Source organism: Promicromonospora sp. Populi (genome assembly GCF_041081105.1).
Taxonomy (GTDB): Bacteria; Actinomycetota; Actinomycetes; order Actinomycetales; family Cellulomonadaceae; genus Promicromonospora.
Map to the genome: position 1 here is coordinate 4,221,465 of NZ_CP163528.1, position 56,704 is coordinate 4,278,168.

Below are 56,704 nucleotides of genomic sequence, written 5' to 3' on the forward strand. Positions count from 1 at the left end.
TTCCTGTACGGCGAGCGGATCGGGATGGTCGGCTGGCTCAACGAGACGCTGGGCTCGCAGGTGCTCGCCCCGCTCTCCAAGGAGTGGATCCTCGTCGCGATCGGCAACATCGTGACCTGGGAGTTCGCGGGCTACAACATGCTCATCCTGTACTCGGCGCTGCGCACCGTGCCCGGCGAGCTGTACGAGGCGGCGGCCATCGACGGTGCGGGGCAGTGGCGGGTCATCGGCTCGGTGAAGCTGCCGGCCCTCCGCGGGGCCCTCGTGATCGCCACGATCTTCTCGATCATCGGCAGCTTCCAGCTCTTCAACGAGCCCAACATCCTGCAGGACATCGCGCCGACGCTCATCTCGTCGTCGTACACCCCCAACATCTATGCCTACAACCTCAGCTTCCGGGGGCAGCAGGTCAACTACGCGGCGACCGTCGCGATCATCATGGGCGTGCTGACCGCGGTGATCGCCTACGTCGTCCAGCTCCGCGGCACCAGGAGGGACGACTGATGGCGCAATCCTTCGCGCAGCCGCGCAGGTCCGTGATCCTCACCGTGCTCATGGCGGGCCTGGTGGCCTACTCGTTGTTCCCGCTGCTGTGGCTGCTGATCAGCGCGACCAAGACGCAGGACATGCTCGGCGACTCCTTCGGGCTGCTGCCCGCCGGGCCGTTCGCGCTGTTCGACAACATCGCCGAGGTGTTCACCCACCAGGACGGCATCTTCGCGCGCTGGTTCGGCAACACGATCATCTATGTCGTGGCGGGCGCGGGTGGCGCCACCCTGCTGGCCACCCTCGGCGGCTACGGCCTGGCGAAGTACCGGTTCCGTGGGCGCGCAGCGATCTTCGCCACGGTGCTGGGCGCGGTCGCCGTGCCGGGCACCGCGCTCGCCGTGCCGACATTCCTGATGTTCAGCGAGATCGGGCTGACCAACACCATGTGGTCGGTGATCCTGCCCACCCTGGTCTCCCCGTTCGGGATGTACCTGATGTGGGTCTTCGCCTCGGAGGCGATTCCCACCGAGCTGCTGGAGGCCGCCCGGGTCGACGGCGCGGGGGAGTGGCGCACGTTCTTCACCATCTCCCTGCGCCTGCTCGCACCGGGCGTCGTGACGGTCGGGCTGTTCGCGATCGTCGCCACGTGGAACAACTACTTCCTGCCGCTGATCATGCTGTCCGACAGGGAGCTGTACCCGCTGGCGATCGGGCTGGCGAGCTGGAACGCCGACGCGGTCGGCATCGGCGCGGCGCCCGTGTTCCACCTGGTCATCACGGGTGCGGTGATCACGATCCTGCCGATCGTGGCCGTGTTCCTGCTGTTGCAGCGCTACTGGCAGTCCGGCCTGAGCGCTGGAGGCGTCAAGGGATGAACTACCTCGAGGAGGGGTTATGAACATCACGAGAAGCACAACCCGCGTCGCGGCTGCCGTGGCCACCGCGCTGCTGGCCACGACGCTGGCGGCCTGCTCCGGCGGCGATGGTGACGGCGGCGGGTCCGCCGAGGGTGCGACCGCCGAGGAGATCGAGGCCGCCCTCCAGGAGGGCGGCACCATCGACTACTGGACGTGGACGCCGCAGGCGGAGGAGCAGATCGAAGCCTTCGAGGCGGCCTACCCGAACATGACCGTGAACCTCACGGACACCCAGGGCGGTGAGCAGCACAACACGGCACTGACAAACGCGATAGCTGCCGGGGAGGGAGTCCCCGACGTCGCGCAGCTCGAGTACCAGTCGGTGCCGCAGTTCCAGCTTCCCGGGCTGCTCACGGACCTGACCGCGTACGGCTTTGACGAGCACGAGGCGCTGTACACGCCGTCGACCTGGGGCTCCGTGGCCCAGGACGACGGGGTCTGGGGGCTGCCGCAGGACTCGGGCCCGATGGCGCTGTTCTACAACCAGGAGGTCTTCGAGGCGAACGACCTCGTGGTCCCGGAGACGTGGGACGAGTTCGTCGAGCAGGCGCAGAAGCTGAAGCAGTCCGATCCGGACAAGTTCCTGTTCAACGACGACGGCAACTCGGCCGGCAACGTCACCTCGCTGATCTGGCAGGCCGGCGGCCACCCGTTCCAGGTGGACGGCGACACCGTCACGCTGGACCTGGCCGACGAGGGAACGCAGAAGTGGGCGGGGGTGTACCAGCAGCTGATCGACGACGACCTGATCTCGCACATCACCGGCTGGAGCGACGAGTGGTTCCAGGCGCTGGACGACGGCACCATCGCCGCGATGGTGGTGGGCGCCTGGATGCCGGGTGTGTTCGCTGACGGCGCCCCGCAGGCTTCAGGAAAGTGGCGCGTCGCCCCCATGCCGACCTACGACGGCACACCGGCCAACGCGGAGAACGGCGGCTCGTCCGACGTGATCCCGGTCGGCGCCGACGACCCGGTCCTCGCTGCCGGGTTCCTGCAGTGGCTCAACGCCGACCCGGAGAGCATCAAGGTGTTCATGGACGCCGGTGGCTTCCCGGCCACGGTCGCGGAGCTGGGCGCGGAAGAGTTTCTGGGCTACGAGTCGCCGTACTTCGGCGGGCAGAAGATTAACGAGGTGCTCGCCGGCGGTGCTGAGGACGTGGTCGAGGGCTGGCAGTACCTGCCGTGGCAGTCGTACGCGAACAGCATCTTCCCGGACACCGTCGGCCAGGTGTACTTCGACCGGTCGTCAATGCTGGACGGGCTCGCTGCCTGGCAGGAGGAGAACGTCCGGTACGGCCAGGAGCAGGGATTCACGGTGAACGGCTGACACCACTGATCGGTGCAGGGTCCCCAAAGAACAGGTCCGCGAAGTAGAGCGCCTGTCCGAGTCCTCCTTGTGTTACCTGGGGAGACTCGGACAGGCGCTCTGCTTCGCGGACCCGCTGCCCGGTTTCATCGGGCCTGATGTGAGCGCTAACATTGTCCGTGGAGAGTAGCGGTCGGCCCACCGGGACGGTCGAGTGACGGTGTTACGAGCGACGCCACGCGACGGCGCGGGCAGGACGGAGCGTTCCCAAGATGGTGGAGCGGCAGGACGAAGGCGGGGGCGGGTCCGCCGGGTTCCGGGAGGCAATCGAGCAGGGGCGGACCGCCCTCGGCATCGAGCTCGGCTCCACCAGGATCAAGGCGTGCCTCGTCGGCCCGGACAACACGCCGCTGGCGAGCGGCAGCCACGACTGGGAGAACCAGCTCGTCGACGGCACGTGGACCTACTCGCTGGACGCCGTCTGGTCCGGCCTGCAGGCCTCGGTCGCCGCCCTCCTGGCCGACGTCGAGGGGCAGTACGGCGTGCGCCCCACCACCTTCGGCGCGCTCGGCGTCTCGGCGATGATGCACGGCTACCTGGCGTTCGACGACGCGGGCGAGCTGCTCGTGCCGTTCCGGACCTGGCGGAACACCAGCACAGAGCGGGCCGCGACCGAGCTGACCGGCCTGTTCGAGCACAACGTGCCGCTGCGCTGGTCGGTCGCTCATCTCTACCAGGCGATCCTCGACCAGGAGCCGCACGTGCCGCGGGTGCGGCACATGACCACGCTGGCCGGGTACGTGCACTGGCAGTTGACCGGGCGGCAGGTGCTCGGCGTGGGCGATGCCTCCGGCATGTTCCCGATCGACGTAGCGACGAAGGGTTACGACCAGCGGATGCTGGCCCAGTTCGACGAGCTGGTTCGCGGCCGCGCCACCGGTGCCCGCCCCGTCACCAGCCACGGCATCGCCGATCTGCTGCCGCGCGTCCTGCCCGCCGGAGCGGACGCCGGCATGCTGACCACAGAGGGCGCGGTCCTGCTCGACCCGACCGGCACGCTCCGGCCCGGCATCCCGCTGTGCCCGCCCGAGGGTGACGCCGGGACCGGCATGGTCGCGACCAGCTCCGTGGCGCCGCGGACCGGCAACGTCAGCGCCGGCACCAGCATCTTCGCGATGGTCGTCCTGGAGCGGCCGCTGGAGCGGGTGCACCAGGAGCTGGATCTCGTCACCACCCCGGCCGGCGACCTCGTGGCGATGGTGCACTGCAACAACGGGGCCAGCGAGCTTGGTGCGTGGGCCGAGGTGTTCGGCCAGCTCACGGCCGCCCTGGGCCAGCCGGCCGAGCCGGGCGCAGTCTTCGGGGCGCTCCTGCGGTCGGCCCTGGACGGCGACGCCGACGGCGGCGGCCTGCTCGCCTACAACTACCTGGCGGGGGAGCCCATCACCGGCCTGGAGGCGGGCCGCCCGCTGTTCACCCGTACGCCGGACAGCCGGTTCACCCTGGCGAACTTCGCGCGCACCCAGGTCTACAGCGTGTTCGGCACCCTGAGCCTGGGCATGCGCGTGCTGGCCGAGGAGCGGGTCGAGCTGGACGCGCTGTTCGCGCACGGCGGCCTGTTCAAGACCGAGGGTGTGGCCCAGCGGCTGCTGGCCGCCGCCCTCGGCGCGCCGGTCGCGGTGGGCCGGACGGCAGGCGAGGGCGGCGCCTGGGGCATCGCCCTGCTCGCCGCCTACCGGGCGTCCGCGGACGGCGCGGCCGCCCCCGGGCAGAGCCTGGGTGACTACCTGGACGCCGAGGTGTTCTCCGGCGCCGCGCTCGACGTCGTCCAGCCCGACGCCGACGACGTCGCGGGGTTCGCCGCCTTCCTGGAGCGCTACAGCGCGGGTTTGCCGATCGAGCGTGCCGCCGTCGACACGCTCCGCACCAGGGACACCACGCGGGAGGCAGAAGCATGACGGGCAAGGCCCTGACCGACTACTCGCGAGCGGTCCAGGACAAGGTGGCGCGCGTCCGCGCCGTCGTCTCGGACCTGCATGCCGAGCTGCCGCGCTGGGACCTGGTGGTCTGGACCGCGGGCAACGTGTCGCAGCGGGTGCCGAACCTCGGTGTGCCGGACGGCAGCGCCGATCTGTTCGTCATCAAGCCCTCGGGCGTCTCCTACGACGACCTCACCCCCGCGGACATGGTGGTCTGCGACCTCGACGGCCACCTCGTGGACGGGGTCCGCGCGCCGTCGTCGGACACCGCTGCGCATGCCTATGTGTACCGGCACCTGCCCGAGGTGGGCGGGGTGGTGCACACGCACTCGACGTACGCGACGGCCTGGGCCGCGCGGGGCGAGGAGGTGCCGTGCGTGCTCACGATGATGGCCGACGAGTTCGGCGGCCCGATCCCCGTGGGCCCGTTCGCGATCATCGGCGACGACTCGATCGGCCGGGGCATCGTCGAGACCCTCCGGGGCCACCGCAGCCCCGCCGTGCTGATGCGCAACCACGGCCCGTTCACCATCGGCCGCGACGCGAAGGCGGCGGTAAAGACCGCGGTGATGGTCGAGGAGGTCGCCCGCACGGTGCACATCGCCCGCCAGCTGGGCGACCCGCTCCCCATCGAGCAGGCACACATCGACGCCCTGTACACCCGCTACCAGACCGCCTACGGCCAGCCCTGACCCACCTGGTTGTGGGCGCGATCGTTGCGCCTAAAGCGGGCGCGAAGCCGCAACGATCGCGCCCACAACGAAAGGAAAACAGAGATGTCGAAGCCCTACGCGGACCGTGAGGTCTGGTTCCTCACCGGGAGCCAGGACCTCTACGGCGAGGAGACCCTCGCCCAGGTCGCGGAGCAGTCCCAGGAGGTCGCCCGGGCCCTGGCCGCGTCGTCGTACGTGCCGGTCGAGGTCGTGTGGAAGCCCGTCCTGAAGGACTCGGCCTCGATCCGCCGCGCCATGCTGGAGGCGAACAGCGACGACAAGGTGCTGGGCGTCGTCACCTGGATGCACACCTTCAGCCCCGCGAAGATGTGGATCGCCGGCCTGGACGCGCTGCGCAAGCCGCTGCTGCACCTGCACACGCAGGCGAACGTCGAGCTCCCCTGGGACGAGATCGACATGGACTTCATGAACCTCAACCAGGCCGCGCACGGCGACCGCGAGTACGCGTACCTCGCCACGCGGCTCGGGGTCGCGCGGACCACTGTGGTGGGCCACGTCTCCAACCCGGCAGTCACACACCGGGTCGGTACCTGGGTGCGCGGCGCGGCCGGCTGGGCCGCGACGCACGAGCTCAGGCTGGTGCGGTTCGGCGACAACATGCGCAACGTGGCGGTCACCGAGGGCGACAAGACCGAGGCCGAGCTGCGGTTCGGCGTCTCGGTGAACACACACGGCGTGAACGACCTGGTCGCGGCGGTGGACGCCGTCGAGGAGCCTGCGATCGACACGCTGGTGGCGGAGTACGAGGAGCGGTACGACGTCGCCCCCGAGCTGCGGGCCGGCGCCGAGCGGCACGACTCCCTGCGCTACGCCGCGCGCCAGGAGCTCGCGCTGCTCGGGTTCCTGGAGGCGGCCGGCGCCAAGGCGTTCACCACCAGCTTCGAGGACCTGGGCGCCCTGCGCCAGCTCCCCGGTCTGGCGGTCCAGCGCCTCATGGAGCAGGGCTACGGTTTCGGCGCCGAGGGCGACTGGAAGACGGCGGTGCTTGTGCGGGCGGCCAAGGTGATGGGGCTCGGCCTCCCCGGTGGCGCGAGCCTGATGGAGGACTACACCTACGACCTCACACCGGGCTCCGAGCTCGTCCTCGGCGCGCACATGCTGGAGGTCTGCCCGTCGCTGACCAGCACAAAGCCGCGCATCGAGGTCCACCCGCTCGCCATCGGCGGCAAGGAGGACCCGGTCCGGATGGTCTTCTCCGCCGACGCCGCCCAGGGCGCCGTCGTCGTCTCGCTCGCCGACATGCGCGACCGGTTCCGCCTGACGGCGAACGTGGTCGACGTCGTCACCCCGCCGCACGCCCTGCCGAACCTGCCCGTGGCGCACGCCATGTGGGCGCCGCGGCCGTCCTTCGAGATCTCCGCCGAGTCGTGGCTGACGGCGGGCGGCGCCCACCACACCGTCATGTCGACGGCCGCGGGCATCGAGGCGTTCGAGGTGTTCGCGAACATCGCGCGCACCGAGCTGCTGATCATCGACGAGGACACGACGCGCCGCGGCTTTGCCGACCAGGTCCGCCACAACCAGGCCTACTACCGCCTGGCCCAGCCCCTCTAGCTGCCGGACGAGGCCGCACCCGCGGCGGCCACGGTCACCGCGACCATCGCCGCGTTGACCTCGTCGATCGCGCGCTTCACCGCGGCGCCGGCCCACTCCGACGCGGCGATCTCCTTGGCCCGGCGCTTCAGCGCGCGCCGGTCCTGCTCGGGGAAGACCTTGCGGAGCAGGTCGGTCGCGAGCAGCAGCGAGACCAGGGCCGACGTCGGACCGTCGGCGTCCGCGCTCCCGGTCAGTGCGGCCAGCACCCGCTCGCGGACCGCGGCCTCTGGCGCCGGGTCGTGCGCCGGCCAGGTCGTGATCGGGAACAGCCCGAGCACCTTGACCTGCTCCTCGCGCAGCACGCCCCGGGCGGCCAGCCCCTGCTGCAGGGTCTGGCGCAGCCTCCGGCCGAAGCCGCCCTGCCCGATCTTCTGGATCGCCGCCTTGGGCCTGCGGTTGTCCAGCAGGTCGAGGATCTCGCGCTGCACAGGGTCCGACGGCGTGGCGCGGCCGGCCGCGCGGAACCGGCCGCGCTGGCCGCCGTCCGCGCCGTCGGACACGGTGAGCGCACCGCGCAGCGTGAGCTCAGCCATGGACGCTCCGGCGAGGGCGAGCTGGAGGTGCTGCCCGCTGACCATCGGTCGACCCGAGGTGTCGTCGAGGGCGAGGAGCAGGTACTCCTCGGCGAGGCTGAGGTCCACGGATCGTCTCCCGTTCGGCGGTGGTCGGTCTGTCAGGCCCCAGCAGATCATGGCCGGCCCGGGGGCGTGATCCGTCGCAAGGATGACCGCGAGCCCCGGGTCGGCGAGGCAGATTCGTTGCTCGATTGTGATGCCGTCCACTTTCGGCGCATTCATGTTAGCGCTAACATTTCTCGGGCAGGCAGGCATCTAGCACCCGCACGACGCCGTGCGGGGATCTCAAGGAGGAGACATGGCACGCACAACCCTGACCCGTACCGTCCTGGCCGCGGTGTCGGCAGCCTCGCTGTTCGCGCTCGGCGCGTGCAGCTCGGACGCAGGCACGCAGACCCCGGGCGGAAGCGAGTCCGGCGGCGGCGCCGACGACGGCGTCATCACTCTCGGTTTCTCGCAGGTGGGCGCCGAGTCCGGGTGGCGCGCCGCCAACACGAAGTCCATCCAGGACACGCTCACCGAGGAGAACGGCTTCGAGCTCAAGTTCTCCGACGCGCAGCAGAAGCAGGAGAACCAGATCCAGGCCATCCGCTCCTACATCACGCAGGGCGTGGACGTCATCGCGTTCTCCCCGGTGGTCGAGACCGGCTGGGACGCCGTGCTCCAGGAGGCCAAGGCGGCAGGCATTCCCGTGATCCTCACGGACCGCGCCGTCGACTCCAGTGACGAGACGCTGTACGAGTCGTTCATCGGCTCCGACTTCGTGCTCGAGGGCGAGACGGCCGGACAGTGGGCGGTCGAGCAGTACGACGGCGAGGGCTACCAGGCCGTCGAGCTCCAGGGCACCACGGGCGCCGCCCCGGCGATCGACCGCAAGGAGGGCTTCGAGTCCGCCATCGAGGGCTCCGACATCGAGATCATCGACAGCCAGACGGGCAACTTCACGCGGGCCGAGGGCAAGACCGTTATGGAGGGCTTCCTGAACGCCCACGACGACATCGACCTCGTGTTCGCGCACAACGACGACATGGGGCTCGGCGCGATCGAGGCCATCGAGGCCGCCGGCATGACGCCCGGCGAGGACATCAAGATCATCACGATCGACGCCGTCAAGGACGGCATGCAGGCGCTGGCCGACGGCAAGATCAACTACATCGTCGAGTGCAACCCGCTGCTCGGCCCGGACCTGGCGGAGATCGCCCAGAAGGTCCTCGCCGGCGAGGAGGTCGAGAAGCGCATCGTGGTCGAGGACCAGGCGTTCGACCAGGCCGCGGCGATCGAAGCGCTGCCGACGCGCGAGTACTGACGCCCCGTCCCTCTTGGTTGTGGGCGTGACCGTTGCGCCCATACCGGGCACGTAGTCGCAACGATCACGCCCACGGCCAAGGGCCGAGCAAGAAGGTCGAGGATGACCCAGCAGACAACAGCAGCCGTCGTCGAGATGACCGGCATCAGCGTCGAATTTCCCCCGGTGAAGGCCCTCGACGGGGTCGACTTCAGCCTGCGCCCCGGCGAGATCCACGCGCTCATGGGTGAGAACGGCGCGGGCAAGTCCACCCTGATCAAGGCCCTCACGGGGATCCATACGCCGACGGCGGGGACGATCCGCGTCGACGGCGTCGAAAGGAGGTTCACCGGCCCCGCCGACGCCCGGGCCCACGGCGTCAGCACCGTGTACCAGGAGGTTAATCTCTGCGAGAACCTCACGGTCGCGGAGAACATCATGCTCGGCGCCGAGCCGCGGCTGCTGGGCGCCCTGCACTGGCCAGCGATGCGCCGGCAGGCGGCGAAGCACCTGGAGCGGATGGGCCTGACCATCGACCCGGCGTCGTCGCTGGGCTCGCACTCGCTGGCGGTGCAGCAGCTCGTCGCGATCTGCCGGGCCACGGTGAGCGACTGCAAGGTGCTGGTCCTCGACGAGCCCACCTCCAGCCTTGATACCGACGAGGTGGAGCGCCTGTTCACCGTCATGCGCTCGCTGCGCGCCGACGGCGTGGCGATCCTGTTCGTGAGCCACTTCCTGGACCAGGTCTACGAGGTCTCCGACCGCATGACCGTGCTGCGCAACGGCGCTCTCGTGGGCGAGTTCGTCACCGCGGACCTGCCGGCCGCGGAGCTGGTGCAGCACATGATCGGCCGTTCCATGGACGTGCTGGAGGAGGTCGAGGAAGTCGTCGAGCGGGCCGAGCGGCCGGCCGGTGCCGCCCCGCTGCTGCAGGTGGTCGGGCTGGGTCGCAAGGGGTCCGTGCAGCCTTTCGACCTCGACCTCTACGAGGGAGAAGTTGTGGGCCTCGCCGGGCTGCTCGGCTCGGGCCGTACGGAGCTGGCGCGCCTCCTCACGGGCGCCGACCGGGCCGACGCCGGCCAGACCCGCGTGGCCGGGAAGGTCACCAGGCTGCGGACTCCCCGCACGGCCATGGGCCACGGCATCGCGTACACGTCCGAGGATCGCAAGGGCGAGGGCGTCGTGGACGGCCTGACCGTGCGGGAGAACATAGTGCTCGCCCTCCAGGCGGAGCGCGGCTGGATGCGGCCGTTGCCCCGCAAGCAGGTCGACGAGCTGGTCGCGTCGTACATCCAGCGGCTCGGCATCCGACCCGCCAACCCAGAGGCGCTGCTGCGCAACCTGTCCGGCGGCAACCAGCAGAAGGTGCTGCTCGCGCGGTGGCTCGCCACGTCGCCCCGGCTGCTCGTCCTGGACGAGCCGACGCGCGGCATCGACGTCGGCGCCAAGGCGGAGATCCAGAAGCTCGTGGCCGACCTGGCCGCGGACGGCATGTCCGTCGTCTTCATCTCCGCGGAGCTCGAGGAGGTGCTGCGTCTCTCGCAGCGCATCGCCGTGCTGCGGGACCGCCGCAAGGTTGCGGAGATCGACGGAGCAGGAGCCACGATGAACCAGGTGGTCGAACTCATCGCAGGGGGTGGGGCAGCGTGAGCAACCTGCTTCGCCACCACCTCTTCTGGCCGGTGACCGCCCTGGTCGCCCTGCTGGTCGCCAACACGGTCGCCCGGCCCAGCTTCCTCGCGATCACGGTCCGGGACGGCCACCTGTTCGGCGCCCCGGTCGACATCCTGCGGACCACCGCGCCCCTGCTGCTGGTCGCCCTCGGCATGACGCTGGTCATCGCGACGCGCGGCATCGACCTCTCGGTCGGCGCAGTGGTCGCGGTCTCGGGAGCGGTGGCGCTGTCGCACATCGCGTCGTCGCCGAATCCCGAGTCACCCGTCACCGTACTCACCGCCATCGGACTCGCCCTGGCACTGTGCCTGGTGCTGGGCGTGTGGAACGGGTTCCTGGTCTCGGTGCTCGGCATCCAGCCGATCATCGCCACGCTCATCCTGATGACGGCGGGCCGCGGCGTCGCCATGCTCATCACCGGCGGCATGATCACCACTATCAACAGCGCGCCGTTCAAGACGCTCGGCTCGGGATTCTGGCTGGGCCTGCCCGTGGCCGCCGTCATCGCGTTCGGCGTGTTCGCCGTGGTCGCGTTCGTGGTGCGGCGTACAGCGCTCGGCATGCTCCTGGAGGCGACGGGCATCAACCCGTCCGCCAGCCGGCTGTCCGGCGTGCGGTCCAAGACGCTGACCTGGACCGTGTACACGGCGTCGGGCCTGTTCGCGGGTCTGGCGGGGCTGCTGATCAGCGCCGACACCATGGCCGCCGATGCCAACAACGCAGGCGTGTTCATCGAGCTCGACGCGATCCTCGCGGTGGTGATCGGTGGGACGGCGCTCTCTGGCGGCAAGTTCAACCTGTCGGGCACCCTGGTGGGCGCCCTCGTCATCGCGACCCTGGAGCGGACCGTCACCGTGCTCGGGGTCTCCCCGCTGGTCACGCCACTGTTCATGGCCCTCGTCGTCATCGCGGTGACGCTGCTGCAGTCGCCGCGGATGCGGGAACGGCTCATGGCCGCCACCCGGCGCCCGGTCGCAACGACGCCGCCCGAGCCGCAGCCCGCTGCGCGCCCCGACTCGACGGAGGTGAAGGCCCGATGACGACATCGGCCCCCGCTCGCGCGCCGCGCCGTGCGCTGAAGATCCCCACCCGGCTGGACCGGCGCTACCTGCCGGTGGTCGGCACGTTCGTGGTGCTCGCGCTCATGCTGATCGTGGGTGGCAGCCGGTACGAGAACTTCCTCACGCCGGCCGTGATCTCCAACCTGTTCATCAACAACGCGCACCTCATAGTGCTCGCGGTGGGCATGACGTTCGTGATCCTCACCGGCGGCATCGACCTCTCGGTCGGGTCCGTCCTGGCGCTGTCCACGGTGGTCACCGCCGCACTGTTCCAGGCCGGCTGGCCGGGGGCAGCGGTCATCCCGCTCGCCGTCGGCGCCGGGACCGTGATCGGCCTGGCCCACGGCGTGATGGTGCACTACTTCCAGGTGCAGCCGTTCGTGGCGACCCTCGCGGGCATGTTCTTCGCACGCGGGCTGTGCTTCCTCATCGCGCCGGAGTCCATAGCCATCGACGACCCGGCGTTCGTGGCGCTCGCCGGCTGGGTCCAGATCTTCGGCGAGTGGCGCATGACCTCCAGCGTGCTCATCGGGCTGATCGTGGTGGGCCTCGGGTTCCTGGTGCTGCACTTCACGCGGTTCGGCCGCACGGTGTACGCGATCGGCGGCAGCGAGCAGTCCGCCCTGCTCATGGGCCTGCCCGTGGCCCGCACCAAGGTGCTCGCCTACGTGGTGAGCGGCACCTGCGCGGGGCTCGGCGGCCTGCTGTTCGCGATGTACTCCCGGTCCGGCTACTCGCTGACCGGCGTCGCCATGGAGCTCGACGCCATCGCGGCGGTCGTCATCGGCGGCACGCTGCTCACGGGCGGCACCGGGTTAGTGCTCGGCTCCGTGCTTGGCGTGCTGGTGCTCGGCTTGATCCAGACCATCATCACGTTCGAGGGCACCCTCAGCTCCTGGTGGACCAAGATCGTGATCGGCGTGCTGCTGCTCATCTTCGTGGCCCTCCAGCGGGTGCTGTCCCTCCGCAGGACGTAACCGGTACCCCGCCCCGGACTCGGCGTACCAGGTACGCCGAGTCCGGGGCGCAGTACTGCCGGCCTTACCAGCGACCCACTCCACAGCGACGTGACGAAGGGATCGACAGACATGTCTTTGCAACGATACAAAAGAGGTGCGCTCGCGATGGGCGCGGTGCTCGCGGTGGGCCTGGCCGGGCTGGTCGTGGCGCCCGACGCCGACCCGGTCGCCTCCGCGGCCGAGCCGCCCGAAGCCGGCGACGCCGCCTACTTCTTCCCCTACTTCACGGGGGAGTCGACGGCGGACGGCGAGACCATCTCGTTCGCCGTCTCGAACGGCCCGGACCCCCTGGAGTGGACCACGCTGAACGGCGGCGACCCGGTCCTCACGTCCACCCTCGGTACCGAGGGTCTGCGCGACCCGTTCCTGATCCGCGGCGGGGACGGCACGTACTACCTGCTCGCGACGGACCTGCAGATCTACGGCGGCGGCAACTTCGGCGACGCGCAGGAGACGGGCAGCCGCTCGATCATGGTCTGGGAGTCCACCGACCTGGTGAGCTGGGGTGAGCAGCGCGAGATCGAGCTCGCCCCCGAGAACGCGGGCAACCTGTGGGCGCCCGAGGCGTACTGGGACGAGGCAGCCGGGGAGTTCGTCGTCTATTGGGCCTCCGCCCTGTACCCGGCCGACGTCCCGCCCGCCGAGCGCGACATCCGGGACTCCTACCAGCGCATGCTGTACGCGACCACCACCGACTTCGAGACGTTCTCGGAGCCGCAGCCGTGGATCGACGAGCCGCAGGGCGACGGTCTCGGCATGATCGACTCGACGGTCCAGGAGGAGGACGGCGTCTACTACCGCCTCACCAAGGACGAGTCGTACATGGGGATGCGGCAGGAGTCGTCCACCGACCTGCGCCGCACGCAGGGCGTGTCCGACGGCGACGGCTGGGACCTCATCTCCGAGCGCGTCGGGTTCGGTCAGCCGAACCCGTGGGGCGGCACCTTCACCGGGGGTGAGGGGCCCACGCTGTTCCCGTCGCTCACCGACGACCGCTGGTTCCTGCTCCAGGACCAGCCGAGCTATCACGGTGGCCAGGGCTACATGCTCTTCGAGTCCGACGACCTGAGCAGCGGCGAGTGGGCGGCCAACCTCGACGCGATCCTGCCGGCCAGCCCCCGGCACGGGACGGTCCTGCCGATCACCGCCGAGGAGCGGGCGGCACTGCTGGTGGCGTACCCGCCGGCCGAGGCCCCGGTCCAGGAGCACACGCTCGACGTCGACGCCGTGGCCGCGGGTACCGAGATGAGCGACGACCTGTACGGCGTCTTCTACGAGGACATCAACTACGCGGCCGACGGCGGCCTGTACGCCGAGCTGGTGCGCAACCGGTCCTTCGAGTTCGCGGCCACGGACAACCGGAACTTCACCGGCATGACGGGGTGGGACGTGGTGGAGCGCCGTGGGGCCACCGGCACCGCCCAGGTGCAGTCCGAGCGGGGAGAGTGGCTCGACGACGCGAACCGGGCCTACCTGACCGTCGAGGCCGACGGTCCCGGCGTCGGCGTGCGCAACGCGAGCTACAACGCGGGCTTCGCTGTCGAGAAGGGCGAGAAGTACGACTTCTCGGTGTTCGCGCGTGCCGAGCGCAAGCAGCGCCTCACCGTGCGCCTCGAGTCCCCGGACGGCGCGACGACGTACGCGTCGACCAGTGTCAACGTCAACGGCACCGACCGCTGGAAGAAGCACACGGCCAAGCTCACCGCGAACGCGACCGTCGACGGCGCCCGGCTCGTGGTGACGGGCGGCGCGGCCGGCACGCTGCGGCTCGACATGGTCTCCCTGTTCCCGCGCGACACGTGGGAGGGTCCGGTCAACGGCCGCTCGGTGCTGCGCAAGGACCTCGCGCAGAAGGTGGCCGACCTGGAGCCGTCGTTCCTGCGCTTCCCCGGCGGCTGCGTCACCAACGTCGGCACCTTCGACACGTACCTGGAGTCGGACGGCGCGGACCGCCGTCGGACGTACCAGTGGAAGGAGACCATCGGGCCGGTCGAGAAGCGCCCGACCAACTGGAACTTCTGGGGCTACAACCAGACCTACGGCCTGGGCTACCTCGAGTACTTCCAGTTCGCCGAGGACCTGGGGGCGACGCCGCTGCCCGTGCTGTCCGTGGGCGCCAACGGCTGCGGCAGCAACATCCCCGAGATGACGGACGACGTCCGCATCGACCGCTGGGTGCAGGACACCGTCGACCTCATCGAGTTCGCCAACGGGTCGGTGGACACGGAGTGGGGCGCCAAGCGCGCAGCGCTGGGGCACCCCGACCCGTTCAGCCTGAAGTACATCGGGCTGGGCAACGAGGAGAACACCGACACCTTCCAGGCGAACTTCCCGCGGTTCCGGGACGCTGTCGAGGCGGCCCACCCCGAGGTCACCGTGATCTCGAACTCTGGCCCGGACGACACCGGCGCCCGGTTCGACGAGCTGTGGGACTTCAACCGCGAGCAGGGCGTCGCGATGGTCGACGAGCACTACTACAACGACCCGTCGTGGTTCCTCAGCAACACCGAGCGCTACGACTCCTACGACCGCGAGGGCCCGCACGTGTTCCTCGGCGAGTACGCCTCGCGGGGCAACACCTGGGCCAACTCGCTGTCCGAGGCCGCGTACATGACCGGGATCGAGCGCAACGCCGACCTGGTGGAGCTTGCCTCGTACGCGCCGATGTTCGCCAACGAGGACCACGTCCAGTGGTCCCCGGACCTGATGTGGTTCGACAACGACGAGTCGTGGGGCTCGACGTCGTACTACACGCAGCAGATGTTCATGACGAACACCGGCGACCAGGTGGTCCCGTCCACGCACGACGGCCCGGAGGAGACCCCTGCGGACATCTCGGGCGGCGTCTTCCTGTCGACCTGGAACACCCAGGCCGCTTACGACGACGTGGTGGTCACCGACAACGAGTCCGGCGAGGTGCTCTTCTCCGACGCGTTCGAGGACGGGTCGCAGTGGGCCCCGCAGTCCGGCACGTGGGCCGTGTCCGACGGCGAGTACGTGCAGTCGGCCGGGAACGTCACCGATGCCCGCTCGATCATCACCGACTCGTACACGAAGGACTGGGACAACTACACCCTGGAGCTCGACGCGCGGAAGCTGGGCGGCAGCGAGGCGTTCCTCGTCGGCTTCGCCGCGGGCGGCCGGGACGGCTTCTACTGGTGGAACCTCGGCGGGTGGAACAACACCCGGCAGGCGCTGCAGCGGGCCGACGGCGGCGGCGCGGGCGAGGTCGCGGCAGTGGAGGGGCACTCGCTGGAGACGGGCCGGGACTACCACGTGAAGGTGGTGGTCTCCGGACGCACCATCAAGCTCTACCTCGACGGCGAGCTGCAGATGACCTACACCGAGCCGACCACCGAGTCGCTGTACCAGGTGGTCACCCGGGACGAGGAGACGGGTGAGCTGGTGCTCAAGGTCGTCAACCCGTACGAGTCCGTTGCCCGCACGGCGGTCTCGGTCGACGGGTACACGGTGGCCCCGGGGGCCGACGTCATCGAGATGAGCGGGGCGCCGTCGGCCACGAACACCAAGACCCAGCCCGAGCGGGTGGTGCCGGTCGAGGGTGCGACGACGCTCGACGTGGCACCGTCGGACGGCGGCTCGGGGTTCACGTACGACTTCCCGGCCCACTCGATCACGTTCCTCCGCCTGTCGGAGAACAGTTAGCCGTTTGCCCCCACGGGACCACCGTCAACCCGTACGGTGGTCCCGTGAGCAAGTTGCCCGATGACGTCCGGGAACACCGCATACCCGATCCTGCTGAGCTTCGACAACTGGTGGCCGACCTGCGTCGGCTGGTGCTGACCTACAAGTTCGGCATCGACGAGGTCATGACCAAGGTCTCGATCCTGCGCGACGAGTTCCGGCACATGCAGAACTACAACCCCGTGGAGCACGTGGGGTCACGGCTCAAGTCGTTCGAGTCGATAGTCGCCAAGTGCCGGCGCAAGGGCATCCCGCTGACGCCGGAGAGCGTCCGGGCGCAGATGTTCGACATCGCCGGGGTGCGGATCACCTGCAGCTTCGTCAACGACATCTACCTCGTGCGCGACATGATCCTGAAGCAGTCGGACATGACGCTGCTGGAGGAGCGGGACTACATCAAGCACCCGAAGGCGACCGGGTACAAGTCGCTGCACCTCATCGTGCAGATCCCCGTGTTCCTGTCCGACCGGGTCGAGAACGTGGTCGTCGAGATCCAGCTGCGCACCATCGCCATGGACTTCTGGGCCAGCCTGGAGCACAAGATCTACTACAAGTACGACGGCGACGTGCCCCGGCACCTCACCGACTCGCTCAAGCTCGCCGCGGACGTCGCCTGGTCGCTCGACACCTCGATGGAACGCATCCACGACGAGGTCAAGGCGATCTCGGGCGACGAGGAGCCGGTGGCGAGCCGGCACAACCTGCACACCCCGGAGGAGATGCTGCGCGACTTCTGGCGCGCGGCCGAGGCGGACGGCGGCTTCGGCTTCGAGGGTGAGAGCTGACCTGCGCCATCGGCGTGAGGATGGCGTGCGCGTTCCCGATGTGCCTGCCGGACCCCTTGGCTTCACGATGTGGAGGCGGGTCTCGGGATTCCTTGACCAGGTTCTCAGCAGGTTGACGGTCTCGATGCCGTAACCATCCGAGAAGCACTCCTTACTTTTCCTCGACCACCACTACGGTGGTAGCGTCGCCGATCGATCGTGGCGGAGTTCACCCCGGCGCGGTTTTGACCAACGCCTGTGTGAGCGTTCACAATCTGTTGTGTTCACATTTTGAAGTCGGCCGGGTCGCAGAGACGTTGCCCGGGCAAACTCGAAGAGGAGATGTCATGGCAAGGAAGCTGTGGGCCAAGCGCGGTCTGGCCGCGCTGGCAACGGGCGCTGTGGCCGTGTCGCTCGCCGCATGTGGCGGAAGCGGCGCCGGTGGCGGTACCGATGACGGAGCCGGGGACGGCGAGGCCGGCGGTCTCGTCGGTGTCGCGATGCCGACCGAGACCTACGAGCGCTGGGTCGCCGACGGCGACGCCGTGGAGAGCGGCCTCGAGGCGGCTGGCTACGAGGTCGACCTGCAGTTCGCGGGTGACGACATCCCGACCCAGCAGCAGCAGATCGACGCGATGATCAACAGCGGTGCCGAGGCGCTCATCATCGCCTCGATCGACGGCACCGCGCTGGGCAGCCAGCTCGAGGCCGCCGCTGCCTCGAACATCCCGGTGATCTCGTACGACCGCCTGATCCGCGACTCGGAGAACGTCGACTTCTACGTTACGTTCGACAACTACGAGGTCGGCGTGCAGCAGGGCACCTCGCTGCTGACCGGTCTGGGCGTGCTGGACGAGAGCGGCGAGCCGATCGCCGACGCGGGCCCGTTCAACATCGAGCTCTTCGCCGGTTCGCCGGACGACAACAACGCCGGGTTCTTCTTCGAGGGCGCGATGTCGGTGCTCCAGCCCTTCATCGACGACGGCACCGTGGTCGTGCCCTCGGGCCAGACCGAGTTCGGCACCGTCGCCATCCAGCGCTGGGAGCAGGAGGGCGCGCAGACCCGCATGGAGGACCTCCTGACCTCCACGTACAGCGATGGCGACGCCGTCGTCAACGGTGTGCTCGCGCCCGCCGACGTGCTGTCGCGCGGCGTCATCACCGCCCTGCAGAACTCGGGCTACGGCGAGGGCGACCTCACCATCCCGATCGTCACCGGTCAGGACGCCGAGGCGGCGTCAGCCAGGCTGATCCGCGAAGGTGTGCAGTACTCGACGATCTTCAAGGACACGCGTCTGCTGGCCGACCAGGCCGTCACCGCGGCGACGGCGTTCCTCGAGGGCAACGAGCCCGAGGCGAACGACACGGAGACGTACGACAACGGCGTCCAGGTCGTGCCGTCGTTCCTGCTCCCCACGGTGATCGTCACCGCTGACAACCTCGATGCAGAGCTGATCGACTCGGGTTACCTCACCGAGGAAGAGGTCGCCTCCGGTCAGGTCGACGAGTAGGCCTGACCTCCTCGCGACACCGGCTCGACACTGTCGCACCCTCGTGTCAGACCGTCAGGTCACCTTCCGTGGCCTGACGGTCTGGCACGGCACTGCAGGGAGCGTGCTCGGCGTCGGCGTCGGGCATCCGTAACACCACCACTGGCGACAAGTACGCGACAAGGACTGGCATGGCCGATTCGGCGCCGACCGACATCCTCGAGATGCGCGGCATCACCAAGACATTCCCTGGGGTCAAGGCACTCCAGGACGTCAGCCTCACCGTCCGCCGGGGCGAGATCCACGGGATCTGCGGCGAGAACGGGGCTGGCAAGTCCACCCTGATGAAGGTGCTCTCAGGTGTGTACCCGTACGGCACCTATGAGGGCGACATCGTGCTCGACGGCGAGGCCGCCGAGTTCGGCAACATCAACGACTCCGAGGCGCGGGGCGTGGTGATCATCCACCAGGAGCTCGCGCTCGTCCCCTACCTGTCGATCGCCGAGAACATCTTTCTCGGGAACGAGCGCCGCCGTGGAGTCGGCGCCATCGACTGGAACCGGACCAACGCCGAGGCAGCAGTGCTGCTGGAGCGGGTGGGGCTCAGCGAGTCGCCGACCACGCCCATCTCCGCGCTCGGCGTCGGTAAGCAGCAGCTTGTCGAGATCGCCAAGGCGATCTCGAAGGACGTGCGGCTGCTCATCCTCGACGAGCCGACGGCGGCACTTAACGACAACGACTCCGAGCACCTGCTCGACCTGCTCCGTCAGTTCAAGGAACAGGGCATCACGTCGATCATGATCTCTCACAAGCTCGCCGAGATCGCCGAGATCGCCGACCGCACGACGATCATCCGCGACGGCCGGTCGATCGAGACCTTCGACATCGCCGGCGCCGGCGCGTCGTCCGAGGCGATCCAGAACCGCATCATCCGCGGCATGGTGGGTCGAGACCTCGACAACCGCTACCCCGACCGCGAGTCGCACCCCGGTGAAGAGGTGCTGCGGATCGAGGACTGGACCGTGTACCACCCGACCCAGCCCGGGCGCATAGTCGTCGACGGTGCGAACCTGACCGTGCGGGCCGGCGAGGTGGTCGGCATCGCCGGCCTCATGGGCGCCGGGCGTACCGAGCTCGCGATGTCGCTCTTCGGCCGCTCCTACGGCCGGGACATCTCCGGGAAGGCTTATCTGCACGGCAAGGAGATCGCCGTCCAGAACGTGCCGGACGCGATCCAGGCCGGCATCGCGTACGTGTCGGAGGACCGCAAGCAGTACGGGCTCAACCTCATCGAGGACGTGAAGCGCAACATCTCGGCGGCCGGCCTCGGCAAGCTGTCGAAGTACGGCTTCGTGGACGAGAACGAGGAGCTCAAGGTCGCCGAGGAGTACCGCGAGTCCATGAACATCCGCACGCCCAACGTGCTGGTGGAGGTCGGCAAGCTCTCGGGCGGTAACCAGCAGAAGGTGGTGCTGTCCAAGTGGCTGTACACCGCACCTGAGGTGCTGATCCTCGACGAACCCACGCGGGGCATCGACGTCGGCGCCAAGTACGAGATCTACACCATCATCAACGAGCTGGTCGCGGCGGGGAAGGCCGTGCTGGTCATCTCCTCGGAGCTCCCCGAGCTCCTCGGGATCTGCGACCGCATCTACACCCTGGCCTTCGGCCGCATCACTGGCGAGGCCGACGTGGCCTCAGCCACCCAGGAAGGACTCATGGCTCTCATGACGCAGGAGACCAAGCAGGAGACGAAGGCATGACCGGCATCGCGAATCTCAGAGAGCTGTTCACGCGCAATATCCGCACCAGCGGCATCTACATCGCGTTCGTGCTGATCATCGCGCTGTTCACCGTGCTGACGGATGGCAGGCTGCTCAGTGACCGGAACCTGACGACTCTCGTTCTTCAGTTCTCATACATCCTCATCCTCGCCATCGGCATGGTCATCATCATCATCGGCGGGCACATCGACCTGTCGGTAGGGTCGGTGGTAGCACTGACTGGTGCGGTAGCCGCCGTCGTCGTGATCCGGAACGGCCTGCCCTGGTGGGTCGGAGTGCTCGCCGCGCTGGGTACCGGTCTGCTGGTCGGTGCCTGGCAAGGGTTCTGGGTGGCGTACGTCGGGATCCCGGCATTCATCGTGACGCTGGCTGGCATGCTGCTGTTCCGCGGCCTCACCCTCGATGTGCTCAACAACGTCTCGCTCTCGCCGTTCCCGGCGGAGTACAACTCGATCGCCACCGGCTTTGTCCCCGCGCTGCTCGGCGGCTACGGGTACGACACGTTCACACTCGTTATCTTCGCGATCGGTGTACTGGGCTTCGCGTACAACTCGTGGCGCAACCGCCGCGCGCGTATCGAGTACAAGCAGACCGTCGAAGCGCCGGTGCTGTTCGTGCTGAAGCTCGTGGTCGTCGCGGCCGTCGTTATGTGGTTCGCGTACAACCTCGCCACATACCGCGGCTTGCCCGCGGTGCTGATTGTCCTGGCCGTGCTGGTTTTGGCGTATACGCTGGTCACCAAGCACAGCGTGTTCGGTCGCCACGTCTACGCCATCGGCGGCAACCTCGCCGCGGCACAGTTGTCTGGTGTGCGTGTTAAGCGCGTGAACTTCTGGATGTTCGTGAACATGGGCTTCCTGGCTGCAGTGGCCGGAATCGTGTTCTCGGCCCGGTCGGATACGGCTCAGCCAGCGGCGGGCAACATGTTTGAGCTCGACGCGATCGCGGCGTGCTTCATCGGTGGTGCCGCGGTGACCGGCGGTATCGGCACCGTGACCGGCGCGATGGTCGGTGGCCTGATCATGGCCGTCATGTCCAATGGAATGTCGCTAATGGGCATCGACCAGTCGACGCAGCAGATTGTCAAGGGCATCGTGCTGCTGCTGGCCGTGGCGTTCGACGTCTGGAACAAGAAGCGGGCCGCCGCCGCCCGCTGAGTGTTCAGAGATGAGTTCGCCGACGGGCAACACGCACGGTGCCCGTCGGCGAACCTGTCACGAGATGGTGACCGACTTCTTCGGCAGCGCGTCCGGGGCGAAGGAATGAGAGCGGTCGCCGGAGTGGATTATCAACTTAGTGAGTTCATTGGTCATCGTGATCGTCGGGTAGATCGGCTGATTAAGTACTGGCGTCTCCGTGAATTTCCCAATCGACCATGTAGCCATGGTGCCTGTCGACGTGATCGTGAACTGATCGGTCGTAACTGTGTTCGTTGTGTAGTTGCGGTACGCCCATAGCTTGTTCACGTTTGGGAGTGTCGGGGTGTAGCTGATCCCCCACGGGAAGCTGACGCTCAGGCAGTCACCGCACGCCTCCCCATATTGGGTGTTGTCCGTCCATGCCGTCGTCAGCTCGACACGTGCCGACGGTAGCGGCTGGAGTACTCTGCCGGTTCCGCAGTGGTCGTAGAACTGGACGACTGTCGTCGGAGAGAGCAGTCCAGGCCTTGCGATCCAGCGCATAATTTGCGTGTTGTCGGTAGTCATATAGGCTATCGGTCTGATAGGTGATGTTGCCGAATTCTTTGACGACGACGCATCGGTTCAGCGCTTCGTAATTGGTCGTCTTGGAATAGTAGTGAGTTTTGCTGATCCACTCTGACGGCGCCCGAGCGGGTGCGGGCTTGTCTGCCGCCGTGGCTGTGGATGTCGTAGCGGACGTCGAGTTGTCCGTCCATGCCGTCGTTGTGGCCTGAGCTGATGTGATGGTGGCGCCGAGTAGTGCGGTCACGACCATGACCACGAGACTGACGGTTCTCAGTCGTCGCATGCTTGCCCTCCTGCTCCTCTGGTGAGGACGGATGTGCCCTCACATCGGGATCATATGGTTAAAGCGGGCATACGGGCCAATATACTTGAAGACCACGATACTTCACGGTTGGTGCAAAATGCCGATATTGGCGGTCGGTCCATGTGGACCGGTGCCCGGGCGACTGCAGTAGGGGCTACGGGTTGTCGGGCAGGGAGAATGGTTGGCATGCCTGACAAGATCGTGCCCGTCAACGCTTCAAGCCGCCGCGGCCGGCGTCCCGCCGGTCAGGACGCCCGCGCCGACATCCTCGCCGCCGCGCTCGAGGAGTTCGTCGACCGCGGGTACGAGGCGTCCTCCCTGCGGTCGGTCGCCCGCCGGGCCGGGGTGGACCCGGGCACGGTGCGGCACTGGTTCCCGGACAAGCCGCGGCTGCTGACCGCGGCGCTCGGCGTCTCGGGGATCGAGCCGGACAAGGTGGTGGAGCGGGTCACGGCCGGTCCGGTCGAGACCCTCGGGGAGCGCCTCCTGGAGGCGGTGGTCGGCATGTGGGACTTCGACGGCGGTGACACCGTCCGCGTGGTCATCCCGGCGATCATGTCCGATGCCGGGCTGCGCAGCCTGCTGCCCCAGTTCATCGGTGCGGCCATCATGGCGCCGGTCATGCGCGCCATCGACGCGCCCGACGCCCCGCTGCGCACCGCGCTGGTGGCCTCGCAGCTTTCGGGGGTGCTGCTGACCCGGTACCTGATCCCGCTGGACCCGTTGGCCTCGCTCGCGCCGGACCAGGTGGCGCGGCTCGTGGGGCCGACCATCCAGCACTACCTCACCGGCCCGCTCCCGGCCCCGTAGAAGAGGTCAGTGCAGGCGCAGGGCCCGTGCGACGTCGCCCCAGTGCACGTACGAGAAGCCCGTCGCGTCGCGCTCCGGGTCCGTGTCCGGGCCGGTCTCGGGCTCGTCGTGCGTCACCAGCAGGCCGGACCGGTACTCGCCCACTGGCGCGTTGGAGACCGCCAGCCCGTCCGAGCCGTTGACGTCGTCCACGCCGTCGCCCGCGACCCGGAACGTGCCGAGCGAGCGGTTCTTGCCGGTCAGGGCGTAGACGCCGTAGGTGTCGTCGCCCTGGCTGGACACGATCACGTAGCCCGTGCCGCCGCGGCCGTACCAGATGTCCACACCCTCGGCGTCGGCGGTCAGGTTCTTGCCCCCGTACGACGGCGCTTCCGGGTCCACGGGGGCGCATTCCTCGGTCTCGGGGTCGTAGGCGTCGTGCACGCCGAAGTCCGTGACCTTGTCGACCAGGCGCGGCTTGCCCGAGCCCAGCGGCAGCGGCACCCGCCACAGGCCGACGTCCTCCTGCGTGGCGTACAGCGTGCCGGTGTGGCGGTCCACGGCGACGCCCTCCAGCTGCGGCCCCACCCCGGGCTCCTCGCACGGCACCCAGGTGGTGCCGTCGGGCAGGCGGAACTCGCCGGGCATCGTCAGGTGCTCGACGTCGGTGTAGCCCACGCCACCCGGGCCGGTGGTGATGCGGGCCGTGGCGATAGTGGTGCTCCCCTCCTGGGTCACCACCGCATACGTCTCGCCGCGGCGGGGCTGGTAGACGGCCAGGCCGTACGCGGTCTGGTCCTCGGCGACCGTCTCCCGGTCCGGGCTGAACAGGAACTCCAGCTCGGGCGCGGTGACCTCGGCCAGCGGCGTTGCGGCGTCGGCCCCTGCGGGGTCGATCGCGAAGAAGCGGATCTGGTCGTTGTACCGGTCCGAGACGACGGCGACGTCCGTCGGCGTGCCGTCCACGTCCAGGCCGTAGGCGATGTCCACGTTGTTGTACCGGCCGGAGACGCCGTCCGCGCGCGGGGCCGGCGTGGCCGGGACCGACTGCAGCTCGGTCGCGGCCACGTCATAGACCCGCAGGCCCCCCTCCTTGGCCGTCGCGACGACGATCGAGCGCTCCGAGTCATCGGGGTGCACCCAGATGGCGGGGTCGTCGCCGGACGCGTTGCCGCCGGCCTCGTCGTCGTACAGCGGGGCCGTCTCCACCGAGGTGGTGACGGTCGCGGGGCCGGACCCCGGTCGCCCGGACCCGCCGCTAGCGGCCGCGGCAGGTGCGAGCAGGGGCAGGACCAGCAGGGCGGCCGACAGGCCGACGAAGCGACGTCGCATGCGCAGAGGCTCCCGCACCCAAGTGACGCGAACCTGAACCCCAAACGAACACAAACCCGACCATTTGCTGTGGGCGTGATCGTTGCGACTACCCGCCCGCTTTAGGCGCAACGATCACGCCCACAAGCAACGGGTCAGTCCAGGAGGGGGTCCAGGCCCCAGAGGGGAAAGGTCGCGCGACGGGTCGCCTGGACTGCGCGGTCCACGGCGTCGGCAGGGTCGTAGCCGTCGCGCCAGCGGCGGAACGGCACCTCCGCGGAGCCGAGCGTGCGCGCGGCCTCCAGGCCCAGGCCCTCGACGACGGCGCGCCACGCGGCGGGCAGCTCGGCCCCGCGCGCCAGCGGCGTGTGTGCGGCTTCGGCGACGAGCGCCGTCCAGACGAGCGGCACGACGTCGGTCACCGCGTAACCGCCGCCGCCCAGGGCGAGCCAGCGGCCGTCGGCGTGCTCGTGCGCGAGCGCGTGCGCCCACTGCTGGGCGGTCCACTGCGCGTCCACCGAGACGTTCAGGTTCGAGAGCGGGTCCCGCCCGTGCGCGTCGCAGCCGTGCTGGGAGACGATCGCCTGCGGGCGGTGCTCCCGGATCAGCGCTGGCACGACGGCGTCGATCGCCCGCAGCCAGTCCGGGCCCGAGGTGCGGGCCGGGACGGGGATATTGACGGCGGTGCCCTCTGCGGGGCCCGGGCTGCCGACGTCGGCCGAGGCGCCCGTGCCGGGGAACAGGGTGCGGCCGTCCTCGTGGATCGAGACGGTCAGCACGCGCGGGTCGTCCCAGAAGATCGCCTCCACGCCGTCGCCGTGATGGGCGTCGAAGTCGAGGTAAGCGACACGCTCCGCGCCCAGGTCCAGCAGGCGCCGGATGGCCGCGGCGGCGTCGTTGTAGACGCAGAAGCCCGAAGCAGCGCCCGGCATCGCGTGGTGCATGCCCCCGGCGACGTTCACGCCGTGCGCGATCTCGCCGGTCCAGAGCGCGTCGGCCAGCTCCACGGACCCGCCGAGCTGGCGGGCCGCGGCCTCGTGCATCCCGACGAACAGGGGGTCGTCGTCGGTGCCGAGGCCCCGCAGGAGATTGGGCTCCAGCGTGGTCCCGGCGTGCCGGACGGCGGCCACGTAGTCGGCGTCGTGCACCGTCTCGATGACGGAGTCTGTCGCGGGCTCGGCCTCCACCACCTCGAGCGTGGGCTGGTCCAGCAGGCCGAACGCCTCGACGAGCCGCATCGTCAGGTCGAGGCGGGCCGGGGCCATGGGGTGCCCGGGGCCGAAGTCGTACTCGAGGAGTCGCGGACTCCAGACCAGCCGGGCGAGATGCACGCGCCCACGGTAACGGACGCGAACTGTGCCGGGCGCTGTGGCTCAGGCGCCGTCGGCGAGGTAATCTTGGTGTTGCCACCCCCTGCGGGGGGAGAGGAAGTGAAGCCGGGAACTCCCGCCGGACGACGGGATCCCGGCTTTCGCGTGTTCAGAGCTGGATCTCGATCTCGTCGATTCCCGGACCCAGGGAGTCGCGTATATCGAGGTTGGAGCCCCGCCGCGCCTGTCCGACCGCGCCGGCGACTGCATCCGCCACCCAGAGCATCGGCTCGTCCGTGGGAAGCGCGAAGTCGATGTGGAGCGCAGCGGGCATCGCTTGCTTGGCGTGCAGCGCTGCGAACATCCTCCTGTCGCGAGTGTTCAGGGACTGGGTTCGGGACTCGAGCCAGACCCTGGAGACGTCCAGCATGCCCAGCTCGAACACGAGGCGTTCCAGGCAGAGGCGGCGGGCACGTTCTTGTTTCTTCGCGTCGATGGGCGCGCCAACAACGACGACGTGCACCAGATCGTGCTCCGCGATGGCAGACGCGATCTTGGCACGCCGTGGCGCCGACTCGTCTCGCCAGTGGAGCCGGCGCGTTCCCTTGAGGAGCAGGCCGCGCAGGTTGTCTCGCATCGGGTCGCATGCTGTTGGACTGGCTACCGCCGCCGCGAGCAGATAGAGCCCGTCACGGTCCCGGCTCGGCATCTGCATCGACTCGTCCACCCATGCGTGCAGAACTAAGTCACCTGTCAGCGCGTACTCCTTTTCCACCGACGGATCATTGCGCAGAAAGCATGATCATGCTCGCTCAAACAGCGTTGCTTATACGCAACAGCCATCAGAGGATCGTCGCCGTCGGCCACCCCGGGTTTCTGCTCAGCGCGGGGCGCGCGACGTGGCACAGTAGGGCGTCGATCGTCGAGATGTGGGGGAGGAACGGGTCAGATGGCGCCGAGCCTGCGGCACCGGTTGTACGGGGTGCGAGAGCTGGTGGACGAGCTGGCCTTCCGTGCCCCGGCACGCCTGGCCGTCACGGTCTTCGCGGGCGTAGTCGCTGTGTTCGCCCTGCTCCTGCTGGTGCCGTTCGCGACCGCCGACGGCCAGGGCGCGAGCTTTGTCGATGCTGTGTTCACCGCGGTCTCCGCCGTGTGTGTCACGGGGCTCGTCGTGCAGGACACGGCGACCTACTGGTCGCTGTACGGGCAGATAGTCATTCTCGCCGGCATCAAGGTGGGCGGCTTCGGCATCATGACCGTCGCCTCGCTGCTCGGCATGATGGTGTCGCGCAAGATCGGGCTGACGCAGAAGCTGCTCACCGCGTCGGAGACCAAGACGAGCCGCCTGGGCGACATCGGTTCGCTGATCCGGGTCATCATCGTCACCGCCACCACGCTCGAGCTGTCGATCGCCCTGCTGCTCTTCCCCCGGTTCCTGGTGATCGAGGGCAACGTGGGCACCGCTGCCTGGCACTCGCTGTTCTACGGGATCTCGGCGTTCAACAACGCCGGGTTCGTGCCCACCACCGAGGGCCTGATGCCGCACGTCGGTGACTGGACGCTCGTGCTGCCCATCGCCCTCGGTGTGTTCATCGGTGCGCTCGGGTTCCCCGTCATCCTCAATGTCCAGCGCGCCCTGTCCCGGCCTGGTCGACGCTGGCGCAGCTGGACCAAGCGGCTCTCCCTGCACAGCAAGCTCACACTCGTGACCAGCGGCATCCTGTTCGTCGTCGGTGCGCTGCTGATCCTGGTGCTGGAGTGGACCAACCCCGCCACGTTCGGGCCACTGAGCTTCGGGGAGAAGCTGCTGGCGGCCGTGTTCGCCGGCATCATGCCGCGCTCCGGAGGGTTCAGCACCGTCGACGTCGGGGCCATGACCGAGTCGAGCTGGCTCATCCAGGACGCTCTGATGTTCGTGGGTGGCGGTTCGGCGTCGACCGCCGGCGGTATCAAGGTGACCACGCTCGCCGTCATGCTGCTCGCGATCGTCGCCGAGGCGCGCGGTGACCGGGACATCGAGGCGTTCGGCCGCCGCATCCCGCGGGACGTGCTGCGGCTGTCGATCGCCGTCGTGTTCACGGGGGCGAGCATCGTGCTGGTCTCGTGCGTGGCGCTGCTGCAGGTGACCGACCTCCCCCTGTCCCAGGTGCTGTTCGAGGTCCTGTCGGCGTTCGCGACCGTCGGGCTGTCGACGGGGATCACTCCCGGCCTGCCGGACGCCGGGAAGTACGTGCTGGCGGTCCTGATGTTCGTGGGGCGCACCGGGGCGGTGACCGTCGTGGCGGTGCTGGCGCTGCGCGACCGGCGGCGCATCGTACGCTTCCCCGAGGAACGACCGATCATCGGGTGAGGCCGGAGTGCAGTGCAGGGTGAGGGCCGAGGAACGAGGCACTCGCCCGGAACGGAACGCAGGTCTCACCCGAAAGAAGGCATCGGGTAGCAGCGAACGAGCCACACGTGGCGAGAGAGGAACATCGTGCCGGAGAAGAAGCCCGACCGGGATGCGGGTGTGCTGGTGATCGGCCTCGGCCGGTTCGGGTCGGCGATCGGCGCGACTCTGGACCGCCTGGGCCAGGACGTGCTCGCCGTCGAGCAGAACCCCACGCTGGTGGCCCAGTGGTCCGGGCGCCTGCCGCTGGTGGAGGCCGACGCGTCCAACCCGGAGGCGCTGGAGCAGCTCGGTGCGAAGGACTATGCGGTAGCGGTGGTGGGTGTCGGCTCGTCTCTGGAAGCGTCCGTGCTGATCACGGGCAACCTGGTGGACCTCGGCACGCCGCAGATCTGGGCCAAGGCGATCTCCGCGGAGCACGGCCGCATCCTGACCCGTATCGGCGCCCACCACGTGGTCTTCCCGGAGACCGACGCCGGTTCGCGGGTGGCCCACCTCGTGAGCGGCAAGCTGCTCGACTACATCGAGGTCGAGGACGGCTTCACCATCGTGAAGATGCGCCCGCCGAGGGAGGCGCAGGGCTTCACGCTGGCGCAGTCGAACATCCGCAAGCGGTACGGGATCACGGTGATCGGCGTGAAGTCGCCGGGCGTGGACTTCGTGTACGCGACGCCGGAGACCCGGGTCTCCGCGAACGACCTGCTCGTGTGCTCGGGCCACGCCGAGCTGCTGGAGCGGTTCGCCGCGCGGCCGTGACGGTCCGTCAGGCCGGGTTCGGCGCACCTCACAGCCCGCCGATTACGGGGCGCGCGATTGAGCGGGTAACCTAGGGAGCGGATTCCCTTTCGTGTTGGTCGGCCATCGTCTTTTCTGGCGTCACTGTCCCGGACCAACCGTGGACCATTTCGCCGAGCGGCCCGTCGTTGGGCTGCCGCCGACCGATCGAACATTGCGAGGACCTATGGGCTCCGTCATCAAGAAGCGCCGCAAGCGTATGGCCAAGAAGAAGCACCGCAAGCTGCTTCGCAAGACGCGCCACCAGCGCCGCAACAAGAAGTGACGCGCGCGCCGTCGGGCGCGTGACGTGCAGGCCCGGTCCTTAAGGACCGGGCCTGTTTTATCTGGGTCCCCGGCTGACAGACAGTCGGGCGTGAGCGAGTCCTGACAGGCAGTCGGCGGCTAGCGCTGCCCGCGCAGCCGGCGGCGTGCCGCCCGCAGGACCAGACCGAATACCCACGCGGCGCCCGCCCACGAGGCGGTCCGCACCCCGCGCCCGGCCACGCGCTGCGACCGTCCGCGGAACTCGCGGATGGGCCAGCCCACCTCCTGGGCGTGCCGGCGCAGCCGCAGGTCGGGGTTGATCGGGCAGGGGTGGCCCACGGACCGCATCATCGGCAGGTCGTTCAGCGAGTCCCCGTACGCGTAGCTCTCCTCCAGGTCGATCTCCTGGACTTCCGCGAGCCCGACGATGGCGTCCGCCTTGGCCTGGCCGTGCATGAGGTCACCCGTGAGCCGGCCGGTGTAGAACCCGTCCTTGTGCTCGGCGACGGTGCCGAGCCCGCCCGTCGCGCCCAGCCGCCGGGCGATGAGCTGGGCGATCTCCACCGGGGTGGCGGTGACTAGCCACACCTGGTGGCCCGCTGCGAGGTGCTCGTCGAGCAGGCGGCGCGTGCCGGGGTAGATCCGCAGCGAAAGGACGGCGTCCCACACCTCCTCGCCGAGGGTGGCGATCTCCGCGACGCTGCGACCGGCGATGAGCGACAGGGCGCGATTGCGCACCTGGTCGATCTGTTCCCGGTTCTCGCCCCACATCAGGTACCGGGCCTGGACCAGGGCAAACCTCAGGATGTCTCGTGTACCGAAGAACTTGCGCTGGTACGCGGACTTAGCCAGGTGAAATGCGCTCGCCCCGCGGATGATCGTGTTGTCGACGTCGAAGAACGCCGCGGTGGCGGACGAGGGGTGCGTCGACGGCATGGGGGTCACTCTATCCGCGTGCCACACCGCGCAAGTCCTCATCGCGCACCCCCGCGGATCGGCTGGTAGAACCGGGGAGTGACGCACAGGACCGAGGCACCGGACCGGGCCGCCCTCGCGCGATTCCTCCATCTGCTGGTCGCCGTGCTAGCCCTCGGCGGCTTTGCGATCGAGCTCTTCGTCGCGATCACCGGCGGCCCCGGGATCGCCCCGACGCACGCCGAACGCATAGTGCGGCTCTTCAGCTACTTCACCATCGAGTCGAACCTGCTGATCGGCGGGGTCTCGCTGGCGCTGGCACTGGACCCGCGCCGGGACGGGCCGGTCTTCCGCGTGCTGCGCCTGGATGCCCTGCTGTGCATAGCGGTCACCGGGGTCGTCTACAACACGGTGCTGCGCGGGCTCGTAGAACTGACCGGGGCCGGGATGGTGTCGAACACGATGCTGCACGTCCTGTCGCCGCTGTTCGCCGTCATCGTCTGGGTGTGGGCCGGGCCGCGGCCCCGCGTGACCGCCTCGACTGTGTGGTGGTCGGTCGCCTATCCGATCGCCTGGCTCGTCTACACCTTCGTCCGCGGGGCGGCCACGGGCTGGTACCCGTACCCGTTCCTCGACGTCAACACCCTCGGCTACTCCGGCGCGCTGACCAGCGCCGCGATCATCTCGGTCCTCTTCCTCGCCCTGGCCTGGGGCGTGCGCTGGCTGGATGGGCGGCTGCCCGACACGGACCGGTCGGCGCCGCGCACGTGACGTAGCCTCGGGGCGTGACAACTCCCGCCGAGGCCCGTGTAGTCCTGTACACCCGCGAGTCGTGTCACCTGTGCGAGGACGCACGTGCCGTCGTCGTGCAGGTGTGCGAGGGTGCGGGGGCCGCGTGGCGGGAGATAGACATCGACAGCGCGCCCGCGCTGCGGGAGAAGTACGGGGAGTACGTCCCCGTGGTCGAGGTGGACGGGGTCCAGCAAGGTTTCTGGCGCGTGGACGGTGCGCGCCTGGCCCGCCTCCTGGCATGATCATCCCGGCAGTGTGTGCGTACGCCCGCGACACGGTGGTCGCGGGGAGGGGAGCAGCACGTGGTCGAACTCAGTGACGGGACAGTTCCCGCGGCAACCGTAGGGAGGCTGCCGTACTACTTGCGCGCCCTGCGTGACCTCGCGGCCGAGGGGGTGGGGCTCACCTCCTCGACGGAGCTCGCGGAACGCTCGGGCGTGAGCTCGGCGCAGCTGCGCAAGGATCTGTCGTACCTGGGTTCGTTCGGCACGCGCGGCGTCGGGTACGACGTCGAGTCGCTCGCCTCGTACATCACCGTCGCCCTGGGCCTCGAGACCGAGCACCGGCTCGCGATCGTCGGCATCGGCAACCTCGGGCACGCCCTGGCGAACTACTCCGGGTACACCACGCGCGGCTTCCAGGTCGTGGCGCTGCTCGATGCGTCGTCCGACGTCGTGGGTACTCGCGTGGCCGGCGTGACTGTTGAGCACGTCCGCGGCGTGGCCGACGTCATCCAGCGCGAGCGCGTGTCGATGGTGGTGCTCGCGCTGCCCGGGCACGTAGCCCAGGACGTGGCCGACGCCGTGGTCGGCGCGGGTGTCCGCGAGATCCTCAACTTCGCGCCGATCTCGCTCCAGGTGCCGGACGACGTAGTGGTGCGGTCGGTCGACGTCGGCGGTGAGCTGCAGATCCTGGCATTCCACGCGGCAACCCGCGCCGCGGCGCTCTGACGCCTCGCTGACCCGGCGCGCCGGGCTCGTCGTCGCGACCGCCAGCACTGCCAGCGATACTGAAAAGGTTCAACAGGCTCAGGACGGCCGTAATCCCGTGGATTACGGCCGTCCTGAGCCTGTTGAACGCGAGTCAGCCCTACGAGAGAGGTCAGCCCTTGGCGATCGCGCTGACGTCCAGCGAGATCTTGACCTTCTCGCTGACCAGGAAGCCGCCGGTCTCCAGCGTGGCGTTCCAGGTCAGGTCGAACTCCTTGCGGTTGATCTCGAGCGCGGCCTCGAAGCCGATGCGGTCGTTGCCGAACGGGTCCCGGGCGGTGCCGGTGAACTCGGTCTTCAGCTCGACACCCTTGGTGATCCCGTTGACGGTGAGGTCACCCGAGATGACGTAGTCGTCGCCGTCTGCCCGGATGCCGGTGGACGCGAAGGTCCAGGTCGGCTTCTCCTCGGCGTGCCAGAAGTCGGCGCTCTTCAGGTGGCCGTCCCGGCCGGCGTCGCCCGTGTTGACCGACCGCGCGTCGAGCTCGGCGGTGACGCTCGACGACTCCAGGTCCTCGCCGACGGTGATGCTGCCCGAGGTGACCGCGATGGTGCCGCGCACCTTCGCGATGCCCGCGTGGCGGGCGGTGAAGGCGGCGGTGGTGTGGGAGAGGTCGAGCTCGTACGTGCCGGGGGTGAGGCCTGCGGGAAGCGGGGTGGCCATGAGAAGGACTCCTTGTTGATGCGGCGATTTGGGTAGATAGTTGAGGGATCAACTAGTCACGATGAGATCCAACATAGCTGGTCCCGTAACGTATTCCCAGAGCGTGTTCGAGCCGGCGCAGATCATCTTCCTGACGGCTCGGCGAGTACGAAGGCGGTGAACGACATGGCAGCACAGACGGTCGAGGAACGCGACATCTGGCTGACCGAGGAGCAGCAGGGCTCCTGGCGGCACTATCTCGAGGGCACCGCCCGGTTCGTGGAGGCGCTCGGCGCCGTCCACGACCGGACCCTCGACCTCTCGCTCGGCGAGTACAGCCTGCTGGTCCAGCTCTCCGAGGCGCCGGAACGCACCATGCGCATGTCGACGCTCGCGGACGGCCTCGTGCTGTCCCGCAGCCGGCTCACCCACACGGTCTCGCGGATGGAGGCCCGTGGGCTGGTCCGGCGGTGCGCGGCGCAGGGCGACCGGCGCGGGGTGAACTGCACCATGACCGACGCCGGTTACGCCGCCCTCGAGGCCGCCGCGCCCGGGCACGTGACCGCGGTGCGCCGGATCATGGTCGAGGCGCTGGAGCCCGAAGAGTTCGAGCTGCTCGGCCGCATCATGGCCAAGGTCGCGGCGTCGTCGAAGGAGTCGGGCGGCACGGAGGAGGGCCTCACGGCCCTCTGCGACTGACCCTTCGCGCCGGCGCCGGGCGCAGCTGCCGGCGGGAGATGACGTAATCCACACCTGGGCGGTCACAGGCATCCAGGGTCGAATGGGAGACTGGGCGTCATGGTTTCCACGACGGTTCACCTGCTTCGTCACGGCGAGGTGTACAACCCCGAGGGCGTCCTGTACGGGCGGCTGCCCGGATACCGGCTCTCCGACCGCGGCCAGGCGATGGCGAAGATCGTCGCCGACCACCTCACCAGCACCGGCCGGGACGTGACCCGAGTGGTCGCCTCCCCGATGCAGCGCGCGCAGGAGACCGCCGCACCCGTCGCGCAGGGCTTCGGCCTGGAGCTCGCGACGGACGACCGCATCATCGAGGCGGCCAACCGGTTCGAGGGGCTGCAGGTCGGCGGAGGCGGGGGCGCGCTCAAGAGCCCGCGGAACTGGCCGTACATGTGGAACCCGTTCCGCCCGTCTTGGGGCGAGCCGTACACGGAGCAGGTCGAGCGCATGCGCAGCGCCGTCGAGGACGCGCGCAAGGCCGCCGAGGGCCACGAGATCGTGCTGGTCAGCCACCAGCTGCCGATCTGGCTCACCCGCCGGGCGTTCGAGGGCGGCACGCTCTGGCACGACCCGCGCAGCCGCCAGTGCAACCTGGCGTCCCTGACCTCCCTGCACTTCGAGGACGACCGGTTCGTCGGCCTGCACTACACGGAGCCCGCCGCGGAGCTCTACGACGGCGCGAGCAAGGTCGCCGGCGCGTGATGCGCGGCAAGACCTTCAAGGTCGTCCAGTGGGTAGTGGTCGTCGGCATCGTGCTCGGTCTGGTGGTCTCGCTCGCGGCGTGCGCCCCGGAGGAATCCGGTGCCGCGGACGTCGTCGGGCAGGGATATGTCTCCGGCGACGGGTCGGTGCAGACGTACGACGTCGGAGAGCGCGAGGGCCCCGTCACCGTCACGGGTACCGACTTCGAGGGCAACAGCGTAGACACGGCCGACTGGGCCGGCGACGTCGTCGTGGTGAACACCTGGTACGCCTCGTGCGCGCCGTGCCGGGCCGAGGCGCCCGACCTCGTGGAGCTGGCCGGCTCGATGGACGGCGTGCAGTTCCTCGGCATCAACACCGAGGACGACGCCGGCGCCGCGCAGGCGTTCCAGCGCACCTTCGACGTGCCCTACCCGAGCATCGAGGACCGCAGCGGCGCGGTGATCGCCGGCCTGTCCGGCGTTGTGCCGCTGCAGGCCGTCCCGTCCACCGTGCTGCTGGACCCGGAGGGCTACGTGGCCGCCCGCGTCATCGGGCAGGCGGAACGGTCCACCCTGGAAGCCCTCATCGACGAGGTCCTGGCGGAGGCCGCCTGATGCTTCCCGGCAGTCCTTCCGGTGCCATCGCGACCGCAGTCGGCGACGGGCTCGCGGTCACCGCGTTCAGCGGTTCCCTGCTGCTGGCCGTACCCGTGGCGGTGCTGGCGGGCCTCGTGTCGTTCGCCTCTCCCTGCGTGCTGCCCCTCGTGCCCGGGTACCTCGGGTACGTGAGCGGCATGGCCGCCGCCTCGATGAACGCGACCGCCGAGGCCGGCGGGACCGGCGGGGCCGTGACCACGCGCGTCAAGCCCGCCCGCTCCCGCGTTGTCGGCGGCGTGGCGCTGTTCGTGCTCGGCTTCACCGTCGTGTTCGTCTCGTTCGGAGCGGCGTTCGGCGGCCTGGGGGCCTACCTGGTGCGCTGGGAGGACGTCATCACCCGCGTGCTCGGCGCCGTGGTGATCCTGCTCGGCCTCGGGTTCCTCGGCGCGGTCCCGTTCCTGCAGCGCGAGGCGCGGTTCCACCTGACGCCGCGCGCCGGCCTGTGGGGCGCGCCGCTGCTCGGCGTTGTGTTCGGGCTGGGCTGGACGCCGTGCATCGGCCCCACCCTCGGCGCCGTGCAGGCGCTCGCGATCGATGAGGCGTCGGCGGGCCGGGGTGCCCTGCTCAGCGTCGCGTACTGCGTGGGCCTGGGCGTGCCGTTCCTGCTCGTGGCCCTCGGGCTGGGGAGCTCGGAGCGCATGATGGACTTCCTGCGCCGGCACCGCCTCGCGGCGCTGCGGATCGGCGGCGGGCTGCTGGTGCTGGTCGGGCTGCTGCTGGTCACGGGCCTGTGGACCCGGATCACCGGGGCCATGCAGCTCTGGATCGGCGGATTTGAGACGGTGATCTGATGGCCAGGCGTACGAGCGGGCAGGGGACCTACGTCCCCGAGGGGATCGCTGACGAGTTCACGCAGGGGGCGCCGGCGGGCGAGCCGCCGTCGTCGGGCGAGCCGCCGTCGTCCGAGGACAAGCAGCAGAAGCCGGACCGGCCCACCCCGCCCGCGCTGGGGCTGGTGGGCACGCTGCGCTGGATGTGGCGGCAGCTCACCTCGATGCGCGTGGCGCTGATGCTGCTGATGCTGCTCGCCGTCGCGGCGGTCCCCGGGTCGGTCCTGCCGCAGCGCAACCAGGACGCGGCAGGTGTGATCGAGTACCTCGCCGACCACCCGACGGCGGGGGACTGGCTCGACCGGGCCGGGTTCTTCGACGTCTACTCCTCGGTCTGGTTCTCCGCGATCTACATCCTGCTGTTCATCTCGCTCGTGGGCTGCATCCTGCCGCGGTCGATGGCGCACTACCGGGCCCTGCGCGGCCGCCCGCCGCGCGTCCCGTCCAGGTTCAACCGGTTCCCGGCCAAGGCCACCGCGACCACCAGCGCCTCGCCCGAGGAGGCGGCCGACGCGATCGCCGCCCGCCTGCGCGGCAAGATCTCCTGGCTGCCCCTGTTCCGGGTGGACCGGGGCGAGGAGGCCGCGCGCGGGTCGCGACCGGCGTCGGCCACCGTGAGCGGTGAGCGGGGCTACCTGCGCGAGACCGGCAACCTGGTGTTCCACCTGGCGCTGGTGGGCCTGCTCGTGTCCGTCGCGACGGGCCAGCTGCTGCACTACCGCGGCCAGGCGATCGTCACCGAGGGGCGCGGGTTCGCGAACGCGGTGGTGGACTACGACACCTTCGAGAAGGGGTCGTGGTTCCGGCCCGAGTCGCTGGTGCCGTTCTCGATGACGCTCGATAACTTCGAGTCGGAGTTCGCGAGCGACACCGTCGCATTCGCGCAGGCGCGCGACTTCACGGCGCACGTGACCGTGACGGAGCCGTCCGGCGAGCAGCGGCCCGAGCAGATCAAGGTGAACCACCCGGTAGTCGTGGACGGCGCCAAGATCTACCTGCAGGGCAACGGCTTCGCCCCCGAGATCACCGTGCACGACGCCGAGGGCGAGATCGCCTTCGCCGGACGCGTGACGTTCATCCCCGAGGACACGATGTACACGTCCCGCGGCGTGGTGAAGGTGCCGGACGTGTCCCCGGGGCTCGACCAGATCGGGCTCGTCGGCTACTTCCTGCCGACCGCGGAGGTCAACGCCGACGGGTCCGCCCGCTCGGCGTTCCCGCAGCCGGTCGACCCGCTGCTCGTGCTCGAGGTGTACACGGGCGACCTGGGGCTCGACGACGGCTCCCCGCAGAACGTGTACGAGCTCGACACCGCGTCGCTCACCCCCGCCGTCGACGAGTCCGGCGCGCGCATCAAGGTGCTCGCGCGGCCCGGCGAGACCGTCGAGCTCCCGGACGGGCTCGGCACCCTGACTCTCGGCGAGGACCTGCCGCGCTACGTGGCGCTCGACCTGCGGCACGACCCGTCGCTCACCTTTGTGCTCGTGTTCGCGCTGCTCGCGCTCGGCGGGCTCATCGTCTCGCTCTTCACGCCCAGGCGGCGCGTCTGGGCGCGGGCGTACGTCGCACAGGATGGGGCTACGGTGGTCGAGGTCGCGGGGCTCGCCCGCGGGGACGACGTCGGCCTGCAGGCCGAGGTCGACCGTGCGCTTGCGGCGGTACCTGAGCCCCTGGTCGAACAAGACCCGGTGGACGAGCCTGTCGAGACCCAGATCCGATCGGAAAAGGACTGAACATGGAGCTGGCAAACCTGAGTGTGCTGCTCGTCTGGGGCGCCGCGACGGCGCTCGCCGTCGCACTCATCGCGTTCGCGGTCGACCTGGCGCGCCTGTCGGGCGCGAAGATCGACGCCCGGGACGCGGCCCGGGACGCGGCAAAGGACCGGGAGAAGGTGGCTGCCGGCGTCGGGGCTCCGGTCGACGCGCCGGTCTCGCCGTACGGTCCGGACGACGTGATGCCCCACGATGCGGTGCCGGGCGACGCCGGGCCGGGCCCGGTCGCCGGGCCGGTGAGCCGCAAGCTTGCCGGGGTGGGCATGTCCGTGACCTGGCTGGCCGCCGTGCTGCTGCTCGTCGCGATCGTGCTGCGCGGCATCGCGGCCGGGCGCACCCCGTGGGCCAACATGTACGAGTTCGCGCTGGTCGGCACGTTCGTTGCCGTCTCGGTGTTCGTCGGCGTGAACACCCGGCGCGACGTGCGGTTCCTCGGCGCGTTCGTGTCCGGCATCGGCGTGCTGTTCCTCGTGCTGGCGCAGGAGCAGTTCTTCGTCGCGGCGATGGGCGTGCAGCCCGCGCTGCAGCGGTACTGGCTGGTGATCCACGTGGGTGTCGCCATCTGCGCCACCGGCATCTTCACGGTCGCGTTCGTGACGTCGGTGCTGCAGCTCCTGCGGGACCGCCGGGACAACGGCTCCGCCGTGCTGGGCAGCGGGCGCTGGGGCTGGCTCGACCACACTCCCGCGCCGGCCGCCCTGGAGTCGCTCTCGTTCCGGCTGAACTCGGTCGCGTTCGTGCTGTGGACCTTCACGCTCATCGGCGGCGCCATCTGGGCCGAGGACGCCTGGGGTCGCTACTGGGGCTGGGACCCCAAGGAGGTCTGGAGCTTCATCGTGTGGGTGGTCTACGCGGCCTACCTGCACGCGCGCACCACGCGCGGCTGGTCCGGGACGCGCGCGGCGTGGTTCGTCGTGGCCGGTTACGCGTGCGTGCTGTTCAACTTCACTGGCGTGAACCTGATCTTCAACGGCCTGCACTCGTACTCGGGCCTGTAACCCGGCCGTGGGCGGCGACCTCTTGTGCTCCGCGGTCAGCCGTTTTCGGCGTCGTCGTCCTTTGCGTCCTGGCGGCCGCGGGCCTCGCGTTCGCGCTTGCGCTTCTCCTGCTCCAGCGCCCAGAGGAACTCGGGGTCGTCGTCGGGAGCGACGGGGCCGGCGGGGCGGCGCGGACCGGGCCGGGAGGGCGGCGCCGGGCGGCTGCCGCCGGTACCTGGCCCGGACGACGGGCGCGGGCCGGACCGGCGACCGCTGATGCGCACCACGATCCAGGAGATCGCCCCGAGCAGGGGCAGGAGCACGATCAGGAGCACCCAGAGCCACCGGGGCAGCCCGCCGCGTTCGTCCTCCTCGGAGCCCCAGACGTCGACGAGGGCATACACCATGAGTCCGACGATGACCAAGATCAGGAATACCTGCCGCATTACACCAGCCTACGGTGGGTGGGCGTGGGTAGGTCACCAAGGGGGGTGACCTTCGCCCGCTGGTCGCGCGTCCCGGGGGCGTCGCTCACTCGGGCGTCGCCGTCCGGGTGAGGTCCCGGGTGGGTCCACGCCCGGCCTACCATGGGTAGGTGCCCCTCGTGATCTACACCCTGCTCCGCGTCGCGCTCTTCGGCGCGGCTCTCGGCCTGCTCTACCTGGTCGGCCTGCGGGGCTGGTTGCTGCCGCTCGTCGCGGTAGTGGTCGCGCTGGCCGTGTCCTACCTGACGCTGCGCAAGCCGCGGGACGCCGCGACCGCGTGGATGGCGGGCCGGGTCGAGCGCCGCGCCGCAGCGCGCGCCGCGGCCCCGAAGGTCGACGCCGACGCCGCCCACGAGGACGCGCAGGTCGACGAGAAGCTCAGCACCGACCGTTAGTCCCGTTCGGTCAGAGCGAGAGGCCGAACCAGAGCAGCAGGCCGTAGCCCAGCTCGTACAGCCCCGTCCCGGCCAGCACCGGGATCAGCAGCTTCCCGCGCGCCCCGGCGAGCACGGGGATGGTCAGCAGCGTGGCCGGCCCGAGCAGCAGCAGCACCACGAGCGTCCACGGCGCCCAGAACGCGCACACCGCGCCGAGCAGCACCGGGACCCAGATCATGGCGATGTACGCCCGGCGTGCCCGGTAGTCACCGAGCCGCACCGCGAGCGTGCGCTTGCCCGCCAGGACGTCGGTAGGGATGTCCCGCAGGTTGTTCACCATGAGCAGCGCGCACGCGATGAGCCCCACGCCGACGGCGCCGAGCACCGCGGGCCACGTGATCCGGTCGGCCTGCGTGTAGGTGGTACCGAGCACCGCGACCAGGCCGAAGAACACGAACACGGCCACCTCGCCCAGCCCCCGGTAGCCGTACGGCTGCTTGCCGCCCGTGTAGTACCAGGCGGCGGCCACGCACACCGCGCCGACCGCGAGCAGCCACCAGTGCCCCGACACCGCGCTGAGCGCCAGGCCGAGCAGCATGGCGACGCCGAACGCGACGAACGCGCCGCGCTTCACCGCGCCGGGGGCCGCGGCGCCGGACGCGGTGAGCCGCATCGGGCCGACCCGGTCGAGGTCCGTGCCGCGCACACCGTCCGAGTAGTCGTTGGCGAAGTTGACGCCGATCTGCAGGGCGAGCGCTACACCCAGCGCCAGGAGCGCCGGCAGCCAGGCGGCGGAGTCGACCTGGGCGGCAGCGCCCGTGCCCACCATGACCGGTGCCGCCGCCGCCGGCAGCGTGCGGGGCCGTGCCCCGGAGATCCACTCGGCGGCAGTCGCCATCAGCTCGTCCTTCGTTCGTGGGGTTCGTGGGGTGTGCCCGGCGTCCGGGCCTGTGCGCGGTCCTGGCGGAGGAACGAAGTCATGGTCGCACGGGTTCCCGGGCTGCCTCGGCGCGCACGACGGCGTCCCGGACCGCGCGCCGGTCGACCTTGCCCGGACCGCGCGTCGGCAGGGTCGCGGTGACATATACCCGGCGCGGGGCGGACGGTGCCCCCAGCCGCTGCGCGACGGCGGAGCGCAGCCCGGAGAGCAGCTCCGGACCGCCGTCGGCCAGGTCCCTTCCCGCGGGCGCGCCGTCCCGGACTGCGAGGACGGCGACGACGGCCTGGCCCCACTCGTCGTCGGGCACGCCGACGACGCAGGCCTCGCCCGGGGTGCCGAGCTCCGCGAGACATTCCGCTATCGCGTCCTCGACGGCGGGCGGGGCGACGTTGACCCCGCCGGTGAGGATCACGTCGTCCGCCCGGCCGAGGATCGTCAGCCGGCCGTCGTCCAGGCGGCCCAGGTCGGAGGTGCGGAACCAGCGGGTGCCGTCGGGGTCGGTGCGGAACGCGGCCGACGTGGCGTCGGGGTCGCCCACGTAACCCTCGGCGAGCACGGGACCGGCCAGCTCGACGACGCCCGTACCGGTGCTCAAGCTGACGGTCCCGGTCCCGGTCCCGGTCCCGACCCCGCCGTCGTCGGCCAGGCGGACGCGGACGCCCGCGAGCGGGACGCCGTCGTACACGCAGCCGCCGCTCGTCTCGGACATCCCGTACGTGGTGACGACCCGGACGCCCGCGGCCCGGGCCCGCGCCAGCAGGGGCGCGGGTGTCGCGGCACCGCCGACGAGCACGGCGTCGAACCGTGCGAGGGCGTCCAGGCCGGCCGCGGCGCCGTCGTCGGCAGCGGTGACCAGGCGGTGCAGCTGGGTAGGGACCAGGGAGACGTACGCACGCGTGCCGTGCGCGAGAAAGTCGGCGGCAAGTGCCGCGAACTCCTCCGGGGTGAAGCGGTCCAGCGCGCCCACGCGCACCTCCGTGCCCGCGATCACCGACCGGTTGATGACCTGGATGCCCGCGACGTGGGTGGGGGGCAGCACGAGCAGCCAGCGTCCCGGGCCGCCGAGCCGGTCGTGCGTGGCCTCGGCCGAGGCGCGCAGGGCGGCAGCGCTCAGCGCGACCTCGCGGGGGTTTCCCGTGGAACCGGAGGTCCGCAGCACGAGCGCCGTGCCTGGCGGTATCGCGCCGTCGGAGAGGCGGGGCTGCGGCGCGTAGGCGGAGCCCCCGTCGAGGGCGTCCCGGACGGCGCGGACGACGTCGGTCACGGGGTTGATCGAGGCCATCTCATGAGGGTAAGCGTGCCTCGGGGATCGGCGACCACGCGGTCGGTAGGGTGTGCGCCACGCTGATCGCCCCGGGAGGGCTCGGGTGCGCACGCTCGTTTCAGGAGAACAGATGACGACCCGCTCGACGACGGCACCGCTCACCGACGGGGCGGCCAGGCTGGTGCTCGCGTTGGGGCTCGCGCTAGGGCTGGCCGGCTGCAGCCTCGTCGGCCCCGAGGAGCCCTTGCCGACACCCACCACTACGGTCGACGCTCCCGTGCAGGGCGCCCGGAGCGCGCCGCCGGAGCCGGACGTGCCCGTCGTCTGGCCGCTCACCGGGGTGGAGACGCGGAGTGTGGCGGACCGCCCGGCGGTGTCGGTGAAGATCGAGAACTCCGCGGCCGCGCGGCCACAGCGTGGGCTGGTGGAGGCCGACATCGTGTGGGAGGAGGTCGTCGAGGGCGGCATCAGCCGGTTCGTGGCGACCTACCACTCGAACATCCCGGACGTCGTGGAGCCGGTGCGCTCGGTGCGGCCGATGGACCCCGCCATCGTGGCGCCGCTCGGCGGTGTGCTGGCGTTCTCGGGCGGGCAGTACGCCTTCATCGCCGCGGTGCAGCGGTACGGCACGCAGACGATCATCATGGACGACGGCGACCCCGGCTTCACGCGCGACCCCGGCCGGCTCGCGCCGCACAACGTGATCGGGAGCCCGCCGACCTTCCTCGAACAGGCCGGCAGCCAGCGAACGAGCCCGCCGCCCGCGCAGTTCGAGTACGCGCGCGAGGTCGGCCAGGGCACGGCGCCGCGTTCGGGCAGCCCCACGCAGGAGGTGGACGTGCTGCTGTCCCCGGCGCAGCGCAGCGTCTGGACCTGGGACCCGGAGAGCGAGCGATACCTGCGCAGCGAGGGTTCGGCGCCGTCCGTCGCCGCCGATGGCACGCGGCACTCCGCCCGGAACGTGCTCGTGCTGTCCACCCAGGTGTTCAACACCAACTTCGTGGATCCGGCCGGCACCCCCGTGCCGGAGCACCGGCTCGCAGGCAGCGGCGGCGCCGGGACGCTTGTCTCGATGGGGCACAGCATCCCTGTGCGCTGGTCCAAGGAGGACCACCGGTCGCCCATCGTGGTCACGAGCCATGGCCAGGAGGTGCAGCTCGACCCGGGCAACACCTGGATCGAGCTGGTCCCGGCCGGTTCGGGGAGCTGGACGACGAACTGACCGGCGCCAGCAGTACGGGCTTCTGGTGAGTACCGGCCCTAGTAGTAGTAGGGGAACGCCGACCAGTCCGGGTCGCGACGTTCCAGGAACGCCTCCTTGCCCTCGACCGCCTCGTCGGTCATGTACGCCAGCCGTGTGGCCTCGCCGGCGAACACCTGCTGGCCGGCGATGCCGTCGTCGGCGGCGTTGAAAGCGAACTTCAGCATCCGGATGGCCTGCGGCGACTTGGTCGCGATGATGCGGGCGTACTCCAGCGCCAGCCCCTCCAGGTCGTCGTGGGCGGCGACCTCGTTGACGGAGCCCCAGCGCTCGGCGTCGTCGGCGGAGTACTCGCGGGCGAGGAAGAAGACCTCGCGGGCACGCTTCTGCCCGATCTGGCGGGCGAAGTAGGCCGAGCCGTACCCGGCGTCGAACGAGCCGACGTCGGCGTCGGTCTGCTTGAACCTGCCGTGCTCGCGGCACGCGACAGTGAGGTCGGCGACGACGTGCAGGGAGTGCCCCCGCCGGCTGCCCAGCCGTCGACTACCGCGACGACCACCTTGGGCATGGTCCGGATCAGGCGCTGCACCTCCAGGATGTGCAGGCGGCCTGCCTTGGCCGGGTCGATCGAGTCGGCGTTCTCACCCTCGGCGTAGCGGTAGCCGTCGCGGCCGCGGATGCGCTGGTCGCCGCCGCTGCAGAACGCCCAGCCGCCGTCCTTGGGGGAGGGGCCGTTGCCGGTCAGCAGCACCGTGCCGACGTCGGACGTCATGCGCGCGTGGTCCATGACCCGGTACAGCTCGTCGACCGTGTGCGGGCGGAAGGCGTTGCGGACCTCCGGGCGGTCGAACGCGATGCGGACCACCGGCAGGTCGCGCGGCTCGGGGCCGCTGCGGTCTACGCCGCGGTGGTACGTGAGGTCCGTCAGGTCCTCGAAGCCGGCGACGGTGCGCCAGCGCTGCGGGTCGAACGTCTCGGAGACTTGCTGGGGCAGTTCGGTGCTCGTGCTCACGCGGGAAAGCCTAGGCGGTGCGGGCCGCCAGACGGCGCCCCTCGGCGGGCGTGACTTCGGTCAGTTGCCCCGGCGCCATCGTGACTTCGGTCGGTTGCTCTGAGATCGGTCAATCAACTGACCGATCTCAGAGCAACTGACCGATCTCATGCGGCCGGCGGAGCAACCGACCGAAGTCGCGACCCAGTAAGCGGCCCGTGGGTCGTTAGCCTGGGACCGTGCTGCTGATCGGGGAACCCGTCGTCTGGTCCACGCCTCTGCGGACCCGCTTTCGCGGGATCGACGTGCGCGACGGCGTACTCCTGCGCGGCCCCGCCGGCTGGGGCGAGCTGTCGCCCTTCTGGGACTACGACGACGAGGAGTCCTCGACCTGGCTGCGCGCGGCGCACGAGGCGGCGTTCCTCGGCTGGCCCGAACCGGTCCGGCAGAGCGTGCCGGTCAACGTGACCGTCCCCGCCGTCGGGCCGGAGCGGGCGCGCGAGATAGTGCTCGCATCAGGTGGGTGCCGCACCGCCAAGGTCAAGGTCGCCCAGCGCGGCCCCGACGGGACGCTCGAACCCGTGGGTGCCGAGGTGGACCGGGTTGCCGCCGTCCGCGAGGCACTGGGGCCCGACGGCGCGATCCGGGTCGACGCCAACGCCGCCTGGACGCCCGACGAGGCCCTGACGCACCTGGCCGAGATCGACCGAGCGGCCGGTGGGCTCGAGTACGTCGAGCAGCCCTGCGCCGAAGTTGACGAGCTGGCCCTGGTGCGCCGCAAGCAGGACGTGCCCGTCGCCGCCGACGAGTCGATCCGCCGCGCCGCCGACCCGATGCGCGTGGTCCGCGAGGAGGCCGCCGACATAGTGGTCCTCAAGGTCCAGCCCCTCGGCGGCGTCCGTGCCTGCCTCGACCTCGCCGAACAGGTCGGCCTCCCCGTCGTCGTCTCGTCCGCCCTGGAGAGCTCGGTCGGCCTCGCCGCCGGCATCGCGCTGGCCGCGGCCCTGCCCGAGCTGCCCTACGCCTGCGGGCTAGCGACCGCCCAGCTGCTGGTGCACGACGTCGTCGCCGAGCCCCTGCTGCCCACAGACGGCGCGCTCCCCGTCCGCCGCCCCGAGCCCTCGCCCGAGGCGCTCGCGGCCACATTCCCCGACGGCCCGACGACGAAGCGCTGGCTCGCCCGGTACCACCGCCTGACCCGGATCCTGGAGGACGTATGACGATCCCGCCCGCCGTGACCGCCGCCCGTGCACTGGTCGCTGACCTGGTCACCCGGGGTGTGCAGGACGCGGTGCTCGCGCCCGGCTCGCGCAGCGCCCCCCTCGCGTACGCCCTCGCGGAGGCGGCCGACGCCGGCCGCCTCACGCTGCACGTCCGGATCGACGAGCGGGCGGCGGGTTTCCTCGCGCTGGGCCTGTCGAAGGGCACAGAGGGCTCGCCGGTTGCCGTCGTCACGACTTCGGGGACCGCCGTCGCCAACCTGCACCCCGCCGTGCTGGAGGCGAGCCACACCGGGCTGCCGCTGATCCTGCTCACCGCCGACCGGCCACACGAGCTGCGCGGTACCGGCGCGTCGCAGACCACCGACCAGGTCGGGATCTTCGGCTCGGCGGTGCGGTTCGCGGCGGACGTGCCGGCGCCGTCGGGTGTCGCGGGGTCGAGCGTGGCGCCCGCGTCGGGCGCCGCGCCCGACGCCCCGCCCGCGCCCGACCTCCGGGACCTGCGGAACATCGCCGCCCGCGCCGTCAGCGCCGCCCTGGGTTTCCGCTCGGGGCACCCCGGTCCGGTGCACCTCAACCTGGCGTTCCGGGACCCGCTGGCGCCGTCGACCCCGCTACCCGGCCCGCCCGCGGACACCGAGCAGGAGGGCTACCCGCGGCCGGACCCGCCGCTCGTCGTGCCGGTGCTGCAGCAGAACTTCGCCTCGCCGGCGCTCCCCGGCGACCCGGCACGCACCGTCGTCGTCGCGGGGGACGGGGCGGGCCCCGAGGCCCGGCAGCTCGCCGAGGCGCGGGGCTGGCCGCTGTTCGCGGAGCCGTCGTCGGGCGCGACTGGCGGGCCCAACGCGATAGCGGCCTACCGGCTGCTGCTCGGTTCCACCGAGCTCGCCGAGGACATCGAGCAGGTGGTGGTCCTTGGCCGGCCCACGCTGTCGCGTCCGGTGCAACGGCTGCTCGGCCGCCCCGACGTCGCGGTCACCGTGGTGGCGCCAGGTGCGGGTCCCTGGCCTGACGCGGCCCGCAACGCCGCCGTCGTCCTACCGGGTCTGGCGCCGTTCTGGTTCGAGCAGGACGCGGCGGAGGAACCGCAGGAGCCGCAGCCGGCCCAGGAGCCGCGGGAGTTCCTGGCCCGCTGGCAGGCCGCCGGCGCGCGGGTGGCGCAGGTCCTGCGTGACGTGACCAGCGACGACGCCGTCATCGGCGGGCCCACCGCGCTGTCCGTGGCGCGGGCAGTGGCCGGTGTGCTCGGTCCGGACGACCTGCTGGTGGTCGGCTCGTCCAACCCCGTACGAGACCTCGAGCTCGCGCTCGGCCTCGACGGCCCCGGCCCCGCGGTCCTCGCCAACCGGGGGCTCGCGGGTATCGACGGCACCGTGTCCACGGCGGTCGGCGTCGCGCTGTCGGCCGCTCGCCGCGGCCTGCGCACCCGTGCGCTCCTGGGCGACCTCACGTTCCTGCACGACGTCGGCGGCCTGCTGCGCGGGCCCGACGAGCCCCCGGTAGACCTGGAGATAGTTGTGGTGAACGACGACGGCGGCTCCATCTTCGCGACCCTGGAGCACGGCGCCCTTGCCGGGACCGGCAACGTCGCGAGCGCTACGTTCGAGCGGGTCTTCGGCACCCCGCACGGGTCGAACCTGGCGCAGCTGTGCGCGGGCTACGGCGTGGACCACCAGCTCGTGAAGGACGTGCCGACCCTGCGGCACGCGCTCCAGGCACCAAGCCACGGCATCCAGGTGATCGAGGTGCGGGTGCCGCGCGCGGACCGCTACGAAGAGACGCAGGCCCTGGCTCGCCGCGTGGTAGAGGCCGCCGCCCAGACCCGTTGAGCCACCATTCAGCGGGGGCTCGGGATATGCAGGTAACTCACAGACTTGTCCAAGGGTTGCGCAAGGAAGGGGGTGTCAACTGGTTACGACTTCAAGGAGGGTCATGATGACCGAGCAGAACAGCACAACTCCGCAGCCGGACCAGCAGCCGCCCGCGGCGCCGCCGACGCAGCAGGTGCCGCCGGTAGTGCAGCCCGTCGCGCCGCCTTCCGTGCAGCCGACACAGCAGCTGCCGGTTGCCGCACCGACGACCGCACACGACGCTGCGGCCGAGCAGGCTCCGAAGCCTGCGGAGCCGCCGGCCCCGGTTCCGGCTCCGCAGCACTCCCCGGCTCCCCAGACGACGCCGGCCCAGCACCCGGTGCCCGCGCAGAACGCGGCCTCGACCACGAGCCCGTCGCCGGTCTACGTGAACCCGTACGCCACCCCGGCGACCGCGACGGCGACGGCGACCGACGGATCGAAGACGAAGAACCGCACCTGGGTACCCGTGGTCAGCGCCGCGGCCGCGGCCGCGCTGCTGGCCAGCCTGGGTACGGCCGGGGCGATCTCGCTCACGAGCAACTCGGACACGGCGGCTTCCCTCGCCGACGTCGGCCAGTCGACCAGCCAGAACGTCCCGGTGGCCGACTCGACGGTGGAGAACCCGAACTGGACGGCTGTCACCTCCGCGGTGCAGGAGTCCGTGGTCGCGATCCAGGTGGAGAGCCAGGCCGGCGGTGCTGAGGGTTCCGGCGTCGTGCTGGACTCCGACGGCCGCGTGCTGACCAACAACCACGTGGTCGCCGACGCGACGTCGGTGCAGGTCACGCTGAGCGACGGTCGTGTGTACGACGCCGAGATCGTCGGCACGGACCCGACCAGCGACCTCGCCGTCGTGCAGCTGACGGACCCGCCGTCGGACCTGCAGGCCGCTACCTTCGCCGACTCGTCCGAGGTTGTGGTGGGCGAGCCGGTGCTGGCCCTCGGCAACCCGCTGGGCCTGGCGAACACCGCCACGACGGGCATCGTGTCCGCCCTGGACCGCCCGGTCACGGCCAGCGCCGAGGACGGTTCCAGCGCGGTGGTCACCAACGCCATCCAGATCGACGCCGCGGTGAACCCGGGTAACTCGGGTGGGCCGCTGTTCAACGCGTCGGGCGAGGTCATCGGCATCACGTCCTCGATCGCCACCCTGTCGAGCGGGCTGTCGTCGAGCACCTCGGGCTCGATCGGCCTGGGCTTCGCCATCCCGTCCAACCTGGCCACGCAGATCAGTGCTCAGCTCGTCGAGGACGGCACCGCCGAGCACGCGTTCCTCGGTGTCTCGCTGGAGGACGCCACCGCTACCGCGGACGGCGTGACGCGCCGGGGCGCCGGCGTCGCGAGCGTCGTCGCCGACTCGCCGGCCGGAGACGCGGGCATCCAGGAGGGCGACGTGATCGTCGCCATCGACGGCGATGCGGTCAACGGACCCGAGTCGCTCACGGCGTTCGTGCGGGAGAAGGCGGTAGGTGACGAGGCGGTGCTCACTGTGGTCCGTGACGGCAGCACGCAGGAGATCACCGTGACCCTGGCGGTCCTGGACGAGGCGGCCACGGAGGAACCGGCCACGCCGCAGGAGCAGACGGTTCCTCCCCAGGAGGACAGCTCGGGCTCCAGCACGGACCCGACCCAGCCGGGCAACATCCCGGACTGGCTGCAGGAGCTCCTGCCCAACCAGGGCTGACCCCCACCCCGGCCGACCTGTCAGACCTGTCAGACCCGCTAGACCCCCAGATCACTTCCGTGACCTGGGGGTCTGACGCGTATTCGCGTTCAGCGGGTGAACTTGGCCGCGCAGGTCTAAGTTGGCCGCGTGTCTGGGACGTACACCGTGGTCAGAACCCTCGGCCGAGCGGATGTCGCACACGACATCCTGGAGGAGCTGCCGGAGTGGTTCGGTATCGACAGGTTCACGCACGAGTATGTCGAGGCGGCAGCCAAGTTCCCCAACTACGTTGCGGTCGGTCCGGAGTCCGGCATCGGGCCCGACGGCGGGGCGGTCGCCTTCGAGGACGTGCTCGGTGTGCTGCTGCTCGACCAGCGCTATCCGACGTCGGCCGAGGTGCACCTGCTCGCCGTCCGGCGTAAGCACCACCGCGCGGGGATCGGGCGCACGCTCCTGGAGCGCGTCGAGAACGACCTCCGTGCCCAGGGTGTGCGGCTGCTGAGCGTGAAGACGCTGGGCCCGTCGGCCTACGATCCCGGGTTCGACCAGACCCGCGCCTTCTACACCGCGTGCGGCTTCCACCCGGTCGAGGAGTTCCCCGACCTCTGGGCGGACAGCCCCTGTCTCCTGATGGTCAAGGTGCTCTGAATGTTCAAGGTGCGCTGAGCGCTGCTCAGAGCTTGGCTCAGAGCTTGGCCGGAACCCCGAACAGCCGCTCGGAGACGCCCGGCACGGCGGCGGCAACAACACCGCCGAGGCTGCGCTCCAGGTACCCGACAAGGTCCTCGGCGGCGAGGTCGGAGTTGATCCCGCCGTCGACCAGGGCCTGCTCGGCCAGCGCCACCCAGGAACGCGCGGCGATGCGCAGCAGCTCGGTGTCGGGAACGCCCAGCTCCAGGAGCACGGCGAGGGCGCGTTCCGTCTGCTCGCGGCGCGCGTCCTCGATGACCGCGCGCACCTCCTCGTCGCCGCTGGCGTCGCCGCGGACGAGCGAGTAGAAGGTCGGCCCGTGCTCCCGGACGTACGCGACGAGCCGGGTCAGCGTGCTGGTCAGGCGCTCGGCCGGCGGGAGGTCGAGGTGGGGCTCCGAGGCATGCAGCATCGAGTCGCGCGCGCGGCGCACGATCTCGTGGTGCAGGCCGTTCTTGGAGCCGAAGTAGTAGTAGACGAGACCTGTCGAGACACCGGCTTCGGCGGCGATCTCTTCGACAGTCACCTCGGCCAGGGGACGGTCCGCGAGAGTCGCGACACCCAGTGCCACGAGCTGGTTCCGGCGTTCCTCCGGGCGGAGTCTCGTACGTCGGGCTGTTGCCATGTACCGAGCATATCCGGCATGCTTTGCGGCGCTGTCAGCGCCCCAATTGACGCTCAGTCAGTAATCGCGCTAACGTCGCGACGGGACGACGACGTTGTCGGCCACCCATTGGCATCGAGGGGAACACCAATGAAGCTCAGCAAGCTCACGGGGTCGCGCAAGGGTCGCGTGGCTCTTGCAGTCATCCCGGTCACGATCGCCGCCAGCGTGCTGCTCGGTGGGGTTGCGCAGGGCGCAGTGCCCGTCTCGTTCGCCATCTCGGGCAGCGAGTTCAAGATCGGCGCCGACCAGCTCGTCGGTACCGGCTTCTCGCAGTACGCGGGTGTGGCCACGGCGTCGGACGGCACGCAGCACCCCGCCGCCATCGCGAACATAGCTGACGCGCAGCTCTACAACCTGTGCCAGTCGGTAGTCCAGGAGACGCCGCTCGGCACCGTCGGCCTGCTGATCTCGGCGGGCACCGGCGAGGAGCCCGCGCTGGCGACCGACCTGCAGATCGGCATGAGCGACCTGTCGGGCACCGCGGTCTTCAAGAACATCCGCATCGGTGTCGACGCCTCGACCGTGAACACGACCGAGAAGGGCGACGCCGGCGACTTCGCCATGGACTCCGACTCGATCGACATCGACGGTCTCCAGCAGGTGTCGTGGAGCACGCAGGCCGCCGTCTTCCAGCTCACGGACCTCAGCCTCCAGATCACGGACGGCACCGAGTGCTTCTGAGTCCGGGTGACGGCCAGGAGGACGTCGGCCGCCCCGGACTTCGCTCGAAGCTGGCTGACTGGCGCAGGGAATTTCGTCCCTGGCGCGAGCAGCGGCCGTTCGTCGGGGGTGTGCTGGTAGTTCTCGCGGGCCTGGAGATGATCCTGTCCGGCCCCATCAGGCTGGACCAGCTCGGTATGAACATCGTGCTGCAGTTCGGGGTGGAGGGGGCGCAGGCGACGATCCTGCCGCTCACGCTCGTGCTGCTCGGGATCCTGGTGATCGCCCAGCCCGTGCACCGGATCTTCTACGGCGTGATCGCGCTCGCGATCTCCGTCTACTCGATCGCCGGCGTAAACCTCGGCGGCTGGGTCGTCGGGTTCCTGCTCGGCGTGATCGGCGGCGTCATCGTCGTCTCGTGGGCGCCGCCCGAGCAGGTGGATGCGGCCGACGACGCAGGTGACGTCGACGACGCAGGTGCGGCCGACGACGCCGGGGCGGCCGATACGACGGCGGGCGCTGAGCCGACCGAGGAGCCGGTTGCTGAGCCGACCGAGGAGCAGAGCGACGGCGATGCGCCGCCTGCGGAGGACGACGCTCCGGCGTCGGCCGCGCCAGCGGAAGAGACACCCGAGACGGAACCGGCCACGGGTACAAAGCCCGCGCCCAAGCCGGAGACCCTCAGCAGTGCGCTGCGCGCCCTGTCTCAGAAGTCCGCGGCGGTTGTGCTGGCCGGCGCGATGGCGCTCGGCGGTTCGAGCCTGCCCGCCTCGGCGGCCGACGCCGGGGTCCAGCAGGACGACTCGCTCTGGTGCGTGATCCTCGGTGCTTGCGACGACCCGGACCCTGACCCGTCCGAGTCGCCCACCGCCTCGCCGTCACCAGGTGCGTCGGAGCCCGCCGACGACGGCGACAGCGAGGACCCGGCAGACGGCGGCGACGTCGTCCCCGACCCGACTGACCCCACCAACCCGACCGACCCGACCGACCCGAGCGGCGGCGACACCGACCAGGGCGACGCCCCCGGCAGCAGCGCGGGCGACGACGAGGCCGAGTGCCAGGAGCCGACGCAGGACGGCGAGGTGCCGCCGGAGGAGGCGGACGCGGCGCCGTCCGACCCGTGCGGCGAGATCGACCCGCAAGCGACGATCGAGGAAGCGCTCCAGACCGAGCTCGGCACCTGCGTCAAGGTGACGTTCGGCGGCAAGTTCGACCTCAACATCGACCTGCCCGGCCAGTGCGGCGCGAGGGAGGACGGTTCGGTCTTCTCGCTCCCGGCCGACCTGGAGAGCACGGACCTGACGATCCCGCTGACCGGCATCAACGGCATCGGCCTGGCGAACGTGCCGGTCAAGGGCGCCGGCGAGCGCCGCGACGCCATCAAGATCTCGGCCGACAAGGTGGTCGTCGACGGGTTCTGGCTCAAGTCGTACGCGTACGACGACGGCACGGTGGCCGGTACGGACACCCGGGCGAACTTCGTCTCGCTCGAGGGCAACGCGCAGATGTACGTGTCCTCGATCCACGCGAACCTGCCTGATGGGCAGGACCTCCTCGAGGTGGCCACCGCGGTGCTCGACGGCGCTTCGCTGATCGAGATCGTGCTGACCGCCACGGATGCGCGCATGGGTTTCCTGGGCGCGACGTCCGACGTCCAGGTGTGGGACAACTTCCGCGAGCAGGTCTGGGGCGACGAGACAAACCCGATCGGCAAGGGCCCGGAGGCAGGTGACCCCTGACCGGTCGTTTGTTGCCCACAGCCATGGGTTAGGTGGGGGTGGCGCCCAGGGCGTAGCGCATCGGTTCCAGCTTGGCTTCCGATTCCGCCAGCTCTGCCTGGGGGTCCGAGGCTGCGACTATGCCGCAGCCCGCGAAGAGGCGGATGTGATGGCGGTCGGTGGGGGAGATCTCGGCCGACCGCAGGGCGATGCCCCACTCGCCGTCCCCGTCGGCACCGACCCAGCCCACGGGCCCCGCGTACCGGGCGCGGTCCAGGCCTTCGATCTCGCGGATGAGGCTGCGCGCGACATTGGTCGGTGTGCCGCAGACGGCGGCGCTCGGGTGCAGCGCGGCGGCCAGCGAGAGCGACGACGGCGGCCGCGGCCCGGACCCGGCGATCTGGTCCGTCAGGACGCCCGTGACGTCGGTCGCCAGGTGCATCACGTTCGGCAGGTGCAGCACGAACGGCGCCTCGGGCACGTTCATCGACGAGCAGAACGGCTCCAGCGCTGCGGCCACGGACCGCACCGCGAACTCGTGCTCCTCCAGGTCCTTCGAGGAGCGCGCGAGCTGGGCGGCGTGCAGCAGGTCGGCGTCGGCCGGGGCCGTGGGTGCGTCCGGTCCGTGCTCGCGGCGGATCGTCCCCGCCAGCACGCGTGACGCGACCAGGCCCTTCTCGCTGCGGACCAGCAGCTCCGGCGTCGCGCCGACCATGCCGTCCACGCTGAACGCCCAGCAGGCGTCGTACGTCGAGGCGAGCCGGCCGAGCAGGTGCCGTGTGTCGAGCGGGTGCTCCGCCGTCGCGACGACGTCGCGCGCCAGCACCACCTTGTCGAGCTCGCCGGTCTGGATCCGGGCGATCCCCTCCGCGACCACTGCCGGCCAGTCCGCGGCGCCCACGGCGCCGTCGGCCAGGACCACCGTGCCCGGTTCCGTGACCGGCTGGTAGGGGTAGGCGGACAGGAGGTCCTCGCCTACCGGTGCCGACCGGTCGCCCACAAGGGAGATCGTGGTCATCCAGGCGTGCCCGCCCCGCCGCCCGACGACGACGCGCGGCACGATCAGCACGCCACTGGCCCGCGCCGGGTCCTCGGACTCGTCGCCCGGGGTGACGTCATCGAACGCGAAGCTGCCGAACGCGACGAGGCCGCTGCCGGGCAGGGCCACGTCGTCGTGCACGACGGCGCGGTCGAGCACCTGGCGCCAGGCGCCGTCGGCGTCGGCGAACCGACCGGGGCCGAAGGTCTCGAAGCGCAGGGCCTCGCCCCAGCCGACGAGCCCGTCGCCGTGCCGCACCCAGGCGAGCGCGTTGGTGTCGGGGAGCCGGTCGATCAGGGCGGTCGGGCCGTCCGGGAGGTCGTCGAGCGCGACTGTGCGCACAACGAGCTGGGGTCCCCACGGCGCGCCGGGCGGCCGGTCGGGCGCTGGCGGCGCGACGGCGGTCCAGGTCGCGTACGGGTCGGCGCCGGCTGCCGCATCCGGGGTGCGTCCGGCAGGTGAAACGATCATCCGCTTCAGGATAAGGGCGCGCAGGGGCACCCCGGTGCGTGAGATTGACCATGCAGTTGCTGCCAGACATCGCGTCTGCCTGGCAGCAGCTGCATGGTCGGCCAAGCCCGGGAGCGGGCCGCCTCCGGTGACGTGGAACTATGGGCGTATGTCTCGCGCAAGCCTGGAGAAGAAGCCGGCCGAGGTCGCGTCGATGTTCGACGGGATCGCCGCCCGCTACGACCTGACGAACGACCTGATCTCCCTGGGCCAGGACCGGCGTTGGCGCCGGCTCACGGTCGACGCGGTCGCCGCGATGCCCGGCGAGCGTGTGCTCGACCTCGCCGCGGGCACCGGGACCAGCAGCGAGCCGTTCGCCGCCGACGGTGCGTTCGTGGTCCCGTCCGACTTCTCGATCGGCATGCTCCAGGTCGGCAAGGAGCGCCGCCCGGACCTGCCGTTCGTCGCGGGCGACGCCACCAAGCTGCCCTTCGCGGACGAGTCCTTCGACGCCGTGACCATCAGCTTCGGCCTGCGCAACGTCGTGGACACGAGCGCCGCGCTGAGCGAGATGCTGCGGGTTGTCCGGCCGGGCGGGCGTGTGGTGATCTGCGAGTTCTCCACCCCCACATGGGCCCCGTTCCGGAAGGTCTACCAGGAGTACCTGATGCGCGCGCTGCCCGTGGTGGCCAGCGCCGTGACGCGCGACAAGGGCTCGTACGACTATCTCGCCGAGTCCATCCGCACCTGGCACACCCAGGTCGAGCTCGCCCGCCTCCTGCTCGACGCCGGCTGGGAGCACGCGGCCTACCGCAACGTGTCGGGCGGCGTCGTGGCGCTGCACCGGGCGGTCCGCCCGGCCTGACCCCGACCCCCTCCTCACTACCCCCCACGGGGCGACCTTCAAGTAAGGGGAACCTTCCTACACAATCCCCCCTAAGTGTGGCTAGGGTGTCGGTGTTGTGACAGGGTTCACAAGGACTTGTCAGGTAGTCCGGCCGAACCCAGCACAACAAGGTCAGCAACGACCGGCGGCGGGTTCCCAACGGGGGTGAACGTGCGAACAGCGAGACGCGACGACGCGGATGTCATCGTGGTGGGTGCCGGCCCTGCCGGCTCGTCCACCGCGCACTGGTGCGCGGCCGCGGGTCTCGACGTGCTGCTCCTGGAAAAGGGCGAGTTTCCCCGGGACAAGATCTGCGGCGACGGCCTGACGCCGCGCGCCGTGGCCGAGCTGGTCCGCATGGGCGTGCCGACCCGCGAGGAGGACGGCTGGATCCGCAACCGCGGCCTGCGTGTCCACGGCGGCGGTCGCTCCTACGAGCTGGACTGGCCCAGCCTCACCACCTACCCGGGTTACGGCATGGCCAAGTCCCGCATGACGCTGGACCAGACCCTGGCCCAGCACGCGCAGGCGAGCGGCGCCAAGCTGCTGCAGCGCACCAAGGTCACCGGCCCGCTCCGCGACGCCGACGGCGGCCGCGTGGTCGGCGTCACCGCCCAGCCGCTGGACGCGAACGGCCGCGCGGAGGGACCTGCCAAGGAGTTCCGTGCCCCCGTTGTCGTGGCGGCCGACGGCGTCAGCTCGCGCTTCGCGCTCGGCGTCGGGCGGGAGCGCCGCGACGACCGGCCCATGGGTACCGCGGTGCGCGCCTACTACCGCACCGCGCGCCACGACGACCCCTTCATGGAGTCCCACCTGGAGCTGTGGGACGGCGAGCCGGGCAAGAGCGCCCTGCTCCCCGGCTACGGCTGGATCTTCCCGCTCGGCGACGGCACGGTGAACGTCGGCCTCGGCAGCGTGAGCTCCACGCCCGCTCGCCAGTCCAAGGCGGGCATCGACTACCGGCGTCTGATGGAGACCTGGCTGGAGAAGAGCGCACCGGCGGGCTGGGACCTGGTGCACGAGCCGGAGCGCGGACCCATCCGCGGCGCGGCCCTGCCCATGGGTTTCAACCGCAGCCCGCTGTACGCGGACGGTGTGCTCCTGGCCGGCGACTCCGCCGGCATGGTGAGCCCGTTCAACGGTGAGGGCATCGCGTACGGGCTGCAGGCCGGGCGGGTCGCCGCCGACGCGATCAGCCAGGCGCGCCACAAGAGCACCGACGCGGCCCGCGAGGCCACGCTCGGTACGTACGCGGACCGCATGCGGGACGACCTCGGCGGGTACTACACCCTGGGCCGCTGGTTCGTGCGGCTCATCGAGCACCCGGAGATCATGCGGGTCTGCGTCCGGTACGGGCTGCCGCGCAAGGTCGTCATGCAGTTCACGCTCAAGCTCCTGTCGGACTGCTACGAGCCCCACGGCGGCGACTGGGTCGACCGCGTCATCGCGGGCCTGACCAGGGTGGTCCCGAACGCATGAGCATCACGTCCATGAAGGGCAAGTCGTCCATGAAGGGCACAGCATGAACCCCTACGTACCCGTCCTGATCCTCATGGCGATCGGGGCTGTCCTGGCGCTCGGTGGAGTCGGCGCGAGCGCGATCATCGGCCCGAAGCGGTACAACCGCGCCAAGCTCGACTCGTACGAGTGCGGCATCGAGCCGACGCCGCACGCGGTGGGCGGCGGGCGGCTGCCGATCAAGTACTACCTGGTGGCGATGACATTCATCGTCTTCGACATCGAGGTCGTCTTTCTCTACCCCTGGGCCGTGGACTTCACGACGCTCGCGACGTTCGGCCTGGTGGCGATGCTGGCGTTCCTGGCGTTGATCACCGTGCCGTTCGTCTACGAGTGGCGCCGCGGCGGCTTCGACTGGGTCTGACAGACAGCGACTTCATGCGCGGCGCCTGACGGCGCGGCGCAGCGACGCCGGGCGGGGCCCGGCAGCTAGGAGGGGACATGGGTGTCGAGGAAGCACCGTCAGGGTTCCTGCTGACGACGATCGAGGATCTCGCCGGGTACCTGCGCAAGGCTTCGGTGTGGCCGGTCACGTTCGGCCTGGCCTGTTGCGCCATCGAGATGATGGCGGCGGGTGCGTCGCGGTTCGACCTGTCGCGGTTCGGCATGGAGGTCTTCCGCGCGTCGCCGCGCCAGGCCGACCTGATGATCGTGGCCGGCCGGGTGAGCCAGAAGATGGCCCCGGTGGTGCGCCAGGTGTACGACCAGATGAGCGAGCCCAAGTGGGTGCTCTCCATGGGCGTGTGCGCGTCGTCCGGCGGGATGTTCAACAACTACGCGATCGTGCAGGGCGTCGACCACGTGATCCCGGTCGACATCTACCTGCCCGGCTGCCCGCCGCGCCCGGAGATG

General features: G+C 70.3%; 52 protein-coding genes and 1 pseudogene (2 of these 53 only partly in view). 40 read left to right on the forward strand and 13 right to left on the reverse strand.

Going from position 1 to position 56,704, the window contains the following annotated elements; genetic code table 11:
• From AB1046_RS19130 to araA, 6 genes are all read left to right on the forward strand, one after another.
• Positions 1-504, forward strand: the 3' portion of a protein-coding gene (locus tag AB1046_RS19130) for a carbohydrate ABC transporter permease (protein ID WP_369370878.1). It extends 384 nt beyond the left edge of the window; 504 of the gene's 888 nt are visible here — the last part of the coding sequence; its start codon lies beyond the left edge, outside the window; its stop codon occupies positions 502-504.
• Positions 504-1,364, forward strand: coding sequence for a carbohydrate ABC transporter permease (locus AB1046_RS19135; protein ID WP_369370879.1), 861 nt, complete (start codon positions 504-506; stop codon positions 1,362-1,364). Before AB1046_RS19130 ends, AB1046_RS19135 begins: the two co-directional genes overlap by 1 nt.
• A gap of 19 nt (positions 1,365-1,383) precedes the next feature.
• A complete protein-coding gene (locus tag AB1046_RS19140; RefSeq protein WP_369370880.1) occupies positions 1,384-2,733 on the forward strand; it encodes an extracellular solute-binding protein in 1,350 nt (449 codons plus the stop codon).
• Positions 2,734-2,984: 251 nt separating this feature from the next.
• A complete protein-coding gene (locus AB1046_RS19145; protein WP_369370881.1) occupies positions 2,985-4,670 on the forward strand; it encodes a xylulokinase in 1,686 nt (561 codons plus the stop codon).
• Positions 4,667-5,383 carry an L-ribulose-5-phosphate 4-epimerase gene (locus AB1046_RS19150; RefSeq protein WP_369370882.1) on the forward strand — a complete coding sequence of 239 codons (717 nt, stop codon included), beginning with the start codon at positions 4,667-4,669 and terminating at the stop codon, positions 5,381-5,383. The genes AB1046_RS19145 and AB1046_RS19150 overlap by 4 nt, the downstream gene beginning before the upstream one ends.
• Before the next feature lie 84 nt (positions 5,384-5,467).
• A complete protein-coding gene (gene araA, locus AB1046_RS19155; RefSeq protein WP_369370883.1) occupies positions 5,468-6,979 on the forward strand; it encodes an L-arabinose isomerase in 1,512 nt (503 codons plus the stop codon).
• On the opposite strand, the gene AB1046_RS19160 is transcribed toward araA, so the two are convergent.
• Entirely contained in the window at positions 6,976-7,662 is a 687-nt protein-coding gene (locus AB1046_RS19160; protein ID WP_369370884.1) for a GPP34 family phosphoprotein, read from the reverse strand. The genes araA and AB1046_RS19160 overlap by 4 nt on opposite strands.
• Before the next feature lie 232 nt (positions 7,663-7,894).
• Between AB1046_RS19160 and AB1046_RS19165 the strand changes: the two genes are divergently transcribed.
• The 9 genes from AB1046_RS19165 to mmsB all read left to right on the forward strand — a co-directional run bounded on the left by AB1046_RS19165 (position 7,895) and on the right by mmsB (position 21,535).
• The gene (locus AB1046_RS19165) at positions 7,895-8,902 is read left to right on the forward strand and encodes an ABC transporter substrate-binding protein (RefSeq protein ID WP_369370885.1); all 1,008 of its coding nucleotides are present in this window, start codon (positions 7,895-7,897) and stop codon (positions 8,900-8,902) included.
• A 102-nt stretch (positions 8,903-9,004) separates the two neighbouring features.
• Positions 9,005-10,531, forward strand: coding sequence for a sugar ABC transporter ATP-binding protein (locus AB1046_RS19170; protein WP_369370886.1), 1,527 nt, complete (start codon positions 9,005-9,007; stop codon positions 10,529-10,531).
• Positions 10,528-11,595: an ABC transporter permease gene (locus AB1046_RS19175; RefSeq protein ID WP_369370887.1), complete on the forward strand. Its 1,068-nt coding sequence runs from the start codon at positions 10,528-10,530 to the stop codon at positions 11,593-11,595. The genes AB1046_RS19170 and AB1046_RS19175 overlap by 4 nt, the downstream gene beginning before the upstream one ends.
• Positions 11,592-12,593, forward strand: coding sequence for a galactofuranose ABC transporter, permease protein YjfF (gene yjfF / locus AB1046_RS19180; RefSeq protein ID WP_369370888.1), 1,002 nt, complete (start codon positions 11,592-11,594; stop codon positions 12,591-12,593). Before AB1046_RS19175 ends, yjfF begins: the two co-directional genes overlap by 4 nt.
• 147 nt (positions 12,594-12,740) lie before the next feature.
• Positions 12,741-16,301: an alpha-L-arabinofuranosidase C-terminal domain-containing protein gene (locus AB1046_RS19185; RefSeq protein WP_369370889.1), complete on the forward strand. Its 3,561-nt coding sequence runs from the start codon at positions 12,741-12,743 to the stop codon at positions 16,299-16,301.
• 44 nt (positions 16,302-16,345) lie between these two features.
• Positions 16,346-17,125, forward strand: a complete 780-nt coding sequence (locus AB1046_RS19190) for a GTP pyrophosphokinase family protein (RefSeq protein ID WP_369370890.1) — start codon at positions 16,346-16,348, stop codon at positions 17,123-17,125.
• A 326-nt stretch (positions 17,126-17,451) separates the two neighbouring features.
• Positions 17,452-18,615, forward strand: coding sequence for a multiple monosaccharide ABC transporter substrate-binding protein (chvE, locus tag AB1046_RS19195; RefSeq protein ID WP_369370891.1), 1,164 nt, complete (start codon positions 17,452-17,454; stop codon positions 18,613-18,615).
• 170 nt (positions 18,616-18,785) lie between these two features.
• Complete coding sequence (gene mmsA, locus AB1046_RS19200) at positions 18,786-20,357, forward strand: multiple monosaccharide ABC transporter ATP-binding protein (RefSeq protein ID WP_369370892.1); 1,572 nt, start codon at positions 18,786-18,788, stop codon at positions 20,355-20,357.
• Positions 20,354-21,535: a multiple monosaccharide ABC transporter permease gene (mmsB, locus tag AB1046_RS19205; RefSeq protein ID WP_369370893.1), complete on the forward strand. Its 1,182-nt coding sequence runs from the start codon at positions 20,354-20,356 to the stop codon at positions 21,533-21,535. The genes mmsA and mmsB overlap by 4 nt, the downstream gene beginning before the upstream one ends.
• A 57-nt stretch (positions 21,536-21,592) precedes the next feature.
• Here mmsB and AB1046_RS19210 read toward each other — a convergent pair whose 3' ends face one another.
• Positions 21,593-22,084: a hypothetical protein gene (locus tag AB1046_RS19210; protein WP_369370894.1), complete on the reverse strand. Its 492-nt coding sequence runs from the start codon at positions 22,082-22,084 to the stop codon at positions 21,593-21,595.
• Between the two features lie 490 nt (positions 22,085-22,574).
• On the opposite strand from AB1046_RS19210, the gene AB1046_RS19215 reads away from it, so the two are divergent.
• Positions 22,575-23,198 carry a TetR/AcrR family transcriptional regulator gene (locus AB1046_RS19215; protein ID WP_369370895.1) on the forward strand — a complete coding sequence of 208 codons (624 nt, stop codon included), beginning with the start codon at positions 22,575-22,577 and terminating at the stop codon, positions 23,196-23,198.
• A 6-nt stretch (positions 23,199-23,204) separates the two neighbouring features.
• Here AB1046_RS19215 and AB1046_RS19220 read toward each other — a convergent pair whose 3' ends face one another.
• The 3 genes from AB1046_RS19220 to AB1046_RS19230 form a co-directional block, all read right to left on the reverse strand.
• Entirely contained in the window at positions 23,205-24,509 is a 1,305-nt protein-coding gene (locus AB1046_RS19220) for a phytase (protein ID WP_369370896.1), read from the reverse strand.
• 134 nt (positions 24,510-24,643) lie between these two features.
• The gene (locus AB1046_RS19225) at positions 24,644-25,819 is read right to left on the reverse strand and encodes an acetoin utilization protein AcuC (protein ID WP_369370897.1); all 1,176 of its coding nucleotides are present in this window, start codon (positions 25,817-25,819) and stop codon (positions 24,644-24,646) included.
• A 148-nt stretch (positions 25,820-25,967) separates the two neighbouring features.
• Complete coding sequence (locus AB1046_RS19230; protein ID WP_369370898.1) at positions 25,968-26,573, reverse strand: hypothetical protein; 606 nt, start codon at positions 26,571-26,573, stop codon at positions 25,968-25,970.
• Between the two features lie 174 nt (positions 26,574-26,747).
• Between AB1046_RS19230 and AB1046_RS19235 the strand changes: the two genes are divergently transcribed.
• From AB1046_RS19235 to AB1046_RS19245, 3 genes are all read left to right on the forward strand, one after another.
• Positions 26,748-28,148 (forward strand): TrkH family potassium uptake protein, encoded by a 1,401-nt coding sequence (locus AB1046_RS19235; RefSeq protein ID WP_369370899.1) that lies wholly within the window; start codon positions 26,748-26,750, stop codon positions 28,146-28,148.
• A gap of 126 nt (positions 28,149-28,274) precedes the next feature.
• Positions 28,275-28,943 (forward strand): TrkA family potassium uptake protein, encoded by a 669-nt coding sequence (locus AB1046_RS19240; RefSeq protein ID WP_369370900.1) that lies wholly within the window; start codon positions 28,275-28,277, stop codon positions 28,941-28,943.
• A 205-nt stretch (positions 28,944-29,148) separates the two neighbouring features.
• Positions 29,149-29,247 carry an AURKAIP1/COX24 domain-containing protein gene (locus tag AB1046_RS19245; RefSeq protein ID WP_003792170.1) on the forward strand — a complete coding sequence of 33 codons (99 nt, stop codon included), beginning with the start codon at positions 29,149-29,151 and terminating at the stop codon, positions 29,245-29,247.
• A gap of 119 nt (positions 29,248-29,366) precedes the next feature.
• On the opposite strand, the gene AB1046_RS19250 is transcribed toward AB1046_RS19245, so the two are convergent.
• Positions 29,367-30,164 (reverse strand): HAD family hydrolase, encoded by a 798-nt coding sequence (locus AB1046_RS19250; RefSeq protein ID WP_369370901.1) that lies wholly within the window; start codon positions 30,162-30,164, stop codon positions 29,367-29,369.
• A 78-nt stretch (positions 30,165-30,242) separates the two neighbouring features.
• Between AB1046_RS19250 and AB1046_RS19255 the strand changes: the two genes are divergently transcribed.
• The 3 genes from AB1046_RS19255 to AB1046_RS19265 are packed head-to-tail and all read left to right on the forward strand — an operon-like array spanning position 30,243 to position 31,885.
• Positions 30,243-30,914 (forward strand): Pr6Pr family membrane protein, encoded by a 672-nt coding sequence (locus AB1046_RS19255; protein WP_369370902.1) that lies wholly within the window; start codon positions 30,243-30,245, stop codon positions 30,912-30,914.
• 14 nt (positions 30,915-30,928) lie between these two features.
• On the forward strand, positions 30,929-31,177 hold the full coding sequence (locus AB1046_RS19260) for a glutaredoxin family protein (RefSeq protein WP_369370903.1): 249 nt from the start codon (positions 30,929-30,931) through the stop codon (positions 31,175-31,177).
• 60 nt (positions 31,178-31,237) lie between these two features.
• Positions 31,238-31,885 (forward strand): redox-sensing transcriptional repressor Rex, encoded by a 648-nt coding sequence (locus AB1046_RS19265; protein ID WP_369370904.1) that lies wholly within the window; start codon positions 31,238-31,240, stop codon positions 31,883-31,885.
• Between the two features lie 151 nt (positions 31,886-32,036).
• On the opposite strand, the gene AB1046_RS19270 is transcribed toward AB1046_RS19265, so the two are convergent.
• On the reverse strand, positions 32,037-32,588 hold the full coding sequence (locus tag AB1046_RS19270) for a YceI family protein (RefSeq protein WP_369370905.1): 552 nt from the start codon (positions 32,586-32,588) through the stop codon (positions 32,037-32,039).
• A gap of 165 nt (positions 32,589-32,753) precedes the next feature.
• Between AB1046_RS19270 and AB1046_RS19275 the strand changes: the two genes are divergently transcribed.
• The 6 genes from AB1046_RS19275 (at position 32,754) to ccsB (ending at position 38,248) form a co-directional block, all read left to right on the forward strand.
• Positions 32,754-33,266 carry a MarR family winged helix-turn-helix transcriptional regulator gene (locus tag AB1046_RS19275; protein WP_369370906.1) on the forward strand — a complete coding sequence of 171 codons (513 nt, stop codon included), beginning with the start codon at positions 32,754-32,756 and terminating at the stop codon, positions 33,264-33,266.
• A 99-nt stretch (positions 33,267-33,365) separates the two neighbouring features.
• Entirely contained in the window at positions 33,366-34,010 is a 645-nt protein-coding gene (locus AB1046_RS19280) for a histidine phosphatase family protein (RefSeq protein ID WP_369370907.1), read from the forward strand.
• Entirely contained in the window at positions 34,010-34,606 is a 597-nt protein-coding gene (locus AB1046_RS19285) for a TlpA family protein disulfide reductase (RefSeq protein WP_369370908.1), read from the forward strand. The genes AB1046_RS19280 and AB1046_RS19285 overlap by 1 nt, the downstream gene beginning before the upstream one ends.
• Entirely contained in the window at positions 34,606-35,439 is an 834-nt protein-coding gene (locus AB1046_RS19290) for a cytochrome c biogenesis CcdA family protein (protein WP_369370909.1), read from the forward strand. The genes AB1046_RS19285 and AB1046_RS19290 overlap by 1 nt, the downstream gene beginning before the upstream one ends.
• A complete protein-coding gene (locus AB1046_RS19295) occupies positions 35,439-37,211 on the forward strand; it encodes a cytochrome c biogenesis protein ResB (RefSeq protein WP_369370910.1) in 1,773 nt (590 codons plus the stop codon). The genes AB1046_RS19290 and AB1046_RS19295 overlap by 1 nt, the downstream gene beginning before the upstream one ends.
• A 2-nt stretch (positions 37,212-37,213) precedes the next feature.
• Complete coding sequence (gene ccsB / locus AB1046_RS19300) at positions 37,214-38,248, forward strand: c-type cytochrome biogenesis protein CcsB (protein ID WP_369370911.1); 1,035 nt, start codon at positions 37,214-37,216, stop codon at positions 38,246-38,248.
• 35 nt (positions 38,249-38,283) lie between these two features.
• Here ccsB and AB1046_RS19305 read toward each other — a convergent pair whose 3' ends face one another.
• Complete coding sequence (locus AB1046_RS19305; protein WP_369370912.1) at positions 38,284-38,673, reverse strand: PLDc N-terminal domain-containing protein; 390 nt, start codon at positions 38,671-38,673, stop codon at positions 38,284-38,286.
• Between the two features lie 149 nt (positions 38,674-38,822).
• On the opposite strand from AB1046_RS19305, the gene AB1046_RS19310 reads away from it, so the two are divergent.
• Complete coding sequence (locus AB1046_RS19310; protein ID WP_369370913.1) at positions 38,823-39,107, forward strand: DUF4229 domain-containing protein; 285 nt, start codon at positions 38,823-38,825, stop codon at positions 39,105-39,107.
• Positions 39,108-39,117: 10 nt separating this feature from the next.
• On the opposite strand, the gene AB1046_RS19315 is transcribed toward AB1046_RS19310, so the two are convergent.
• Both AB1046_RS19315 and AB1046_RS19320 read right to left on the reverse strand, forming a co-directional pair.
• On the reverse strand, positions 39,118-39,987 hold the full coding sequence (locus tag AB1046_RS19315; RefSeq protein ID WP_369370914.1) for a 1,4-dihydroxy-2-naphthoate polyprenyltransferase: 870 nt from the start codon (positions 39,985-39,987) through the stop codon (positions 39,118-39,120).
• Between the two features lie 79 nt (positions 39,988-40,066).
• On the reverse strand, positions 40,067-41,311 hold the full coding sequence (locus AB1046_RS19320; protein ID WP_369370915.1) for an AMP-binding protein: 1,245 nt from the start codon (positions 41,309-41,311) through the stop codon (positions 40,067-40,069).
• Positions 41,312-41,423: 112 nt separating this feature from the next.
• Between AB1046_RS19320 and AB1046_RS19325 the strand changes: the two genes are divergently transcribed.
• Complete coding sequence (locus AB1046_RS19325) at positions 41,424-42,515, forward strand: DUF3048 domain-containing protein (RefSeq protein ID WP_369370916.1); 1,092 nt, start codon at positions 41,424-41,426, stop codon at positions 42,513-42,515.
• A 38-nt stretch (positions 42,516-42,553) separates the two neighbouring features.
• Here the strand turns inward: AB1046_RS19325 and AB1046_RS19330 are convergent.
• Positions 42,554-43,506 (reverse strand): annotated as a pseudogene (locus AB1046_RS19330) (1,4-dihydroxy-2-naphthoyl-CoA synthase).
• A gap of 218 nt (positions 43,507-43,724) precedes the next feature.
• Here AB1046_RS19330 and AB1046_RS19335 point away from each other — a divergent pair.
• From AB1046_RS19335 to AB1046_RS19350, 4 genes are all read left to right on the forward strand, one after another.
• A complete protein-coding gene (locus AB1046_RS19335) occupies positions 43,725-44,705 on the forward strand; it encodes an o-succinylbenzoate synthase (RefSeq protein ID WP_369370917.1) in 981 nt (326 codons plus the stop codon).
• Positions 44,702-46,534, forward strand: a complete 1,833-nt coding sequence (gene menD, locus AB1046_RS19340) for a 2-succinyl-5-enolpyruvyl-6-hydroxy-3-cyclohexene-1-carboxylic-acid synthase (RefSeq protein WP_369370918.1) — start codon at positions 44,702-44,704, stop codon at positions 46,532-46,534. The genes AB1046_RS19335 and menD overlap by 4 nt, the downstream gene beginning before the upstream one ends.
• Before the next feature lie 106 nt (positions 46,535-46,640).
• Positions 46,641-48,242, forward strand: coding sequence for a S1C family serine protease (locus tag AB1046_RS19345; RefSeq protein WP_369370920.1), 1,602 nt, complete (start codon positions 46,641-46,643; stop codon positions 48,240-48,242).
• Between the two features lie 129 nt (positions 48,243-48,371).
• A complete protein-coding gene (locus tag AB1046_RS19350) occupies positions 48,372-48,872 on the forward strand; it encodes a GNAT family N-acetyltransferase (protein WP_369370921.1) in 501 nt (166 codons plus the stop codon).
• A gap of 37 nt (positions 48,873-48,909) precedes the next feature.
• Here the strand turns inward: AB1046_RS19350 and AB1046_RS19355 are convergent, their stop codons facing one another.
• On the reverse strand, positions 48,910-49,539 hold the full coding sequence (locus AB1046_RS19355; protein ID WP_369370922.1) for a TetR/AcrR family transcriptional regulator: 630 nt from the start codon (positions 49,537-49,539) through the stop codon (positions 48,910-48,912).
• A gap of 129 nt (positions 49,540-49,668) precedes the next feature.
• Between AB1046_RS19355 and AB1046_RS19360 the strand changes: the two genes are divergently transcribed.
• Positions 49,669-50,262 carry a DUF6230 family protein gene (locus AB1046_RS19360; RefSeq protein ID WP_369370923.1) on the forward strand — a complete coding sequence of 198 codons (594 nt, stop codon included), beginning with the start codon at positions 49,669-49,671 and terminating at the stop codon, positions 50,260-50,262.
• Positions 50,253-51,980 carry a DUF6114 domain-containing protein gene (locus AB1046_RS19365; RefSeq protein WP_369370924.1) on the forward strand — a complete coding sequence of 576 codons (1,728 nt, stop codon included), beginning with the start codon at positions 50,253-50,255 and terminating at the stop codon, positions 51,978-51,980. Before AB1046_RS19360 ends, AB1046_RS19365 begins: the two co-directional genes overlap by 10 nt.
• A 28-nt stretch (positions 51,981-52,008) precedes the next feature.
• On the opposite strand, the gene AB1046_RS19370 is transcribed toward AB1046_RS19365, so the two are convergent.
• Complete coding sequence (locus AB1046_RS19370) at positions 52,009-53,469, reverse strand: isochorismate synthase MenF (RefSeq protein ID WP_369370925.1); 1,461 nt, start codon at positions 53,467-53,469, stop codon at positions 52,009-52,011.
• A 148-nt stretch (positions 53,470-53,617) separates the two neighbouring features.
• Between AB1046_RS19370 and AB1046_RS19375 the strand changes: the two genes are divergently transcribed.
• The 4 genes from AB1046_RS19375 to AB1046_RS19390 all read left to right on the forward strand — a co-directional run.
• Positions 53,618-54,313: a demethylmenaquinone methyltransferase gene (locus AB1046_RS19375; protein WP_369370926.1), complete on the forward strand. Its 696-nt coding sequence runs from the start codon at positions 53,618-53,620 to the stop codon at positions 54,311-54,313.
• Between the two features lie 192 nt (positions 54,314-54,505).
• Positions 54,506-55,813, forward strand: a complete 1,308-nt coding sequence (locus tag AB1046_RS19380; RefSeq protein ID WP_369370927.1) for a geranylgeranyl reductase family protein — start codon at positions 54,506-54,508, stop codon at positions 55,811-55,813.
• A gap of 43 nt (positions 55,814-55,856) precedes the next feature.
• A complete protein-coding gene (locus AB1046_RS19385) occupies positions 55,857-56,216 on the forward strand; it encodes an NADH-quinone oxidoreductase subunit A (protein WP_369370928.1) in 360 nt (119 codons plus the stop codon).
• Positions 56,217-56,293: 77 nt separating this feature from the next.
• A protein-coding gene (locus AB1046_RS19390) for an NADH-quinone oxidoreductase subunit B family protein (RefSeq protein ID WP_369370929.1) crosses the window boundary here: on the forward strand, positions 56,294-56,704 show its 5' portion. The gene runs 141 nt beyond the window's last position; 411 of the gene's 552 nt are visible here — the first part of the coding sequence; it begins with the start codon at positions 56,294-56,296; the stop codon falls past the right edge of the window.

Bases quoted from the DNA above. Each gene is read 5' to 3' on its own strand.
- AB1046_RS19135 (WP_369370879.1), top strand. From the start codon at position 504: ATGGCGCAATCCTTCGCGCAGCCGCGCAGGTCCGTGATCCTCACCGTG.
- AB1046_RS19140 (WP_369370880.1), top strand. From the start codon at position 1,384: ATGAACATCACGAGAAGCACAACCCGCGTCGCGGCTGCCGTGGCCACC.
- AB1046_RS19145 (WP_369370881.1), top strand. From the start codon at position 2,985: ATGGTGGAGCGGCAGGACGAAGGCGGGGGCGGGTCCGCCGGGTTCCGG.
- AB1046_RS19150 (WP_369370882.1), top strand. From the start codon at position 4,667: ATGACGGGCAAGGCCCTGACCGACTACTCGCGAGCGGTCCAGGACAAG.
- araA (WP_369370883.1), top strand. From the start codon at position 5,468: ATGTCGAAGCCCTACGCGGACCGTGAGGTCTGGTTCCTCACCGGGAGC.
- AB1046_RS19165 (WP_369370885.1), top strand. From the start codon at position 7,895: ATGGCACGCACAACCCTGACCCGTACCGTCCTGGCCGCGGTGTCGGCA.
- AB1046_RS19170 (WP_369370886.1), top strand. From the start codon at position 9,005: ATGACCCAGCAGACAACAGCAGCCGTCGTCGAGATGACCGGCATCAGC.
- yjfF (WP_369370888.1), top strand. From the start codon at position 11,592: ATGACGACATCGGCCCCCGCTCGCGCGCCGCGCCGTGCGCTGAAGATC.
- AB1046_RS19185 (WP_369370889.1), top strand. From the start codon at position 12,741: ATGGGCGCGGTGCTCGCGGTGGGCCTGGCCGGGCTGGTCGTGGCGCCC.
- chvE (WP_369370891.1), top strand. From the start codon at position 17,452: ATGGCAAGGAAGCTGTGGGCCAAGCGCGGTCTGGCCGCGCTGGCAACG.
- mmsA (WP_369370892.1), top strand. From the start codon at position 18,786: ATGGCCGATTCGGCGCCGACCGACATCCTCGAGATGCGCGGCATCACC.
- mmsB (WP_369370893.1), top strand. From the start codon at position 20,354: ATGACCGGCATCGCGAATCTCAGAGAGCTGTTCACGCGCAATATCCGC.
- AB1046_RS19210 (WP_369370894.1), bottom strand. From the start codon at position 22,084: ATGACTACCGACAACACGCAAATTATGCGCTGGATCGCAAGGCCTGGA.
- AB1046_RS19215 (WP_369370895.1), top strand. From the start codon at position 22,575: ATGCCTGACAAGATCGTGCCCGTCAACGCTTCAAGCCGCCGCGGCCGG.
- AB1046_RS19220 (WP_369370896.1), bottom strand. From the start codon at position 24,509: ATGCGACGTCGCTTCGTCGGCCTGTCGGCCGCCCTGCTGGTCCTGCCC.
- AB1046_RS19235 (WP_369370899.1), top strand. From the start codon at position 26,748: ATGGCGCCGAGCCTGCGGCACCGGTTGTACGGGGTGCGAGAGCTGGTG.
- AB1046_RS19245 (WP_003792170.1), top strand. From the start codon at position 29,149: ATGGGCTCCGTCATCAAGAAGCGCCGCAAGCGTATGGCCAAGAAGAAG.
- AB1046_RS19250 (WP_369370901.1), bottom strand. From the start codon at position 30,164: ATGCCGTCGACGCACCCCTCGTCCGCCACCGCGGCGTTCTTCGACGTC.
- AB1046_RS19270 (WP_369370905.1), bottom strand. From the start codon at position 32,588: ATGGCCACCCCGCTTCCCGCAGGCCTCACCCCCGGCACGTACGAGCTC.
- AB1046_RS19275 (WP_369370906.1), top strand. From the start codon at position 32,754: ATGGCAGCACAGACGGTCGAGGAACGCGACATCTGGCTGACCGAGGAG.
- AB1046_RS19280 (WP_369370907.1), top strand. From the start codon at position 33,366: ATGGTTTCCACGACGGTTCACCTGCTTCGTCACGGCGAGGTGTACAAC.
- AB1046_RS19285 (WP_369370908.1), top strand. From the start codon at position 34,010: ATGCGCGGCAAGACCTTCAAGGTCGTCCAGTGGGTAGTGGTCGTCGGC.
- AB1046_RS19290 (WP_369370909.1), top strand. From the start codon at position 34,606: ATGCTTCCCGGCAGTCCTTCCGGTGCCATCGCGACCGCAGTCGGCGAC.
- AB1046_RS19295 (WP_369370910.1), top strand. From the start codon at position 35,439: ATGGCCAGGCGTACGAGCGGGCAGGGGACCTACGTCCCCGAGGGGATC.
- ccsB (WP_369370911.1), top strand. From the start codon at position 37,214: ATGGAGCTGGCAAACCTGAGTGTGCTGCTCGTCTGGGGCGCCGCGACG.
- AB1046_RS19305 (WP_369370912.1), bottom strand. From the start codon at position 38,673: ATGCGGCAGGTATTCCTGATCTTGGTCATCGTCGGACTCATGGTGTAT.
- AB1046_RS19315 (WP_369370914.1), bottom strand. From the start codon at position 39,987: ATGGCGACTGCCGCCGAGTGGATCTCCGGGGCACGGCCCCGCACGCTG.
- AB1046_RS19320 (WP_369370915.1), bottom strand. From the start codon at position 41,311: ATGGCCTCGATCAACCCCGTGACCGACGTCGTCCGCGCCGTCCGGGAC.
- AB1046_RS19325 (WP_369370916.1), top strand. From the start codon at position 41,424: ATGACGACCCGCTCGACGACGGCACCGCTCACCGACGGGGCGGCCAGG.
- menD (WP_369370918.1), top strand. From the start codon at position 44,702: ATGACGATCCCGCCCGCCGTGACCGCCGCCCGTGCACTGGTCGCTGAC.
- AB1046_RS19345 (WP_369370920.1), top strand. From the start codon at position 46,641: ATGACCGAGCAGAACAGCACAACTCCGCAGCCGGACCAGCAGCCGCCC.
- AB1046_RS19355 (WP_369370922.1), bottom strand. From the start codon at position 49,539: ATGGCAACAGCCCGACGTACGAGACTCCGCCCGGAGGAACGCCGGAAC.
- AB1046_RS19360 (WP_369370923.1), top strand. From the start codon at position 49,669: ATGAAGCTCAGCAAGCTCACGGGGTCGCGCAAGGGTCGCGTGGCTCTT.
- AB1046_RS19370 (WP_369370925.1), bottom strand. From the start codon at position 53,469: ATGATCGTTTCACCTGCCGGACGCACCCCGGATGCGGCAGCCGGCGCC.
- AB1046_RS19375 (WP_369370926.1), top strand. From the start codon at position 53,618: ATGTCTCGCGCAAGCCTGGAGAAGAAGCCGGCCGAGGTCGCGTCGATG.
- AB1046_RS19385 (WP_369370928.1), top strand. From the start codon at position 55,857: ATGAACCCCTACGTACCCGTCCTGATCCTCATGGCGATCGGGGCTGTC.